Source organism: Pseudomonas sp. LH1G9 (assembly GCF_002949975.1).
GTDB classification, from domain to species: domain Bacteria; phylum Pseudomonadota; class Gammaproteobacteria; order Pseudomonadales; family Pseudomonadaceae; genus Aquipseudomonas; species Aquipseudomonas veronii.
The window spans coordinates 2,569,072-2,626,742 of sequence record NZ_CP026880.1 but is presented as its reverse complement, the minus strand read 5'-3'; the positions used below and the strand labels follow the sequence as shown (position 1 = coordinate 2,626,742).

Annotated in this window: 33 protein-coding genes and 1 pseudogene (2 of these 34 only partly in view); 20 read left to right on the top strand and 14 right to left on the bottom strand. The window is 62.9% G+C overall.

Features of this window, described 5'->3' with window-relative positions:
* Positions 1–469 carry the 3' portion of a nicotinate phosphoribosyltransferase gene (gene pncB, locus C5F70_RS11965; RefSeq protein WP_046488396.1) on the top strand. 749 nt of this gene lie to the left of the window's left edge, so the window shows 469 of its 1,218 coding nt (coding positions 750–1,218); its start codon lies beyond the left edge, outside the window; its stop codon occupies positions 467–469.
* A 1-nt stretch (position 470) separates the two neighbouring features.
* Positions 471–1,283, top strand: a complete 813-nt coding sequence (nadE, locus tag C5F70_RS11960; protein ID WP_104903390.1) for an ammonia-dependent NAD(+) synthetase — start codon at positions 471–473, stop codon at positions 1,281–1,283.
* Positions 1,284–1,469: 186 nt separating this feature from the next.
* On the opposite strand, the gene C5F70_RS11955 is transcribed toward nadE, so the two are convergent.
* From C5F70_RS11955 to C5F70_RS11945, 3 genes are read right to left on the bottom strand one after another with little or no spacing between them, the layout of a single operon-like run.
* Positions 1,470–2,558: a DUF3396 domain-containing protein gene (locus C5F70_RS11955; protein WP_104903389.1), complete on the bottom strand. Its 1,089-nt coding sequence runs from the start codon at positions 2,556–2,558 to the stop codon at positions 1,470–1,472.
* A 15-nt stretch (positions 2,559–2,573) separates the two neighbouring features.
* Positions 2,574–3,275, bottom strand: coding sequence for a VRR-NUC domain-containing protein (locus tag C5F70_RS11950; RefSeq protein WP_046488390.1), 702 nt, complete (start codon positions 3,273–3,275; stop codon positions 2,574–2,576).
* Positions 3,272–3,790, bottom strand: coding sequence for a PAAR domain-containing protein (locus tag C5F70_RS11945; protein ID WP_102617906.1), 519 nt, complete (start codon positions 3,788–3,790; stop codon positions 3,272–3,274). Before C5F70_RS11945 ends, C5F70_RS11950 begins: the two co-directional genes overlap by 4 nt.
* A 551-nt stretch (positions 3,791–4,341) precedes the next feature.
* On the opposite strand from C5F70_RS11945, the gene C5F70_RS31080 reads away from it, so the two are divergent.
* A complete protein-coding gene (locus tag C5F70_RS31080; RefSeq protein ID WP_256588405.1) occupies positions 4,342–4,605 on the top strand; it encodes a hypothetical protein in 264 nt (87 codons plus the stop codon).
* Between the two features lie 228 nt (positions 4,606–4,833).
* Here the strand turns inward: C5F70_RS31080 and C5F70_RS11930 are convergent, their stop codons facing one another.
* The 7 genes from C5F70_RS11930 to C5F70_RS11900 are packed head-to-tail and all read right to left on the bottom strand — an operon-like array spanning position 4,834 to position 11,273.
* Complete coding sequence (locus C5F70_RS11930) at positions 4,834–5,865, bottom strand: ABC transporter substrate-binding protein (protein WP_046488385.1); 1,032 nt, start codon at positions 5,863–5,865, stop codon at positions 4,834–4,836.
* Between the two features lie 14 nt (positions 5,866–5,879).
* Positions 5,880–6,977, bottom strand: coding sequence for an FAD-binding oxidoreductase (locus C5F70_RS11925; protein WP_104903387.1), 1,098 nt, complete (start codon positions 6,975–6,977; stop codon positions 5,880–5,882).
* On the bottom strand, positions 6,974–8,317 hold the full coding sequence (locus C5F70_RS11920) for an NAD(P)/FAD-dependent oxidoreductase (RefSeq protein ID WP_104903386.1): 1,344 nt from the start codon (positions 8,315–8,317) through the stop codon (positions 6,974–6,976). Before C5F70_RS11920 ends, C5F70_RS11925 begins: the two co-directional genes overlap by 4 nt.
* Positions 8,314–8,604 (bottom strand): (2Fe-2S)-binding protein, encoded by a 291-nt coding sequence (locus C5F70_RS11915; RefSeq protein ID WP_046383765.1) that lies wholly within the window; start codon positions 8,602–8,604, stop codon positions 8,314–8,316. The genes C5F70_RS11920 and C5F70_RS11915 overlap by 4 nt, the downstream gene beginning before the upstream one ends.
* Positions 8,604–9,398, bottom strand: a complete 795-nt coding sequence (locus C5F70_RS11910; protein ID WP_102617903.1) for an ABC transporter permease — start codon at positions 9,396–9,398, stop codon at positions 8,604–8,606. The genes C5F70_RS11915 and C5F70_RS11910 overlap by 1 nt, the downstream gene beginning before the upstream one ends.
* Positions 9,399–9,402: 4 nt before the next feature.
* Positions 9,403–10,248 carry an ABC transporter permease gene (locus C5F70_RS11905; RefSeq protein WP_046383763.1) on the bottom strand — a complete coding sequence of 282 codons (846 nt, stop codon included), beginning with the start codon at positions 10,246–10,248 and terminating at the stop codon, positions 9,403–9,405.
* Positions 10,245–11,273: an ABC transporter ATP-binding protein gene (locus C5F70_RS11900; RefSeq protein ID WP_102617901.1), complete on the bottom strand. Its 1,029-nt coding sequence runs from the start codon at positions 11,271–11,273 to the stop codon at positions 10,245–10,247. The genes C5F70_RS11905 and C5F70_RS11900 overlap by 4 nt, the downstream gene beginning before the upstream one ends.
* A gap of 243 nt (positions 11,274–11,516) precedes the next feature.
* Between C5F70_RS11900 and C5F70_RS11895 the strand changes: the two genes are divergently transcribed.
* The gene (locus tag C5F70_RS11895) at positions 11,517–12,347 is read left to right on the top strand and encodes an IclR family transcriptional regulator (protein ID WP_046383761.1); all 831 of its coding nucleotides are present in this window, start codon (positions 11,517–11,519) and stop codon (positions 12,345–12,347) included.
* Positions 12,348–12,607: 260 nt separating this feature from the next.
* A pseudogene (locus C5F70_RS11890) lies at positions 12,608–13,518 on the top strand (DMT family transporter).
* Positions 13,519–13,648: 130 nt separating this feature from the next.
* Here the strand turns inward: C5F70_RS11890 and C5F70_RS11885 are convergent.
* On the bottom strand, positions 13,649–14,527 hold the full coding sequence (locus C5F70_RS11885; RefSeq protein ID WP_057004789.1) for a GGDEF domain-containing protein: 879 nt from the start codon (positions 14,525–14,527) through the stop codon (positions 13,649–13,651).
* Positions 14,528–14,923: 396 nt separating this feature from the next.
* Between C5F70_RS11885 and C5F70_RS11880 the strand changes: the two genes are divergently transcribed.
* Positions 14,924–17,785 carry an ATP-binding protein gene (locus C5F70_RS11880; RefSeq protein WP_371920064.1) on the top strand — a complete coding sequence of 954 codons (2,862 nt, stop codon included), beginning with the start codon at positions 14,924–14,926 and terminating at the stop codon, positions 17,783–17,785.
* The gene (locus C5F70_RS11875; RefSeq protein WP_046383758.1) at positions 17,775–18,887 is read left to right on the top strand and encodes an HD domain-containing phosphohydrolase; all 1,113 of its coding nucleotides are present in this window, start codon (positions 17,775–17,777) and stop codon (positions 18,885–18,887) included. Before C5F70_RS11880 ends, C5F70_RS11875 begins: the two co-directional genes overlap by 11 nt.
* Here C5F70_RS11875 and C5F70_RS11870 read toward each other — a convergent pair.
* Together C5F70_RS11870 and C5F70_RS11865 are read right to left on the bottom strand one after the other, a co-directional pair.
* Positions 18,884–19,582, bottom strand: a complete 699-nt coding sequence (locus C5F70_RS11870) for a response regulator (protein WP_046383757.1) — start codon at positions 19,580–19,582, stop codon at positions 18,884–18,886. The genes C5F70_RS11875 and C5F70_RS11870 overlap by 4 nt on opposite strands.
* On the bottom strand, positions 19,563–22,940 hold the full coding sequence (locus C5F70_RS11865; RefSeq protein ID WP_079443615.1) for an ATP-binding protein: 3,378 nt from the start codon (positions 22,938–22,940) through the stop codon (positions 19,563–19,565). The genes C5F70_RS11870 and C5F70_RS11865 overlap by 20 nt, the downstream gene beginning before the upstream one ends.
* Before the next feature lie 312 nt (positions 22,941–23,252).
* Between C5F70_RS11865 and urtA the strand changes: the two genes are divergently transcribed.
* From urtA to C5F70_RS11805, 11 genes are all read left to right on the top strand, one after another.
* Positions 23,253–24,461, top strand: a complete 1,209-nt coding sequence (urtA, locus tag C5F70_RS11860) for an urea ABC transporter substrate-binding protein (RefSeq protein ID WP_024074866.1) — start codon at positions 23,253–23,255, stop codon at positions 24,459–24,461.
* A gap of 108 nt (positions 24,462–24,569) precedes the next feature.
* Positions 24,570–25,487 carry an urea ABC transporter permease subunit UrtB gene (gene urtB / locus C5F70_RS11855; protein ID WP_046488365.1) on the top strand — a complete coding sequence of 306 codons (918 nt, stop codon included), beginning with the start codon at positions 24,570–24,572 and terminating at the stop codon, positions 25,485–25,487.
* A gap of 10 nt (positions 25,488–25,497) precedes the next feature.
* Positions 25,498–26,658, top strand: coding sequence for an urea ABC transporter permease subunit UrtC (urtC, locus tag C5F70_RS11850; RefSeq protein ID WP_046488364.1), 1,161 nt, complete (start codon positions 25,498–25,500; stop codon positions 26,656–26,658).
* Complete coding sequence (urtD, locus tag C5F70_RS11845) at positions 26,655–27,413, top strand: urea ABC transporter ATP-binding protein UrtD (protein ID WP_046383754.1); 759 nt, start codon at positions 26,655–26,657, stop codon at positions 27,411–27,413. Before urtC ends, urtD begins: the two co-directional genes overlap by 4 nt.
* A 10-nt stretch (positions 27,414–27,423) precedes the next feature.
* Positions 27,424–28,113 carry an urea ABC transporter ATP-binding subunit UrtE gene (urtE, locus tag C5F70_RS11840; protein ID WP_046383753.1) on the top strand — a complete coding sequence of 230 codons (690 nt, stop codon included), beginning with the start codon at positions 27,424–27,426 and terminating at the stop codon, positions 28,111–28,113.
* A gap of 706 nt (positions 28,114–28,819) precedes the next feature.
* On the top strand, positions 28,820–30,049 hold the full coding sequence (fmdA, locus tag C5F70_RS11830) for a formamidase (protein ID WP_104903383.1): 1,230 nt from the start codon (positions 28,820–28,822) through the stop codon (positions 30,047–30,049).
* 2 nt (positions 30,050–30,051) lie between these two features.
* Complete coding sequence (locus C5F70_RS11825; RefSeq protein WP_104903382.1) at positions 30,052–30,399, top strand: zinc ribbon domain-containing protein; 348 nt, start codon at positions 30,052–30,054, stop codon at positions 30,397–30,399.
* 15 nt (positions 30,400–30,414) lie between these two features.
* A complete protein-coding gene (locus tag C5F70_RS11820) occupies positions 30,415–31,458 on the top strand; it encodes an aliphatic amidase (protein WP_104903381.1) in 1,044 nt (347 codons plus the stop codon).
* Between the two features lie 96 nt (positions 31,459–31,554).
* Positions 31,555–32,127: a DUF2239 family protein gene (locus C5F70_RS11815; RefSeq protein WP_104903380.1), complete on the top strand. Its 573-nt coding sequence runs from the start codon at positions 31,555–31,557 to the stop codon at positions 32,125–32,127.
* A gap of 25 nt (positions 32,128–32,152) precedes the next feature.
* Positions 32,153–33,508 (top strand): MATE family efflux transporter, encoded by a 1,356-nt coding sequence (locus C5F70_RS11810; protein ID WP_104903379.1) that lies wholly within the window; start codon positions 32,153–32,155, stop codon positions 33,506–33,508.
* 40 nt (positions 33,509–33,548) lie between these two features.
* Positions 33,549–34,721 (top strand): MFS transporter, encoded by a 1,173-nt coding sequence (locus C5F70_RS11805; RefSeq protein WP_046383747.1) that lies wholly within the window; start codon positions 33,549–33,551, stop codon positions 34,719–34,721.
* Here the strand turns inward: C5F70_RS11805 and C5F70_RS11800 are convergent.
* Positions 34,713–34,913, bottom strand: a complete 201-nt coding sequence (locus tag C5F70_RS11800) for a hypothetical protein (RefSeq protein WP_104903378.1) — start codon at positions 34,911–34,913, stop codon at positions 34,713–34,715. The genes C5F70_RS11805 and C5F70_RS11800 overlap by 9 nt on opposite strands.
* Positions 34,914–35,147: 234 nt before the next feature.
* Here C5F70_RS11800 and C5F70_RS11795 point away from each other — a divergent pair, with 234 nt between their 5' ends.
* A complete protein-coding gene (locus C5F70_RS11795) occupies positions 35,148–49,181 on the top strand; it encodes a non-ribosomal peptide synthase/polyketide synthase (RefSeq protein WP_104903377.1) in 14,034 nt (4,677 codons plus the stop codon).
* Positions 49,182–49,184: 3 nt separating this feature from the next.
* Positions 49,185–57,671 carry the 5' portion of a non-ribosomal peptide synthetase gene (locus tag C5F70_RS11790; protein WP_104903376.1) on the top strand. Its footprint extends 2,001 nt past the window's final position, so the window shows 8,487 of its 10,488 coding nt (coding positions 1–8,487); it begins with the start codon at positions 49,185–49,187; its stop codon lies beyond the right edge, outside the window.

Here is a 57,671-nt window from a genome sequence, read left to right as displayed (position 1 = left end):
CTGGGTACGTGAATACCGCGGCCGCCTGGGTATCGCCCTGACCGACTGCATCAGCACTGACTTCTTCCTGAAGGACTTCGACCTGTACTTCGCCAAGCTCTACGACGGCCTGCGCCAGGACTCCGGCGACCCTATCGTCTGGGCCGATAAAGTCCTGGCCCGCTACAAGCAACTGGGTATCGACCCGATGACCAAGGACCTGATGTTCTCCGACGGCCTGAACTTCGAGAAATGCCTGCCGATCCTGCGCCACGTGCGCGGCAAGGCCAGGTTCGGCTTCGGCATGGGCACCAGCCTGGCCTGCGATGTGGAAGGCGTCGAGCCGCTGAGCATCGTGATGAAACTGGTGCGGGTACACGGTGAGCCGGTGGTGAAATTCTCGGATGACCCGATCAAGAATGTCTGCGAAGACGCCTCGTTTTTGCGGTACGCAACGCAAGTATTCAACGTCGGCAGCGTGGAGGTGTGACATGCAAACCCAGGACCGTATTGCCCTGGAACTGAATATCAACCGCTCGTTGGTCAAGGGGGGAGCGCCCCGGGAGATCCAACGGCGTATCGACTTCATTAAAACCACCCTGCGCCATTCCGGTTGCAAGGCTCTGGTGCTGGGCATCAGCGGCGGCGTCGATTCGCTGACGGCCGGGCGCCTCTGCCAACTGGCGGTAGAGCAACTGCGCAGCGAAGACTACGCCGCAGGCTTTATCGCCCTGCGCTTGCCCTACAAAACCCAGGCCGACGAAAGCGACGCCCAGGCCTCCCTGGCCTTCATCACCCCCGACCACATCGACACCCTCAACATCGGCGCCAGCGTCGACGGCCTGATGGCCTGCCTCACCGCCACCGAAGCCAGCGCCGCACAGGTCGACTTCATCAAAGGCAACGTCAAGGCCCGCACCCGCATGATCGCGCACTACGCGATGGCCAACCTGCACAACGGCCTGGTGGTCGGCACCGACCACGGCGCCGAAGCATTGATGGGGTTTTTCACCAAGTTCGGTGACGGCGCGTGCGACCTGGCCCCGTTGTCGGGCCTGACCAAGACCCAGGTGCGCCTGTTGGCCAGTGCCCTTGGGGCTCCGACGAACCTGGTGCACAAGCAGCCCACTGCCGACCTGGAAGAACTCGTACCGGGCAAACTGGATGAACATGCCTACGGCTGCACGTACGAAGAGATTGATGCGTACCTGATGGGCGAGCCAGTGAGTGAGCGGGTGAGGACGATTGTCGAAGGGGCGTACAGCAAGACAGCGCACAAACGCGCGCTGCCGATTGCTCCTTGATTTCTGCAATGCATTTTTGACACCTCTATCGCTAGGGATTGGGAGGAGGCGTGTTTGCTTGGACTTATCTACAAATGGGCTTCAAACGGGGGGAGAGGAGGATGATTGTAGAGTGGCTGCGACCAGAGGGAGCTGCGACAGCAGCCAGATTATTTGTTACGTCGGCAGCCGCGCAGTCCATCTATTCTACAAACGCCCTGGCAGAGTATTTGTAGCATCCAGGCAGGGTTCGTCGCGAAGTAACTTGGCACGCCAGCCGGGTATGTCGTCTGCATCCACATCCAAGCGCTTGAGCCACTGGTCAGCCGACCAGTCCACCAGTCGCAACTCGCCATCATGAGAGCCGCCGTGCAATGAACCTACCGTCTCGTAGCGAATGCCCTTGAGTACATGGTTCAGTAATACGTAGGCCACCGGCTTCGGATCATCGGCATCACCGCCAAGGTAGGGGTATGCGCCGGCCTGGATCACTACGCCGTTACCGTAGTCATAGAAGGCAAAATGGCTGGAGGGTAGCTGCGCACGTAGCTCCTCCAGACCGCCAACAATATCCAGGCGCGTTTGGTCGAGCAAGGTCAGCCAACTGACCGTCTTGATTTTTGTAGGTTTGAACTCGGGGATATTGACCAGCAGACCTGCTGTTCCTACATCCAATCCAGGCATGCGCGCCGCCATAAAGGCTTCGGTAGGCTCGTTGCCATCCCGGTTGGTGACGGAAAGGTTGAAGGCATGTCCCGCGTAGCCCTGTTCTGGAGCCAATCGGCGTGCTGAGTCAAGGAACAAACGCAGGAAACGGAGTGGGTTCTGCTCTTGGTACAGAAGCGGTATTGAGAACTCCAGAGCGCTTAGGTCATCTCCCATCTTTGCCTTCCATCCCCGCATACCAAAAACATCGAAGAGCCAAGCGCTGGCGTCATTTGGTTGCTTGCCACTGAGGTAGTAGAAGCTGAGAAGATCATCTTCATCCATTGCTTCGACCATATCGCGCAATGGCTTTGCGTCAGCATAAGCTGACAGCGGTTTACCCTGAGGAGGTTCTTCGCGCCAGAGCCACGTGAGGTAGGGCTCAGCCAAGCGCTTGAAATCGTCGAAGCACTGGCATAGTGACTCGCGTACCAAGCGTGTGTGCGCATCCCTGAAATAAAGCGTCCCGCGCAGACATAGCACTGCGCCAATATAGTTCTGGCTCCCGCCCTTCATTAGCAAGTGGCCGGGTATTTCCAGCAGGTGTGGTTGCTTGGCAAGTTCTTCGGCTACATTGAATTCCGGTTCCATGGGTGTTCCTTAGAATCAGTAAGCGGGGATCATTGGCCGAGGGGAGCGGCCACGCGTCAGGATAAACATCACACTCCCAGCGATGGCTGCGGCCCACCCGAGCTGTTCCACCGGCACATTGGATTGCTGATGTTCCTGACCGCAGTCGCATTCAGTGGATGTCATCTCAACGACCTTGTTTTTGTTGCCGGCAATTTTTGCATAATCCTGCGCCTGCTCCACTTTCGGTGGGTCAGGTGGAAACTTCATCTCGACAACTTGTTTGATATTGTCCTGAGTTGGCGGCTTGCTCGCAGCCTTGACGATCACGACATCAGGCCGCCGAATCATCCCTTTCCCAGGCTTGAACGGTGGATGCTCTGGGTCCTCATTCCAATACTTGTTGATCCAACCCGGTATCCAGCCATGAGGGCTGTTCCCTGTTTGGCTGTCGAGGATTGGCTGTGGTGGATTCTTGGTCATGTCGTAACTGACCTCGGGCTTATACGGACTGCGCCTCTGGAGAATCTCGTCAAGCTCCCCAAGGCGCTGGGCCACACAGCCCTGTTTGAGATGCTTGCCATCCTGGCTGATGTTGGGTGTGCTGCTGCAATAGCAAATTGCCGAGCAAAGTACGTTCTTGTCCTGGGGATCGAGCTTCGGCTTCAGGATGCCGACAGGGTTAGTTTTTCCTTCGGGGCTCATGCCACCCTGAGAAAGGCCGGGTTGATCATTCATTCTTCGCCTTCCTGCACCAAGTCAATATAGATAGACTCCGACGCAGCATGGCTAACCCACGATGTCATGCCTTCGATATTCGTGGTGTCGAGCGTGCTCCAACCGGCACTAGACCAGACCTTTACCTTGCGGCCAACAATGGGTTTGCCGGTTTCCTGATCTATGAGTTGAAAGCGTCCGGAGTAAGGGGCTGTGGAACGGCTCAATGGCACGATGGGGGTGAATGGGGTCGGTGTGAATATGTCGCCGATAATCACTGTTCCCGATCCACCGATGATCACGTTGCCATGTTCACCGACACTGCCGAGCGTTGCGGCAGGTTTTCCGTTGATAAAAACCGTCGATGATACGGCCGAGCTGATCGGGCTCCCGCAAGCAGATACATCACCTTGGCGCGCTGCGGGCAAGCCATCGAAGAAGACGTCAGGAGAACCTTCGATGATAGGGTTGGTGCCGTGCTCCGGCATTGGACATGCCGTAGGGTCAGTAACGCGGGCGGCGGGCTTTCCACTCATAATGCCTATCCTTGCAAAAGTGGTTGGAGGTCAAGAAAACGTGCTGAGTTAACGAGTCGCTTCAAAAACATATCAATTGCGATACTCGTTCCTTGTCTGATCGTTCGCCGGTAGTGACGAATGGCGTACTTTTCCTATTCCTCCGATTAACTACAAGATGCTTAGCCGAGAGCGGGAAGTGCCTGTCAAGAAAAAGGAAAATTTCCTACATTGTTGCGGGATATTGAGTCTTTACGCTCTGCACTCTTATGAGTTCGGGAGTAAAGGAATGGCAGTTGGCATATTCAAGGATGTTTCCCCTGCACTCATCTCACTACCCGTGAGTGCATTGAAGGCAATATCAATCTGCGTCGGCTGTTTGCTTCCATCGATGCCGATTCGGCGATTGCCGGGGCAGGGGTGATTTGCCAAAGAGGTTCGCCCAAGTCGAGCTGCGACAAGCAACTCTCGTTCAAAACAAGGATGTGGTGGGGCTCACCGGTCGCGATAGGCAGCGCCATGACCGGTAACTTTCGAACAACCGCAGTGGGGCTCTACGAGGAGTTTGACGAATGATATTTCTGATGAGCCTGGAGGAGCTTTGGCGTCTTCTGAAATGTTATTTTCCGGTCTTTGCTGCGGCAAACTTTTCTCAGCTATTTGCTTTGGCAATTGGCATTCCGATAATGTTTGACCGTTACTTCGGCGCTTTGCCCGTTAACGTAAATCTCAAATACACATTTTTTTTACTATCGGCTCCGCCGTTCCTATTGCTCACTGCAACTTCATGGTCGTCCGTGGCTATCCAGGCTGGATATGGATCCCTGTCATCTTGATGCTCTTGTGCTTGCTGGGCGTTTTACCCACCATCGAATATGGGCCCCACAAAGTACTTTATGCATCAGGCATTCTGTTCCCGCTGCTGGCTCTATTACTGCTCAACAGCAAACGCCACCGCGAAGCCCGCAACGAATGGGTAAAACTGCGCCAAAAACGCCAGCGCATCAGTAGGATAATCCGTACCCAGCGCCAAAGAGTTCGGCGCCGAGCAGGCTTATGAAACGCTACCGCTCAATCGACCGACTCCACCGCGCATTCCACTCCGGCCGCGCCTGGTTCACCTGGTCCCAATCAATCGAAATCGCCGTCTGCAAATAACCCTGCATCGCCTCCACCCGGGCGCGGGTCTTGTCGCTGGTGGGCGTGGTCGGGTTCGACGGGATCTGGTCACCTTCCTCCAGCGCCGGTGCCTGGGCTTCGGCGGTCAGCAGGAAGGCCGCGAGTTTCTGCGCCAGTTCCGGTTGGTCGTTACGCGCGATCACGCATTCGGCGACGTTCAACACCACGGCGCCTTCCTTGGGTTGCGCATATTCCATCGGCACGCCGAGCAGTTTCTGGGTGGCGACCTGGGTCGGGGTGAGGGGGAAGATCGCGGCTTCGTCGGTTTGCACCATCTCGGAGATTTTCGCGGAGCTGGCGATGTACTCCAGCACGTTGGGGCCGACGGTTTTGGGCCAGGCCTTGAAGCCCGGTTCCACGTTGGTCTCTGAGCCACCCTGGAGGCGGTTGAACATCAGGAAGCCGTGCAGGCCGAAGGTCGATGAGGCCAGGGACTGGAACACCACTTTGTCCTTGAAGCGCGGGTCGGCCAGGTCCATCCACGAGGTCGGTGCAGCCCAGCCTTTCTCTTTGAACAGCCTGGCGTTGTAGCCCAGGCCGGTGACGCCGAGGGTCACGGCCACGGCTTGGTCCTTGATTTTCGCCTTGGCCGGGATCTGCTCCAGGGGCGGGCTCGGCGCCAGTTTGTCGCACAGGCCCATGGAGATGGCGCGGTACATGATGCCGTCGTCGAGGAACATCACGTGCATCTGCGGGTTGTCTTTGTTGGCCTGGACCTTGGCGAGGATGTCCGACGACGTGCCGGGTACGATCACCACCTTGACGTTATTGGCCTTTTCGAACGCGGGCAGCACCTTGTCGGCATACACCCGTTCCATGGTGCCGCCGTTCATGCCCAGGTACAGCGTCGGGGCGGCATGAGCGGTGGAGGCGAGCAGAGCGAGGGACAAGCAGGACAGCGCAATACGAGTATTCATGGATGTTTTTCCTCTCAGGCTTGGAAACGACGGATGGAAAACGCTTCGATGGGTTGCCGGCTGGCCCCTGTGCAGACGATCTCTGCCAGGGCTTCACCGACCGCCGGGCCCAGCTGGAACCCGGCGCCGGCAAAGCCGAAACCGTGGAGCAGGCCAGGCTGGGTGCTGCTGGGGCCGATCACCGGTTCATGATCGGGTAGGTAACCTTCGGTACCGCTCCAGGTGCGAATCGCCTGGGCACCCTTGAGAAACGGGTACAGCTCGCCGGCATGGCGCAGAATCTCCAGCACCGCCGCTTGCCCGGGCCGCGCCTGCCGGGGGCCAAGCGCAAAACCGCGACCGCCGCCGAGGATGCAATTGCCCCGGGCCACCTGGCGCGCATAAATCCCGCCGCCTTCGACGCCGGTGCTGACGTTCATCACCACGGGCAGCGGCTCGGTGACCAGCATGGCCGGGTGCGCAGATGTCATGGGGACCGGCTCGCCGAATTGCGCGGCGACGGTCCCTGCCCAGGCGCCGGCGCAATTGAGCAGCCATGGCGCCTGCAGGTGCAGGCCGTTGGCGCAATCCACCTGGAACTGGCGGCTGTCATGTTCGATGCGGATCACCTCGGCCTGCTCGTAGACACACGCGCCAAGGCGCTGCGCGGCACGGGCGAAGGCGGGGGATACCAGGCGCGGGTTGGCATGGCCATCTTCGGGGCATAACGACGCACCCACTGCGATATCCCCGACCCACGGAAAACGTGCGCGCAGTTCGGCGTAATCGAGCAACTGCAAGCCCAGGTCAAAGCCCCGCGTGTGTTCGGCATACGCCTGCAACGCGGCAAAATCCCCATGACTGCGCGCCAGTTTCAAATGCCCGGAGCGCACGTATTCGCCGTCGATACCGATCAAGCCGGGCAGGTCGGCCCACAACTGATGGGCGCGCTGCGACAACGGCAACTGATGCAACGGGCGTCCCTGGCGCCGCACGCCGCCATAGTTCACGCCACTGGAGTGCGAGCCGCAGAAGTCCCGTTCCACCAACGCCACACGCTGACCTTTGTGCGCCAGCATCAAGGCCGCCGACGCACCGACAATCCCGCCGCCGAGGACGATGACGTCGATCATGGCTGCACCTCCACGCCAAACGGCAGCGGTTTGATCGGGGCCTGGCCGCGCAAACGCCCGACGTCTTCTATCCCGCGACCGCTGCGCTCGGCGACGATTTCAGCCGCCGCCAGCCCGCACATGCGCCCCTGGCAGCGGCCCATGCTCACCCGGCAATGGGCCTTGACCCGATTGATTTCCCAATGACCTTCATCCACCACCGTGCGGATATCGCCAACCCGGACTTCTTCACAGCGACACAGCATCAAGTCGTCCGGCGCCTGCGCGGCCCAGTCTGCCGGGAAGGGAAACGCAGTCTCCAGGCCCTGGCGAAAGCGCTGGATGCGCGCCAATTGCCGCTCAAGCAGGGCCGGGCGCTGATGATCGATCGCGACGCCTGCGTCTTCCAGCACCGCCAACGCCGCCCGCTCACCGGCCATCTGCGCGGCATCGGCACCCATGATCCCGGCACCGTCGCCCGCCAGGTACACACCGTCGACGCTGCTGCGCCCGGCACCGTCCCGTTGCGGTAGCCACGCACGGTTCAAGGCATTCCAGGCAAATTCACAACCGAGCAGGTCCGCCAACTGCGTTTCGCTGCGCAGCGCATGGGCGAAGGCCACGGCGTCGCAGGCCAGGGTGTGGTCGCGCCAACGTATGCCGCTGACCCGTTGTTCGCCGTCGATCTGCTGCAGCGTCACGCCCTGATGCACGGGAACGCCGTGGGCCGTGAGCCAGGCGCGGTAGTACAAGCCCTTGGCCAGGGTCGCCGGTTGCCCGAGCAGCGCCGGCAAGGCGCGGCATTGGGCGCTGAACGGCGCGCTGTCGAGCACGGCGACCACATTGGCGCCGGCCTTGGCGTATTGATACGCCACCAGATACAGCAACGGCCCGCTGCCACAAAACGCCACGCGTTCGCCGATGGCGCAACCTTGGTACTTCAAGGCGATTTGCGCCGCACCCAGGCTGTAGACACCGGGCAAGGTCCAGCCCGGCACCGGCAGGATACGGTCGGTGGCGCCGGTGGCGACGATGATCCGTGAATACTCGACGCTGGCTGCGTGACCGTTGCTCAACAAGTCCAGGCGCCGATCTTCGGCATTCCACACCAGGGTTTCGGGCCGGTAGTCGATCAGCGGCGCCAGTTCATCCAGGGTGCGATGCACGGCCTCGGCCTTACCCGCCTCGAATCCGTATATTTGCCTGGCGGTGCGTTGGAAGCCTGGGGGTTGGCGGCGATAGATTTGCCCGCCGCCGCGCAGGCTTTCGTCCACCAGGCAAGGCGTTACGCCGTGGTCGAACAGGGTGCGCGCGGCACTGATCCCCGCCGGGCCTGCGCCCACGATCACCACCGGCTTCATAGCTGGCGCCCCGGGTCGCGGCTGATCGCCTGGCCTTCTTCCAGCAGGGTCGAACAGGCGCGCACGCGTTGTCCGTCCGCCAGGCGCACCCAGCAGTCCTGGCAGGCGCCCATCAAGCAAAACCCGGCGCGGCGTTCGGCACTGAAATCGCTGCCGCGCAGGTGCTCGGCGCAGGTCAGTACCGCCGTCAGCAGGGTGTCGCCGAGCAAGCCTGTGGCCGGTTGCCCGTCGAGGGTAAACGCCAGGGCAGGGCGTGCGGTTTCGGTCAATCGTTTGAACAAGGCCATCAGTGTTTTCCCACCAGCACGCGATCCAGGCCGTAGACCCGGTCGAGCACAATCATGGCCGCCGCCGTGAGGGCAATCACCAGCGCCGACACTGCAGCCATCATCGGGTCGATGGATTCGGTGGCGTACACGTACATACGCACCGGCAAGGTTTGCGTGGCCGGCGAGCTGACGAAGATCGATAAGGTCACTTCGTCGAAACTGTTGATGAAGGCCAGCAACCAGCCGCCGGCCACTCCGGGCAGGATCATCGGCAACGTCACCAGGCGAAACAGCGTGAAGCGTCCGGCACCGAGCGATTCGGCCGCCTGCTCGGCACTGCGATCGATCCCGATCGCTGCCGCCAATACCAGGCGCAGCACATAGGGCGTGATGATCACCACGTGCGCCAGCATCAGCCAGGTGAAGCTGCCGTTGACGCCCATCAAGGCGAACAACCGCAGCATCGCCACCCCCAACACCAAGTGCGGGATGATGATCGGCGACAGGAACAACGCACTGAAGAAGTTACGTCCCGGGAACTGATACCGGCTGATTGCAAGCGCCGCCGGCACTGCAATCAGCGTCGCCAGGGTTGCAGCGGTAAATGCCAGGATCAGGCTGTTGTAGAACGCCTGGATAAAGTCAGCACGCTCGAACACCGCGCGAAACCAGCGCAGGGAGAAGCCCGACGTGGGCAGGCTCAAGGTATTTTCCGGGGTGAAGGCCACCAGGCACACCACCACCAGCGGCGCCATCATGAACACCACCACCAGGCCGTGGAAGCCAAGGGCCAAAGGACCGTTTCTGGACATGCGCTTAAACCCCCAGGGACTTTTTGTAGCGGCCTTCGACCATGCGGTTCCAGCTCAGCATGATCAGCAGATTGACCAACAGCAGGACCACCGCGATGGTCGCGCCCATGGGCCAGTTGAGTTCCGAGAGGTACTGGTCGTACACCACGGTGGCGACCATTTTCAGGCGCCGCCCACCGAGCAGGCCGGGGATCGCAAAGGAGCTGGCGGCCAGGCCGAACACGATCAGGGTGCCGGACAGCACGCCCGGCATTACCTGGGGCAACACGATCTTGCGCATCACCGTGGCCTGGCTCGCGCCGAGCGACAAAGCCGCCTGTTCGGCCGAGGGGTCGAGCTTTTGCAGGGAGGTCCACACTGGAATGATCATGAACGGCAGCATCACGTGTACCAGCGCAATGATCACCGCGAACGGCGTGTACAACAGCTTCACCGGGCGCCCGCCCAGTGCCTGGATCACCTGGTTGACCAGCCCGTCGGCGCCGAGCAGCAGGCTCCAGCCGAACGCTCGCACCACCACCGAAATCAACAACGGCGTGAGGATCAGGATCAGGAAGATCGAGCGCCACGGCGTGCCCATGCGGCTGAGGATGTAGGCTTCGGGCACACCAATCACCACGCAGAGCAGCGTCACTAGCGCGCTGATCCAGAAGGTGCGCCAGAAGATTTCGTAGAAGTACGCGTCGCTGAACAACGCCAGGTAATGAGCCAAGGTCCACTCATCGGCCTTCACCCCCACTTGGTAGTCGAACACGTTGAACGACAGCACCAGGGTCAGGCCCAGCGGCAGAATCAGCAGCCCGGCGAACAGCAGCAACGCCGGCAACGAGAGTAGATAGCCGCGACTCATGGGTGTACCTCATCCGCCGTCAGCACCCGCAGCAACTCGGCTTGCCAGTCCAGGCCGACTGCCGCGCCGCAACCCAGCGGCGCGCTGCCGTCGTTGCTGCGCACCACGGTGATTTCGCCCAGCGCGGTATGGATTCGGTACAGCCACTGGCTGCCGAAGAAGTAGCGGTCGAGCACCTGACCTTGCAGGCGACCTTCGCTTGCGCCCACCAGCTGGATTTTTTCCGGGCGCAGGCTCAAGACCAGTTCGCCGTCACCCGCGGCGTGGCGCACCTGCGGGATGCCGCGTGCGTCGTAATCGCCGGCCAGCAGGTTAGCCTTGCCGACGAAGTCCGAGATAAAGCGCGTCCGCGGGTGTTCATACAGCTTGTAGGGCACGTCGATCTGCGTCACGCGCCCGGCCTGCATCACCACCACACGGTCGCTGATGGACAGCGCCTCGGCCTGGTCATGAGTGACCATCAGGGTGGTGATGCCCACCGCGTGCTGTATGCGGCGGATTTCAAACTGCATTTCTTCGCGCAGGTTCGCGTCGAGGTTGGACAGCGGCTCATCCAGCAACAACACCGGCGGCTCGATCACCAGCGCGCGCGCCAGGGCCACGCGTTGGCGCTGGCCGCCGGACAATTCACGGGGGTAACGGTCGGCGTGGGGGGCCAGGCGCACCAGCTCCAGCACGGTCTTGACCTTGGCGGCGATCTCGGCGGCCGGCACTTTGCGCATCTTCAGGCCGAAGGCGATGTTGTCGCGCACGGTCATGTGCGGGAACAGCGCATAGCTTTGGAACACCACGCCCAGGCCACGGCTGGCGGGCTTGGCGTAGGTGATGTCGCGACCGTCGAGCAGGATCTGCCCAGCGCTCACGTCGACGAAGCCGGCGATCATTTGCAGGGTGGTGGTCTTGCCGCAGCCCGAGGGGCCGAGCAGGGAAACGAACTCGCCTTTTTCCACCGCAAGGTCAGTGGCGACCACCGCATCGACGGCGCCGTAGCGTTTGCTCAAGGCGTTGAGTTGGAGAAATGCCATGTCTGCGTTCCACCTTTTTTTGAGTCGCGTCGAAACGCGCTTTTTTGTTTTGGGCAGATGCGAAAAGGGTGTTGCGGGTGCGTTGGCGCTCGATCTTGAGTCGGCTGCCGGTTGTTGTTCATTTCGCCCCTGTGGACGCAGATTAGGACGAAGACTAGGATGGGCGAAAGATAGAATTTCACTGAATGGAGTGTTTTTTTCAGTTTTATTCACTGACAAGAATTATTGATGAGATAACACGCTATGAATTCTACTGAGCGGAATGAAAATACCAAGGAAGTGGGTGCGGGCGGCGTATCTCGCTTGTTCGCATTGCTGCGTACCTTGGGCGGCGTGCCCGACGGCGGCGAACGCGTGACTCAGCTCGCACAACAGGTCGGCCTGTCCCAACCCACCACCCACCGCCTGCTGCGCAGCCTGATGGATGAAGGTATGGTCGAGCAGGACGCGCGCAGCAAACGCTACCGCCTGAGCCTGGAGTTCTTCGCTCTGGCGGCGAACGCGGGCAAGACCGGCAACCTGCGCGACCTGGTAAGGCCGAGCATGCTGCGCCTCAGTGCGTCCCTGGGGGATTCATTGTTTTTGCTGGCGCGCAGCGGCTTTGATGCGATCTGCCTGGACCGCAGCGAAGGCCCGTACCCGATTCGAACTTTCACGGGTGATATCGGCGGGCGCGTGGCATTGGGCGTGGGGCAGGGCAGCCTGGCGATCCTGGCCTTTTTGCCGGAGGAAGAGCGCGAGACGGTGATCCGCTACAACTTGCCAAGGCTCAAGGATTTTCACCTGTATGACGAGGTGTTGTTGCGTTCGGAAGTGGAGAACGTGCGCAATCTGGGTTATGCGGCGCGCAATACCGGCGTGCTGGAAGGCATGGCGGGATTGGCGGTGCCGATCCTGAACCGGGACGGCCATGCGGTGGCAGCATTGAGCGTGGCGACCATCAGCGACCGATTGGGGCCGAGTCGCTTGCCGATGGTGGTGGAGTTGCTCAAGCGCGAAGCAGCGGCGATCGGGCCCCGGATCAATCCGTTTGATCCGACGCTGCGCCGGCCCTCACAGACCTTTGGTGGGTAGGTCATCCAGATTGCGCGCCAGCTCCAGAGCGTAGCGTCCAAGCCCCTTGACGCACATCCGTTTTCGGCAGCAAGAATCGGAGTGCGGGTACATTTCGAACTCCCTTACGGTGAGACTCCAAACTTAGAGGCGTCCACCATGGCTTCCGTATGGCTGGCCTTTTCCCCTTAACCACTGCAACAACTTTTTGGATTGCCCGGCATCAGCGATGCAATTCTCGAGTCATTTTTTTAGTTAACGAACAGCGCCGGAGGCAATCCATGAAATTATCCGATTATGTTCGACTACTTGCGCTGGCGGCGATCTGGGGCGCCAGTTTTCTCTTCATGCGTATCTCGGCTCCTGTTCTGGGCGCATTGCCGACGGCATTTTTCCGCGTGTTGTTGGGGGCCATTGGCTTGGCCGTCATTCTTGCCATTTTAAACACCAGCGTCGACTTCAACGGCAAGCTCCGGCAGATCATGGTGTTGGGTGTTATCAACTCGGGCATCCCATTTTTGATGTATAGCGTGGCGGCACTGCTGTTACCTGCCGGCTATTCAGCCATTTTCAATGCGACCACACCGATGATGGGCGTCTTGATCGGTTGGATGTGTTTCAACGATCCGTTGACACTGAAAAAAGCTGCCGGCGTGTTGATCGGGATTATGGGCATTACGTTGCTGACCAGCACCGGCCCCGTCACACTTTCAATGAGCGTGGTCATGGGCGCGCTGGTGTGTTTAGTCGCCACCAGTTGTTACGGCGCAGCCGGATTTCTGGCTAAACGATGGGTAGCTGACAAGGGGGGGCTGGACGCGAAACTCGTAGCTTTTGGCAGTCAGATTGGCGCGACGCTGTTTCTCGTGCCGTTCTTTGGAATCTCAACCGCAATAAGCCCACCGACGACCTGGGGTACCCCGCAGGTTTGGATAGCACTGGTTGCGCTGGGTTTCATCTGCACTGCGTGTGCGTACATTCTGTATTTCCGCCTGATCGCGGATATCGGGCCGGTGCGTTCGCTGACCGTGACCTTCCTTATCCCTCCCTTTGGCGTACTGTGGGGGGGATGTTCCTTGGTGAACGTCTTTCGGCCGCACATTTGTACGGCGGCGGGCTTATTTGTTTAGCGGTGTGGTTCGTTCTCAGCAAGAGCAAACCGAAGCAAGAACCCGCACCCGCCTCGGATTGATCCAACCACTCAACTGCCCTCAACGATTTCTCATCTGATGGGCGGGTGACTACGTAAGTGAATACCATGTCTCGTTTTTGCGCCGTCCGCTGGATGACTTGGCCGGGCGGACGCACTTCTTGAGTTTGACTTATGTACCGGGCTCTTTATTGTCTAAAAAACGATGCCTTTTCATCCGGTACATTTCATTATCCGAGTAGGTGAGCAATGTGTCGGCATCCTTGCCGTCCTCGGGATAATAGGCAACGCCGATACTGCACGACGGCATCTTGAGTGCGCCGAATTCAGGCGGTAATGGCGCAGCCATGACGTCGTGAATCTGTTCTAACTTCTTGGAAATGGCGTCTCTCGACTGGATATCGGTCAACAGCACCGTAAATTCATCGCCGCCCATCCGGGCCACGGTATCCGTCTCACGTATGCAGCTTTCTAGACGTCGGGCAATCATGCAAAGAATACGATCCCCCGCGGCGTGGCCATGGACGTCATTGATACTCTTGAAGTCATTGATATCCAGAAACAGCAAAGCCAACTGACTATTGTGACGGTGCGCGACGTGCAGGGCAGATTTCAGTCGATCACTGAAAATCGAGCGGTTGGTTAGTTTTGTCAGCGGATCATGATGCGCGAGGAAACGTAACTCCTCCTCGGCCTGAGTCAAAGCCGTCACGTTGCGTGCGACGCCAATCCTTGCACCAACCTCTTCCGACCAGAATGCCGCCCACAGGATGTACACGACGCCTCCGTCCTTGCGGATGTAACGGTTGCGGAAATCGAAGTGGAATTGACCATTCATGACGCGGGCAATCGAGTCCCGTGTGCTAGCCAGGTCTTCAGGATGCATATAGCGGGTGATAGGGGTGCCGTTCAGCTCGTCAGGACGGTAACCCAGCAGGGCCTCACAGGCATCACTCACAAAAACAATGTGGTCGTCTCTATCAACCACAAACACTGTATCCAACATCAGATGGATCAGTTTGGGGTAGAGCGCTTGTAGGTCAACGGCCATAAGTCATGGGGGATATCCGATTCATAGAGCGCGATCATAGCCTGATCGATAAGGCCAGCGGCGAGTAATCTTACCGGCAAGTATGGGAGCACGTATGCCAGGCGAATACGACCTCATGCCACTCTTGCTTGGTGCGATGGTGTCTCCCTAAACGCGGAAGCTGTTTGCCCTGGATTTATCCGCCTTGATGCGAGCCAAGCCCAGTCAGCAGACGATTGACCGCCGCGCTTGATTCTTCCATTTCGCTTGCGGCGCGCAGTACAGCGCTCCAGTCATTTTCAATGATTGCCCTCATAAAAAGTATGGAAACGTTTCACCGAATGAGCTATCGTTTTTTTGACATCGTATTGCCACTATTCAAATAACAGGCTGATGCCATTTGCAGGAGTGCTGGTAGTGAATGAAAGCTCTTCTCAAATAGGCTTGCGTCAGTGGATCTGGCGGGCGTTCATGCAGAGTGCATTAATCCCGTTGGTCCTGGTGGAGACGATTCTGATTGCTTGTTACCTGCTGACCAATCAGGCGATCCGTGTATCGCAACTCGATTATTTGGAACGCAGTGCAATTGAAAGCCTTGGCGCAACTGCCGACCAAAACACCCGAATCATCCAAGATCAATTAACCCACATCGCCGATGTCACTCAGCTATTTGCGGATATGACGGCCAACTCACTGCGTGCCGCTTCAACACCCTTGAGTGAAACATTAAGCACTTCTGCCGATGGGGCTCTTTACAGTGGAAAAGACCTGGGCGGAGCGGCGTCGTTCTACTCGTCGGTCACACCTGTTGCGCAACAGAACCTGGGTAAAGTGCAGAAGTTGTCCAGCCTCGACCCATTGATGCGTGCGATCAAAGATCATGAAGCGATGGTCGCCAGTGTCTATTTCAATACGTGGGACAGTTACAACCGGATTTATCCGTGGATTCGTGCCGATGAACAATATCCGCATGATATGCAGATACCCGGTTATAACTTTTATTATCTGGCCGATGCCGAACATAACCCGCAGCGAGGGGTTCGCTGGACTGACGTCTACCTCGACCCGGCGGGTCATGGCTTGATGATGTCCGCGATCGCGCCTGTTTATGAGCGCAACTTTCTCGAAGGCGTGGTCGGGCTGGATATCACCGTGGGCGATCTGCTGAAAGAAATTTCCACGCTTAAGGTGCCGTGGGGCGGGTACTTGATGCTCGTCGGCGCGGACATGAAGATCATGGTGTTACCGCCCGAAGCCGAACATGACTTTGAAAAAGGCAACTGGAGTGGTTCGGGGGCAAAGGCCACGAATGAAGGCGCGGTCAACCTTGCGGGTTCAAATCTGATCGATGCGGTGGACCCTCGGGAGTTGGCGGCCGCTGTCGCGCGCAATAGTCGTGGCAGCGCCGAAATCGTGCTCAACGGGCGCTCCCATCTGGTCGCATGGGCCGAAGTGAAGCCGGCGGGCTGGCGATTGCTGGCGGTCGCCGATGAAGAGGACGTCATGGCGGCCACGAACAGCTTGGCGCTCCATTACCGCAACATCGGCTATTTGATGATTGCCGGCCTGGTGATGTTTTACCTCGCGTTCTTCAGTTACATGTGGATTCGTGCGCGTAAATTGAGCCATAGCCTGCGGCGGCCGATCCGCGATATCAGAGACATGCTGCAGCAAATTGGTCACGGCCAGTGGCTCCCGCAGCGCGCGCGTTCGAGCATTCGTGAGCTGGATGAAATGGCGGGCAACGTGCTGTCAATGGGCGCCCAACTGTCATCCAGTGAAGCACGGCGCAACGCGGCGCAGAACCGCCTCAATCTTGTCGTTGAAAGCATCACCGCCGGGCTCTGGGAATACCGCCTGGATACTGACCGCCTGTCGTTGAGCGAAGCGTTCTGCACGCGTTTCGGGGTGCCGGCGTGCCAACTGGAGCGCTTCTGTTTTTACGATCACGTCGACCCCGAAGATGTGCAGGCGCTTGATCAGGCACTCAACGCGTTGCGCACCGGCACCGCGTCGGTGATCGACCTGGAGTTACGTTTATTGCGGCCCGATGGCTCGCCAATCTGGTTTTTGTGCCGTGGACGCCTGATCGAGTCTCCCGATGCGCGCATGCGTTTATCCGCGGGTACGTTTGTCGATATCGACACGCTTAAACAGGTTGAAGAGGATCTGCGTCGCCGTACCCTTGAAGCGCAAGGGGCGAGCAAGGCGAAGTCGCGTTTTATCTCCAGCATGAGCCACGAATTACGCACACCGCTGAATTCGATTCATGGATTCGCCCAGTTATTGCGCCTGCAAGTGGCCGATGGGCAGGAGGAGGCCAAATCCCTTGATGAGATCCTGGGCGCCAGCCAGCACCTGGCTCACCTGGTCGACGATTTGCTCGACTGGTCGAGCCTGCAGGCGGAGGCGCCGCGCTTGCAGATGCGTGTCCTGGAGGTCGACGGACTGATGCGCGAATGTGCCGAAATGGTCCGTTCCCAGGCCAAGGCTGCGGGTCTTGACCTTGAGTTGCAGTCGACGAGCCCCGCGCTGAGTGTGCTGGCCGATGCCAGACGCCTGCGCCAGATCCTGCTGAACCTGCTGTCCAACGCCATCAAGTACAACCGCCCTCACGGTCGCTTGTTCATGGGGGCTGAACTCCATGACAAGGGGCGCGTGAGGGTGTTTGTCGAAGATGGCGGCGCAGGTATTTCCGCGGCCCTGCAAGGCGCGCTGTTCGAGCCGTTCCAGCGTTTGGGCCAGGAAAACACCGCGATCCAAGGCACCGGTATCGGCCTTGCGTTGTGCCGAGAACTCGCCACGTTGATGAACGGCAGCATGGGGCTCATCAGCGAAACGGGCGTCGGCAGTCGCTTTTGGGTCGATCTGCCCCAAGGCATCGCGGCAACCAAGGTCCATAAGCGCTTGTTCTCGCTGTGTTTCGTGGGGCAGGACGAGGAGACGCTGCGCTGTCTTGAAGACACGTTGACGGGCATGGTGGAACTGCGCCACGGAACGCTTGCGCAGTGTCTGGAGCAGGTACGGCGCGACACGGCGCCGGACGTCATGCTGATTGACTGTGACTTACTGGGAAATGACTTGACCGATGCGCTGTCGCGGTTACGACGTTTGCCAGGTGGCGATCAAATCCTTCTTATTCTGCTGTGTACATCACCACACCTGCTCGCGACGTTGGGGTGTGAGTTTCAAGCAGTGCTTAAACAACCGCTGGAACCCAATGAGCTACGCGAACTCATACGCGCGATGATGCAAGTGGAGAAACCGAATGTTCAGTGATATCCCCGCCGATACCCGAATTGTGATTATCGATGACGTGGCTGCGAACCTGCGCTTGCTGGAGTCCAGCCTGAAAGCCTTCGGTTTGCGCAACGTCTTGAGTTTCGCCGACTCGGCCAGCGGGCTGGTTTGGCTCAAAGAGCAACCGTGGGATCTGCTGCTATTGGATCTGGATATGCCCGCGCCCGATGGGTTTGAGATTCTGCGCCAACTCAGCGATCGCAATCGCTCAAGGTCTCCCGTGATTATCTTGACGGCATTGAGCGAGCCGCAAAGCCGCCGTCTCGGCCTTGAACTGGGGGCCAACGATTATCTGACCAAACCGTTGGATTTGCCTGAGCTGCTATTGCGCATACGCAACGCTCTGCGCTTGTCCCATGCCACCCGCCAGTTGCAAGACCTGAACAGCGAGTTGGAGCAAAGGGTGTTTGAGCGCACCGCTCAGTTGCAGGAAAGTTATTGCGCCATGATCCGCGCATTGAGTCGTGCGGCTTGCTATCGCGATGATGAAACGGGCGCCCATGTATTGCGCATTGGCGAAACCGCGGCCTTGATGGCCGAAGCAATCGGTATGCCGCAGAGGTGGTGCGAGCTGATTCGATTGGCGGCGCCGATGCATGACTTGGGGAAAATCGGCATTCCTGATCGGATCTTGCACAAGGAAGGCCCATTAACCGTGCCGGAACGCCAGCAGATGATGGAGCATCCGCGCATCGGCCATGCAATCCTGCAAGATGCACACGCCACGGACCTGACCGATATGGCCGCGGACATTGCCTATGGTCACCATGAAAAATGGGACGGCAGCGGCTATCCGCAAGGGCTTGCCGGAAAGGACATTCCGCTGTCGGCAAGGATTGTCGCGTTGTGTGATGTCTATGACGCGTTGCGTATGGAACGTCCCTATAAGCGGGCCTGGAGCCCTGAACGGGCGCAGGCCTATATTCTTGAGCAATCGGGCGTGCATTTTGATCCGGAGCTGGTGACGGTGATGCGCCGCTGTTTCGGCCCGGTTGAACAACTCATCGAGGATGACGCCGAACTGGCTGGCATACACAAGCAACGACAAGCCGATGCGGGCACTGGCCAGCCCCCACATTAAAGCGTCGCCAACATGGGCGCCCGGCTCGGGCTCATCGCGGCCAAGGCCACCGACGTCGCCGCCGTGCGCGTCTCCACACCCAACTTCACATACACATGTTCCAGGTGCTTGTTCACCGTCCGCGGGCTCAGCCCCAAGATATCGCCGATGTCCCGATTGGTCTTGCCGCACGCCACCCAGCGCAGCACCTCGACCTCGCGCTCGGTCAGTTGAAAGCGTGCCGACAACAGCTTGTGCGCCGGCTCATCCTCCAGGGTCAACACACTCGGTTGCGTCGCCGCCCGCGCCGACAGCAGGATGCGCGAGGTGCGTAAATGCGCCGCCACCCGCGCCAGCACCTCGTCGGTCTGGATCGGCTTGGTCACGTAGTCGCTGCCGCCCACTTCAAAGCCTTGCACCACATGCTTGCTGTCGGTCAGCCCAGTCATGAACACCACCGGGATGTCCGCGCTGGCAGGTAACGCCTTGAGCCGGCGGCAGGTCTCGAAACCGTCCAGGCCCGGCATCATCGCGTCCAGCAGGATCAGGTCCGGGCGCCGGCGTTGCACGCGGTTCAGCGCGCTGAGCCCGTCGAGCGCCACCAGCACCATGTAGCCGGCGTCGTCGAGGGCGTCGGAGAGCATGGCCAGGTTGTCCGGGGTGTCGTCGACGATCAGTACCACGCCGGGTTCAGTGCTACGGGTGAGTACATTCATCTTCGGCCTCCTTGAGGGTTCGGTTGAGTTCATCCAGGCGGAAACCCTTGAGCAACCCGCGCACTTTGCTGATGAACGGTGCGGCGTCCGGGCGGTGTTCGAGGATCGTGTCGAGTTTTTCGTGCAGGCCCCGCACGTAGCCGATCGCGCTGAGTTCGGCGAGCACGGCGAGGTCGTCGGCGCTCGGCAGCACGCTGGGCGGTGGCGGCGCGACGAAGGTTTTGGTGCGTCGCAGCCATTGCAGGCCGAGGTGTTGTTGCAGGCGTCCGAGCAGTTCCGGGGTACGCACCGGCTTGGCCAGGTAGTCGTTGCAGGCGGCGGCGATGCTGCGCTCGCGGTCGTCGGTAAAGGCGTTGGCCGAGATCACGATGATCGGCGCGGTGGACAGCGCATTGCGGCGGATCAGCCGGCTGGTTTCCAGGCCGTCCAGGGTCGGCATCGACAGGTCCATCAGGATCAGGTCGGGCGCCAGCAGCGCGACCTGGCGAATCGCATCCTGGCCGTTGCTCGCCTGGATCACCTCAAAGCCCAGAGGCGTGAGCATGCCGCTGAGCACCTTGCGGTGGTCCACATGGTCGTCCACCACCAGAATGCGCCGGCGTGCGCCGTGGTAGCCGATGATGTCGTGTTCCACATGCACCACCGCCTGCGGCGCGCGTACCTGGGACAGGAACAGGCGCACTTGGAAACAGGTGCCCTTGTCCAGCTCGCTGGTAACGCGTAGCTCGCCGCCCATCAGCGCGGTGAGCATGCGCGTGATGGTCAGCCCCAGGCCTACGCCTTTGTCCTGGCGCATCAGGTCGCCGCGCTCGAACGGTTGGAAGATCCGCTCGATCTGCCCGGGGTCGATGCCGATGCCGGTGTCGATGATTTCAAAGTTGGCGGTCTCGCGCATGTAGCTGACCCGCAGGCACACTTCGCCGCTGTCGGTGAAGTTCACCGCATTGCCGAGCAGGTTGATCAGGATCTGGCGCACGCGTTTTTCATCACCGCGCACCACGGCGGGGATCTTGCCGACGCAGTCCAGGCGAAAGCGCAGGCCCTTGTCCTGGGCTTGGGGGGTGAACATCTGCTCCAGGTCGTGGATCAGTTCGGGGAAGGGGATTTCGGTGAGTTCCAGGCGTAACTTGCCGGCCTCGATCTTGGCCACGTCGAGCAGGCCGTCGATCAATGACAGCAAGTGCGAGCCGCTGCGCAGGATGGTCGCCAGCGCGTCCTGGTGTTGCTCGGGCATGGCGCTGTCGCGCTGCAGGATCTGGGTGAAACCGAGGATGCTGTTCAGCGGTGTGCGCAGCTCGTGGGACAGCCCGGTGACGTAGCGGCTCTTGGCGGCGTTGGCGGCTTCCGAGGCTTCCTTGGCCTGTTGCAGGGCCTGGTCGGTGAGGCTGTGGGCGTCGATTTCCTGCATCAGCAGCAGGGTCTGGCGGTCGGATTCCTGCTGGGCGACGCGGCGGCTTTCGCGGGTCAGCACCACCCACCAGGCGAGCACGGCGGCCAGCACCGACAGGGTCAGGAACGCTTTGAAGAACGCCTGGTACAAGGTCTCGGAATGCGGCAAACCCTGGGCCGCCTGCACGTAGATCAAGGCCAGGGCGCCGGCGAGCAGCAGCACCAGCACCGATAACAGCCCCAGGTAATGGGCCAGCCGCGTATGCAGGCGTGGCATCAGGCTGTTGGGCAGCAACCGGCGCAGCACGCCTTCGAACTGGCTGACCAGCCGCGCATGGGGTTTGCAACGGTCGCCGCAGCGCGCATCCAATGAGCAACACAACGAACAGATGGGCGTGCTGTAGGCCGGGCAGAACGCCATGTCCGCCGTCTCGAACGGGTTGCTGCACAGCCCGCAGACCGCATGGGTGGCGGGTGCCACCGGGTGAATCAATTGGGCGTCGCTGGTGCGTGCGATGTAGTACTTGCCCTGGGTCATCCAGGCCAACAGCGGCGCCATCACCAGCGCCGTGCCGAGGGCGACAAAGGGCGGCGCGGCCTGGGCCAGGGCGCCAAACAGGCCGAAGTGGGCGAGGATCGACAGCAGCGAGGCAATCAGCATCGAGCCGACACCCACCGGATTGATGTCGTAGAGGTGCGCGCGCTTGAACTCGATGTGTTTGGGCGACAGTCCCAGGGGCTTGTTGATCACCAGGTCGGCGACCAATGTACCGATCCAGGCAATCGCAATATTCGCGTACAGCCCCAGCACCTGATCGATCACATCGAACACGCCCAGCTCCATCAACATCAACGCAATGGCCACGTTGAACACCAGCCACACCACGCGCCCGGGGTGACTGTGGGTGACGCGGGCGAAGAAGTTCGACCAGGCCAGGGAGCCGGCGTAGGCGTTGGTCAGGTTGATCTTCATCTGCGAGATGAACACGAACAGCACCATGGCGCCGAGGGCCCATTCCGGCGAGCTGAACACATAACGGAAGGCGACCAGGTACATCTGGGTCGGCTCGGCGGCGCGTTCCATGGGGATTTCATGTTGCAGGGCAAGGAACGCCAGGAACGCGCCGCCAAACATCTTCAACGCGCCGGGGATAATCCAGCCGGGGCCGGAGCAGAGCAGGGCGGCCCACCAGCGCTTGCGGTTGGCGGCGGTCTTTTCCGGGAGAAAGCGCAGGTAGTCCACTTGCTCGCCGATCTGCGTCACCAGCGACAGCGCCACGGTACAGGCGGCGCAGAACGCCAGCAGGTTGAAACCGCCGCCGTCGCCGCTGCGCCCGACAAAGCTGGTCCAGTCACTGAACGCGTCGGGGTTTTTCCACCACACGAAGCCATAGGGCAACACCAGCAAAAACAGCCACAGCGGTTGGGTCCACAGTTGCAGGCGACTGATCAGCGTAACGCCGTAGGCCACCAGCGGAATCACCAGCAGCGAGCAGATCACATAGGCGAAGGCCAGCGGGATATGAAAATACAACTCCAGTGCCAGCGCCATGATCGCCGCTTCCAGGGCGAAGAACAGGAAGGTGAAGCTGGCGTAGATCAGCGAGGTGATGGTTGAACCGATATAGCCGAAGCCGGCGCCACGGGTCAGCAAGTCCATGTCCACGCCATAGCGGGCGGCGTAATAGCTGATGGGCAGGCCGGTAAGGAAGATCACCAGGCTGATGGCCAGGATCGCCCAGAAGGTGTTGGTGAAGCCGTAACTCAGCACCAAGACGCCGCCGATCGCCTCCAGCGCCAGGAACGACACCGCGCCCAGGGCGGTGTTGGCGATGCGCAGCTCCGACCACTTGCGAAAGGATTTGGGGGTGTAGCGCAGGGCGTAGTCTTCCATGGTCTCGTCGGCGACCCAGGAGTTGTAGTCGCGGCGGATCTTGACGATGCGCTGGGTGCCGGGAGGGGATTGCACGATGGTGAGGCTCCGCAGAGTGGACGAAGGGAGTGAGCAAGTTCCATGCCCTCGACTGCGCTGGGAGCCAAATGTGGGAGGGGGCTTGCTCCCGATGGCGGTGGGTCAGTAGCCAATCAGTTGACTGACCCACCGCCATCGGGAGCAAGCTCCCTCCCACATGGGATCGCAGTGGCCAGGGGAGCGCGATCCTGCCCTGCATTGGTGCGCAACGGCATACGTCAAATGACGTACTGCGTTACGTCAGGCTGCGTATACCCGCGCTGGCCCGCTGCCGCCATGCTGGAGCCCTCATTGCAGAGGAGTCGCCCCATGGAACCACGATTGATCCGCTCCAAACCGTTGTTGGCCCTGTCGTTGCTGGCGGCCGCGCTGTTCAGCCAGGGCGTGCTGGCCGACAACGAAGGCCTGGCCGTGACGCCGACCGAAGTCACCGTCGGCCAGTTGCACTCGGCCACCGGCACCATGGCTATCTCCGAGACCGGCTCGATCCAGGCCGAACGCCTGGCCATCGAGCAAATCAACGCCTCGGGCGGGATTCTGGGACGCCAGATCAAAGTGATCCAGGAGGACGGCGCCTCCGACTGGCCGACCTTCGCCGAAAAGGCCAAGAAGCTGTTGGTCAACGACAAAGTCGCCGCCGTGTTCGGCTGCTGGACCTCGGCCTCGCGTAAAGCCGTGCTGCCGATCTTCGAGAAAGAAAACGGCCTGCTCTACTACCCGACCTTCTACGAAGGCCTGGAACAGTCGAAAAACGTGATCTACACCGGGCAGGAAGCCACCCAACAGATCCTCGCCAGCCTGGATTGGATCGCCAAGACCAAAGGCGCCAAGACCTTCTACCTGGTCGGCTCCGATTACATCTGGCCGCGCACGTCGATGAAGATCGCGCGCAAGCACATTGAGAACGTACTGCACGGCACCGTGGTCGGCGAAGACTACTACCCGCTGGGCAACACCCAGTTCGGTTCGCTGATCAACAAGGTCAAGCTGAAAAAGCCTGATGTGGTCTTCGCCGCCGTGGTGGGCGGTTCCAACGTGGCGTTCTACAAACAGCTCAACGCGGCGGGCGTGAATGCGTCCAAGCAAACCCTGTTGACCCTGTCGGTGACCGAAGACGAACTGCTCGGCATCGGCGGCGAAAACATGGCCGGCTTCTATGCCTCGATGAAGTACTTCCAGAGCCTGGACAACCCGAACAACAAAGCCTTCGTCGAAGCCTTCAAGGCCAAGTACGGCAAGGATGCGGTGATCGGCGACGTGACCCAGGCGGCTTACCTCGGCCCATGGCTGTGGAAAGCGGCGGTGGAGAAGGCCGGCAGTTTCGACGTGGATAAAGTCGTCGCCGCCTCCCCGGGCATCGAACTGAAAACCGCGCCCGAAGGCTACGTGAAGATTCACGAGAACCACCACCTGTGGAGCAAGTCGCGCATCGGTGAAGTGCAGCCCAACGGCCAGTTCAAGGTGATCTACGAGTCGGATCTGATCGAGCCGAATCCGTTTCCAAAAGGCTACCAATAAGCTTCAAGCACACCGATTCAAATGTGGGAGGGGGCAAGCCCCCTCCCACATAGAGCAAAAGCACATCGCATTCCAACTATCACCTCCCGCTCTCAGGAGACCATCATCATGGAATGGCTATCGGAATTTGGAGCCATCGCGGCGATGCAGGGGTTCAACGGCTTGTCCGTGTTCTGCGTGCTGTTGCTGATGGCGTTGGGGCTGGCGATCATTTTCGGCCAGATGGGCGTGATCAACATGGCCCACGGAGAATTCCTGACCATCGGCGCCTACACCACCTACGTGTGTTCCAGCCTCACCGCGCACTTTGCGCCGAGTTTTCAACCCTATTACTTCTTCTTCGCCATTGCCCTGTCGTTCCTCGTTGCCGGTGCGGTGGGCTGGGTGGTGGAATGGGCGATGATCAGCCGCTTGTACAAACGGCCGCTGGATACCTTGCTGGCAACCTGGGGCCTGTCCCTGGTGATGCAGCAAACCTTCCGCTCGGTGTTCGGCGCCCGGGAGGTCAGCGCCGAGCCGCCGGCCTGGCTGATGGGCTCGGTGAACTTCACCGACGCGATTGAAATCCCGCGTAACGGCCTGTTCATGATGGCCCTGACCGTGCTGCTGACGGCGGCGATCTTCCTGATGCTGTACCGCTCGCGTTGGGGCCTGCAGGTGCGTGCGACGGTGCAGAATCGCCTGATGAGCCGCGCGGTCGGGATCAATACGCGCAAGGTCGACCGCATGACCTTCGCCCTCGGTTGCGGCGTGGCCGGGGTGGCCGGTGCGGCGTTCACCACCATCGGTTCCACCGGGCCGACGGCGGGTTCGCAGTACATCGTCGACACCTTTCTGGTGGTGGTGTTCGGCGGCGCGCAAAGCCTGTTCGGCACCATTGCCTCGGCGTTCGTGATCGCCCAGACGCAATCGCTGTCGGAGTTTTTCCTCAGTGGCTCGATGGCCAAGGTGCTGACCTTGTCCTCGGTGATTCTGATCCTGATGCTGCGCCCGCAAGGGTTGTTCTCCATCAAAGTGCGCAAGTAGAGGCGAGCAGATGAAGGCTTTAGACAAGCTGCTGGGCGGCCAGCAAAACCTGATCGGCATCGCGCTGCTGGCGTTGCTGATTCTCGTGGTGTTCCCCCTGACCCTGGATGCGTTCCGGCTGAACATGGTCGGCAAGTACCTGACCTACGCGTTTGTCGCGGTGGGGCTGGTGCTGTGCTGGGGCTATGGCGGCATTCTCAGCCTGGGGCAGGGCGTGTTCTTCGGCGTCGGCGGCTACTGCATGGCGATGTTCCTCAAGCTGGAAGCGTCCGACCCGGAAAGCACCAAGATCCAGTCCACGCCGGGCATCCCGGACTTCATGGATTGGAACCAGATCACCGAGCTGCCCTGGTTGTGGCAACCGTTTCACAGTTTCAGCTTTACCCTGGTGGCGGTGATTGCGGTGCCGGTGCTGCTCGCATTCATTATCGGCATGGCCTTGTTCAAGCGGCGCGTGGGCGATGTGTATTTCTCCATCGTGACCCAGGCGATTGCGCTGATCCTCACCGTGCTGATCGTCGGCCAGCAAGGGCTGACCGGCGGCGTCAATGGCATCACCGACCTCAAGACCCTGCTCGGCTGGGACCTGCGCACCGACAGCGCGAAGCTGCTCCTGTACTTCATCAACGCCGGCTTGCTGTTCGGTTGCATTTTCATCGGCCGCTTCATCCTCGCGTCCAAGCTTGGCCGGTTGTTGATGGCGATGCGCGACAAGGAAGAGCGCGTGCGCTTTTCCGGGTATGACGTGGCCAGCTTCAAGATCTTTGTGTTCTGCGTGGCCGCGGCGTTCTCGGCGATTGGCGGGGCCATGTTCGCGTTGCAGGTGGGCTTTATGTCGCCGTCGTTCGTGGGCATCGTGCCGTCGATCGAGATGGTGATCTTTGCCGCCGTGGGCGGGCGCATGTCGCTGCTCGGCGCGGTGTACGGCGCGCTGCTGGTGAACTATGGCAAAACCTACTTTTCCGAGTCCTTTCCCGAGCTGTGGCTGTACCTGATGGGCGGGCTGTTCATCGCCGTGGTCATGTACTTCCCCAATGGCCTGGCCGGCTTGTGGGACAGCCATGGTCGGCAGGCATTGGCCCGGCTGCTGCGCCGTCAACCACCGGTGAAAGCCGTGGCGCCGCTGGTCAAGCCCAAGACTGAAAGCAAAATCCTGGAGACCCAGCCATGACCGCCGTCGGCTTTGAAATGAACAAACCGGTGCTGGCCATCGAAGGTCTTACCGTGTCATTCGACGGCTTCAAGGCGGTCGACAACCTCAACCTGTATATCGACCGCAACGAAGTGCGCGTGGTCATCGGCCCCAACGGTGCCGGCAAGACCACGGTGCTCGACCTGATCTGCGGCAAGACCCGCGCCACCAGCGGCAGCATCCAGTTCGACGGCCAGGAACTGACCACGATGCGCGAGTACAACATCGTGCGCGCTGGGGTCGGACGCAAGTTCCAGAACCCGTCGATCTACGAAAACCTCACGGTGTTCGAGAACCTCGAGATGTCTTACCCGGCCGGGCGCAAGGTCTGGGGTGCGCTGTTTTTCAAGCGCAATGCCCAGGTGATCGCACGGGTGGAAGAGGTGGCGCGGGAGATCTTCCTTGGCGATTTGCTGCAACAACAGGCCGACCTGCTGTCCCACGGGCAAAAGCAGTGGCTGGAGATCGGCATGCTGTTGATGCAGGACCCCGAGCTGCTGATGCTCGACGAACCGGTGGCCGGCATGAGCGTCAACGAACGCGCGCAAACCGCCGAGCTGCTCAAGCGCATCAGCCAGGGCCGCTCGGTGCTGGTGATCGAGCACGACATGGAGTTTGTCAAAAGCATCGCCCACAAGGTCACGGTGCTGCACCAGGGCAAGGTACTCGCCGAGGGCAGCATGGAGTCGGTGCAAAGTAATCCGAAAGTCATCGAAGTGTATTTGGGCCACTGAGGAGTCCGGCATGTTCAAGATCGACCAGTTGTCCTGCGGCTACGGGCAGAGCCAGATCCTCCACGACCTGGACCTGAACGTGGCCAAGCGCGAGATCGTCGCGGTGATGGGCCGCAACGGCATGGGCAAGACCACGTTGTTCAAGAGCTTGATGGGCATCCTGCCGCAGTGGAAAGGCCAGGTCAGCGTGGACGGGCACGATGTGTCGGCGCTGGAAACCCATGAACGGGTTGAACGCGGAATTGCCTACGTCCCCCAGGGCCGCATGATTTTTCCGAGCATGACGGTGCTGGAAAACATCCAGACCGGCCTGCCGGCCTCGGCGCGGGGCAAGGTGCCGGAGGACTTGTACGCGCTGTTCCCGGTGCTCTACGACATGCAGTCGCGCAAGGGCGGCAACCTGTCCGGCGGGCAACAGCAACAGTTGGCGATTGCGCGGGCGCTGGCGACCAACCCCAAGGTGCTGCTGCTGGATGAACCGACGGAGGGCATCCAGCCGTCGATCATCAAGGACATCGCCCGCACGCTGAAGGAGATTCGCAACTTAAGGGACCTGACCATCGTGGTCTCGGAGCAGGTGCTGTCGTTCACCCTGGAAATCGCCGACCGCTTTTTGGTGATCGAAAAGGGCCGATTCGTGATCGAAGAAACCCGGGACCGGGTGGACGAGGCAACCATCAGCCGCTACCTGTCCGTCTAGCAGCGACCGATTGTAGGAGCCGGCTTGCCGGCGAAAAACGCCCAGGCGCCGCGTTCATCCTGGCGACGCGCGTCATCGTTAACGACCTTCGCTGGCAAGCCAGCTCCTACAGAAACGCACACCTGCGAACCTGCCGGCGAAAAACGCCCAGGCGCTGCGTTCATCCTGGCGACGCGCGTCATCGTTAACGACCTTCGCTGGCAAGCCAGCTCCTACAGAAACGCAGGGCTGCGAACCGACCTGTAGGAGCCGGCTTGCCGGCGAAAAACGCCCAGGCGCCGCGTTCATCCTGGCGATGCGCGTCATCGTTAACGACCTTCGCTGGCAAGCCAGCTCCTACAGAAAAACAGGGCTGCGAACCCACCTGTAGGAGCCGGCTTGCCGGCGAAAAACGCCCAGGCGCCGCGTTCATTCTGGCGACGCGCGTCATCGTTAACGACCTTCGCTGGCAAGCCAGCTCCTACAGAAACGCAGGGCTGCGAACCGACCTGTAGGAGCCGGCTTGCCGGCGAAAAACGCCCAGGCGCCGCGTTCATCCTGGCGACGCGCGTCATCGTTAACGACCTTCGCTGGCAAGCCAGCTCCTACATTTTTGTTTGGGTTTCACTCTCTGGCAGAGCCATACGTCATCCAACGTATTTCCCGTTTTACCTCGCTCCACGAGACTGGTTTCAACGCCACAAGCCATCCGTCCAGGAGCCAGTCCATGACCGAAACGCTGATCAAAGTCGACCTCAACCAACCCGTCACCGAAAACGAGCAGATCCACAACCGTTGGCACCCGGATATCCCGATGGCCTGCTGGGTCAAGCCGGGCGATGACTTCATCCTCGAAACCTACGACTGGACCGCTGGCGCGATCAAGAACAACGACGACGCCAGCGACGTGCGCGATGTGGACCTGTCCACCGTGCATTACCTGTCCGGCCCGGTGGGTGTACACGGCGCCGAGCCGGGCGATTTGCTGGTGGTGGACCTGCTCGACATCGGCGCCAAGGCCGATTCCCAGTGGGGCTTCAACGGCTTTTTCTCGCGGCAGAACGGCGGTGGCTTTCTCACCGATCACTTCCCCAGTGCGCAAAAGGCGATCTGGGACTTCAAGGGCATGTTCACCAGCTCGCGGCACATTCCAGGGGTGAACTTCGCCGGCCTGATCCACCCTGGCCTGATCGGCTGCCTGCCGGACCCGGTGATGCTCGCCGACTGGAACCGTCGCGAACAGGAACTGATCGACACCAACCCGACCCGTGTCCCGCCGCTGGCCAACGCGCCGCTGGCCGCCACGGCGCACATGGGCAAGCTCAAGGGCCAGGCCCGCGACGATGCCGCCGCCACCGGCGCGCGCACCGTGCCGCCGCGTGAGCATGGCGGTAACTGCGATATCAAGGATTTGTCCCGCGGCTCGAAGATCTTCTTCCCGGTCTATGTCAAGGGCGCCGGGCTGTCGGTGGGCGACTTGCACTTCAGCCAGGGCGACGGCGAAATCACCTTTTGCGGCGCCATCGAAATGGCCGGCTGGGTGCATATGAAGGTCGAGCTGATCAAGGGCGGCATGGCCAAGTACGGGATCAAGAACCCGGTGTTCAAGCCGAGCCCGATCACGCCGAACTACAAGAATTACCTGATCTTCGAAGGCATCTCGGTGGACGAGCAGGGCCAGCAGCACTACCTGGACGTCAACATCGCCTACCGCCAGGCGTGCCTGAATGCGATCAACTACCTGACCAAGTTCGGCTACTCACCGGCCCAGGGCTATGCGCTGCTCGGCTCGGCACCGGTACAAGGGCATATCAGCGGTGTGGTGGATATTCCGAATGCGTGCGCGACCTTGTGGCTGCCTACGGAAATCTTCGAGTTCGACATCAACCCCAACGCCAACGGCCCCACCAAGCTCCTCGACGGCAGCGTCGACCTGCCCATCGCACCGGACCTGTAGCCATGCCGACCTACGAATACGCCTGCGAGGCGTGCGGCACGTTCACGATGTTGCGGCCGATCGCCCAGCGCAACGAACCCAGCCAGTGCCCGTACTGCGCCGAGCCGGGAGGGCCGTTGCAGGTGTCGGCCCCGGCCTTGCAACTGCTGTCGACCAACCAGCGCAAGGCCATCGCCGGCAACGAGCGCAGCGCCAACACGCCACAAACGGTCGGCGAGTACCAGGAAAACCGTCGCCATCCGGCCGGTTGCAGTTGCTGCGGCACCAGCAAAAAGGTGCTGCCGAGCAAGGCCAACCCGCTGGGCCTCAAGACCAAGACCGGTCCACGGCCGTGGATGATCAGTCACTAGACCAGGAGCATTGCAATGCGTCATGGCGATATTTCCAGCAGCCCGGACACCGTCGGTGTCGCGGTGGTGAACTACAAGATGCCGCGCCTGCACAGCAAGGCCGAGGTCATCGAGAACGCGAAGAAGATTGCCGAGATGATCCTCGGCATGAAGCAGGGCCTGCCGGGCATGGACCTGGTGGTGTTCCCGGAATACAGCACCATGGGCATCATGTACGACCACGACGAGATGATGGCCACCGCCGCAAGCATCCCCGGCGAAGAAACCGCGATCTTCTCCGCCGCCTGTCGCCAGGCCAACACCTGGGGTGTGTTTTCCCTGACCGGCGAGCGCCACGAAGAGCATCCGCACAAGGCGCCCTATAACACCCTGGTGCTGATCAATAACCTCGGCGAGATCGTGCAGCGCTATCGCAAGTGCATTCCCTGGTGCCCCATCGAAGGCTGGTACCCGGGCGACCGCACCTACGTCTGCGATGGGCCCAAAGGCATGCAAATCAGCCTGATCATCTGCGATGACGGCAACTATCCGGAGATCTGGCGCGATTGCGCGATGAAGGGCGCCGAGTTGATCGTGCGCTGCCAGGGCTATATGTACCCGGCCAAGGAGCAGCAGGTGCTGATGTCCAAGAGCATGGCCTGGGCCAATAACTGCTACGTGGCGGTGGCCAACGCCGCCGGGTTCGATGGTGTGTATTCGTACTTCGGTCACTCGGCGATCATCGGTTTTGACGGGCGCACGCTAGGCGAATGCGGCGAAGAGGAGATGGGCATCCAGTACGCCCAGCTATCGGTGTCGCAGATCCGCGATGCGCGGGCCAATGATCAGTCGCAGAACCACCTGTTCAAGCTGCTGCACCGCGGCTACACCGGTATGCATGCCTCGGGCGATGGCGACAAGGGCGTGGCCGATTGCCCGTTCGAGTTCTACCGCACCTGGGTGCTCGATGCGCAAAAAGCCCAGGAGAACGTGGAGAAAATCACCCGCGGCACCGTGGGCGTCGCCGCCTGCCCGGTCGGGCAATTGCCCCATGACGGCCACGGAAAAACCGCGGGGTAGGGCATACGCTCGGTAGTTCTGCGCAATAAGACTTGCAGTCTGAAAATTCCCCTCTAATATAACCCGGGTAAAACAAATACTACCCGGGTATAAATCATGGATTCTCAACATTCCCCTCGTTGCACCGCTTTCGTTCACCACCGACGTGTGGCGGACGGTCCCTATGCCCACGTTGCCCAGGCGTTGGCAGACCTTGATCTGCCGGCCGGCAGCTTCCTGGTATTCGACGATGCCACCGGCACCCAGGTCGATTACCCTTGGCCCCCAGGTTATGCACCCGAGCTACCCGCGCCCGTAGAAGCACCAGATGAGCCGCCGACGTCCCCTGCGGTCGGGCGCCCCAAGCTGGGCGTGGTCGCCCGCGAAGTGACTTTGCTACCGCGCCATTGGGAGTGGTTGAGCCAGCAGCGTGGCGGTGCGTCGGCTGCGTTGCGGCGGTTGGTGGATGAAGCGCGCAATGCCCATGCCAGTCGTGATCAAATGCGCCAGGCCAAAGAGGCCAGCTATCGCTTCATGAGCGCCATCGGCGGTGACCTGCCGGGTTTCGAAGAGGCCTCGCGGGCGCTGTTTGCCCACAACGCCGCAGACTTTTCCAACAAGATCGCGCTCTGGCCGGTGGACGTGCAGACGTACCTGGCCTGGCTGTCGCGCAACGCTTTCACTGCCTGATCATCATCCAGGGACTCGAACTACCATGGAAGTGACCCAACAACGCCCGCTATGGCAGATCTACCTGGTCTTCCTCGCACCGATGGTGCTGTCGAACTTTCTGCAGAGCTTTTCCGGCACGCTCAATGGCATCTATGTCGGGCAAATGCTCGGTACCCAGGCGTTGGCGGCGGTGTCGGGGATGTTCCCCATCGTGTTTTTCTTTATCGCCCTGGTGATCGGCCTGGGGGCGGGGGCCTCGGTGTTGATCGGCCAGGCCTGGGGAGCCCGGGAAACCTCGATGGTCAAGGCGATCACCGGTGCCACCCTGACCCTTGGCGCGCTGGTGGGTTTGGTGGCAGCGGTGCTTGGCAGCCTGTTTGCGCGTCCGGCGTTACTGGCGCTGGGCACGCCGCTGGATGTGCTGGATGACGCGGTAGGTTATGCCCAGGTGATGATGCTGATCATGCCGCTGTTGTTGGTGTTTATCCTTTACACCCAACTGCTGCGCGGCGTCAGCGACACGATTTCGCCGCTGCTGGCGCTGATGGTCTCGACATTCGTCGGTCTGCTGCTGACGCCGGCGCTGATCCGCGGCTGGATCGGCCTGCCGCCCATGGGCATCCAGAGTGCGGTGTATGCCGGCCTGGTGGGCAACGCCGCGGCGATGCTGTTTCTGGTGCTGCGCCTGCGGCATAAAAACCACGTGATGGCGCCGGACCGCGCATTGCTCGCGGCCTTGCGGCTGGACCGGGTGATTCTCGGCAAAGTCCTGCGCATCGGGCTGCCCACCGGGCTACAGATGGTGGTGCTGTCATTATCCGAATTGGTCATCCTGGCCTTGGTCAACAACCACGGTTCCCAGGCAACGGCGGCCTATGGCGCGGTGACGCAGATCGTCAACTACGTGCAGTTTCCGGCGCTGTCGATTGCCATCACCGCCTCGATCCTCGGCGCCCAGGCCATCGGTGCCGGGCGCCTGGAACGGATCGGGCCGATCCTGCGCACCGGGTTGCTGATCAATACCTGCCTGACCGGCGGCCTGATCCTGCTCGGCTACCTGTTGTCGCCCTGGTTGCTCGGCCTGTTCATCACCGACGACGCCGCGCGGATCAAGGCCGAACACCTGCTGCATATCATGCTGTGGAGCATCCTGGTGTTCGGCTTCCAGGCCGTGATAGGCGGGATCATGCGCGCCAGCGGCGTGGTGCTGATCCCGGTGGCGATTTCGATCTTCTGTGTGCTCGGCGTGGAATTGCCGGTGGCCTACCTGCTCAATGCGCGGTACGGCCTGGAAGGGGTGTGGATGGCGTTTCCGGTGACGTACCTGGCGATGCTCGGCTTGCAGACCGCGTATTACCGGTTGGTGTGGCGGCATAAACAGATCACACGGCTGGTGTGATAAAAGGTTGCGCAAATCAAGGAAAGAAGGCGTTTCAATCATGGCAAACCCCTACGCCGAGTTGTTCCAGGCGCCCGGCGCCCGGGCGTTCGTACTGGCCGGCATGCTCGCGCGCATGCCCATCTCCATGACCGGCATCGGCTTGATCACCATGCTCTCGCAGGTGCATGGCGGCTACGGCCTGGCCGGCTCGGTGGCGGCGGTGTTTGCCTTGGCTACGGCATTTTGCGCGCCGCAGGTATCGCGGCTGGTGGATCGCTACAGCCAGGGCAGGGTACTGCCGATCGCCGCGCTGATCGGCGGCGGTGCGTTGTTGTTGCTGTTGTTGTGTACGCGTTTGCAGGCGCCGAACTGGGCGTTGTTCGTGTTCGCCGCGCTGGCCGGTTGCATGCCCAACATGTCAGCCATGGTCCGGGCGCGCTGGACCGAGCTGTACCGCGGCCAGCCCAAGCTCCAGACCGCGTTTGCCCTGGAGTCGGTGCTCGATGAGGTGTGCTTTATCATCGGCCCGCCGATTTCGGTGGGGTTGTGCGTGGTGCTGTTTCCCGAGGCCGGGCCTTTGCTGGCGGCGTTGCTGTTGGCGGTCGGTGTCACGGTGTTCGTGATGCAACGCCAGACCGAGCCGCCCGTGCATGAGCGCCATGATCATCACGGGCGCTGGCTGATCGCTTCGCCCTCGGTGTTGATCCTGATGATCCTGCTGCTGGCCATGGGCGTGATTGTCGGGGTAGTGGATGTGGTCAGCGTCGCTTTCGCCCAGCACCAGGGCCAACCGGCGGCGGCGAGCATTGTGTTGTCGGTGTATGCCATCGGTTCGTGCCTGGCGGGGTTGGCGTTCGGTACGTTGAAACTCAAGGCGCCGTTGCCCCGGCAGTTCCTGTGCTGTGGTGTCGCCACGGCGCTGACCACCTTGCCGTTGCTGCTGGTCACCAACATCCCCGGCCTGGCCGTGGCGATCTTCATTTCCGGGCTGTTCTTCGCCCCGACCCTGATCGTGTCCATGGCCCTGGTGGAGCGGATCGTGCCACCGAGCCGGTTGACCGAAGGCATGACCTGGCTGATCACCGGCCTGAGCATCGGCGTGGCCATCGGCGCCGCCAGCTCCGGCTGGATGATCGACCACTTCGGCGCGGCCAGCGGGTTCTGGGTGGCGCTGGCGGCGGGGGCGGTGGTGTTGGGTTCGGCGGTGTTGGGGTATCGGCGGTTAGGGTGACGGATGAGCGGTGCACTCACCGCTGAGGAGGTCATCCACCGCCTGGCGAAAGGCGGCCTCCAGTTCCTCTTCGGTTTGCCCTTCATAACTGACCAGTGAGTCGATGTTCAAAAGCCTCCCAAACACGCAGTTGTCTTCGACGCTGGTTTCTATTGAGCCGGTATGACCCTTGTATTTAAGTCGGCGATTCATTGAGCCGCTGCTCCTGTGCGTAATGGTTCTTAGGATCTGGCGCCGTTTAACCTAGGCCCGAAGCGCTTCAAGAGGTATCAGTTGCATACGGGTTTCGTGTAGGGCATTTCCCGGCAGCCCGCATTCCTCGCAGTCAACAGCCTCCCATCCCCCCGCTAATTTTTCCCTCTCCGGTTCGTTTTATAGGGACGACGTGCCTTTGTGCTTCCCGCCTATTGCTCCGGACTCCAAGAAATGAATGCTGAAGACTCCTTGAAACTTGCTCGCCGGTTTATCGGGTTGCCCCTGGAAAAACGCCAGCTGTTCCTCCAGGCGTTGGAGAAGGAAGGGGTGGATTTTTCGCGGTTTCCGATTCCTGCCGGGGTGGATGTGGAGGACCGCGATGCGCTGTCCTACGCACAGCAACGCATGTGGTTTCTCTGGCAGTTGGACCCGGCCAGCGGCGCCTATAACCTGCCGGGCGCCGTGCGGCTCAAGGGCGCGCTGAACCTGGGCGCGATGCAGCAGGCGTTCGCCAGCCTGGTCGAGCGTCATGAAACCCTGCGCACGGTGTTCCAGCGCCAGGCCGACGAGCGCCTGGCGCAGGTGGCGGCACAGCCGGCGCTGGCGATCGAGCAGCACGACCTGAGCGACCTGGCCCCCGCCGAACGCGAGCAGGCCGTCAACGCCGCGGCCACCCGCCAGTCGCTGCTGCCGTTCGATCTGGAGCACGGTCCGCTGCTGCGCGTGCAGCTGTTGAAACTCGACGAGCAGGAACACGTGCTGCTGCTGACCCTGCACCACATCGTCTCCGATGGCTGGTCGATGAACGTCTTGATCGACGAGTTCATCCGTTTCTACGACGCGCATGAGTGCAATGAGGCGCCGCAACTGCCGGCGCTGCCGATCCAGTACAGCGACTATGCCCTGTGGCAACGCCGCTGGCTGGAAGCGGGGGAGCAGGCGCGTCAGCTGGAATACTGGCAAGCGCGGCTGGGTGATGAGCATCCGGTTCTGGAATTGCCCAGCGACCGCCCACGCCCGGCCATGCCCAGCTACAGGGGCACGCGCCACACCTTCGCGATCGATCCGGATCTGGCCGCGCAACTGCGCAGCTGTGCGCAAACACACAACGTCACGCTGTTCATGCTGCTGCTCGGTGCGTTCAATGTGCTGCTGCATCGCTACACTGGCCAGGGCGACATCCGCGTCGGCGTGCCGATCGCCAACCGCAACCGGACCGAAGTCGAAGGGCTGATCGGTTTCTTCGTCAACACCCAAGTGCTGCGCACCGAACTGACCGGGCAGACCCGCGTCAGCGAGCTGCTGCATGCCATCAAGGAGCATGCCCTGGGCGCCCAGGCCCATCAGGACTTGCCCTTCGAACGCCTGGTGGAAGCGCTGAACGTCGAGCGCAGCCTGAGCCATACGCCGTTGTTCCAGGTGATGTACAACCACCAGCCGGTGGTGGCCGACATCGCCTCGATCCGCACGGCCTCCGGCCTGGAGCTGGCCGCGGTGGAGTGGCAGGGCCGCACCACCCAGTTCGACCTGACCCTAGACACTTACGAACAGTCCGGCACCCTGCATGCCGCGCTGACCTACGCCGACGACCTGTTCGACGCGCCATCCATCGCACGCATGGCACGGCACTGGATCAGCCTGTTGCAGGCCATGGTCGCCGATGGCGAGCAGCGCGTCGGTGAGTTGCCGATGCTCGCCGCCGATGAGCAGCAGGTCCTGGTGAGCGCCTGGAACCAGACCGCGCAGGCCTATCCGAGCGAGCGCGGCATTCATCAGTTGATCGAAGACCAGGTGCGCGCCACGCCGGAGGCGCCGGCGCTGGTGTTCGGTGCGACCACGCTGACCTACGCCCAGCTCGACGCCCGCGCCAACCAGTTGGCCCATGCCTTGCGCGAGCAGGGGGTTGGCCCCGATGCCCTGGTGGGTCTTTGCATCGAGCGCTCGATCGAAATGGTGGTCGGCCTGCTGGGGATTCTCAAAGCCGGCGCTGCCTATGTCCCGCTCGACCCCGAGTATCCCCCGGAACGCCTGGCCTACATGATCGAAGACAGCGGCATCCAGCTGCTGCTCAGCCAGCAAAGCCTGCTGCCGTCGCTGCCGGTCGTGGTTGTCCAGGTGATTGCCCTGGACGCGCCCGCGCTGTGGCTCGACGGCTACAGCTGCGAAGCCCCCGCCGTGGCGATTCACGGGCTGAACCTCGCCTACGTGATCTACACCTCCGGTTCCACCGGCCAACCCAAGGGCGCCGGCAACAGCCATCGCGCGCTGGTCAACCGCCTGTGCTGGATGCAACAGGCCTACACGCTGGAGGCCAGCGATGCGGTGCTGCAGAAAACCCCGTTCAGCTTCGACGTGTCGGTGTGGGAGTTCTTCTGGCCGTTGATGACCGGTGCGCGCCTGGTGGTCGCGGCCCCTGGCGAACACCGCGAGCCGGCGCGCCTGATTGCGACCATCGGCCGACACGCGATCACCACCGTGCATTTCGTGCCGTCGATGCTCCAGGCGTTTATCCATGAGCCGGGCGTGCAGGCCTGCACTGGCCTCAAGCGCGTCGTCTGCAGCGGCGAGGCCTTGCCGTTGGATGCGCAGAGCCAAGTGTTCGCCAAACTGCCACAGGCCGCTCTGTTCAACCTCTATGGCCCGACCGAAGCGGCCATCGACGTGACCCACTGGAGCTGTGTCGATGAAGGCGCCGACAGCGTGCCCATCGGCCGCCCGATCGCCAACCTCCACACCTACGTGCTCGACGCCCAGCTCAACCCGGTGCCGGCCGGCGTCTCCGGCGAGCTCTACCTGGGCGGCAGCGGCCTGGCGCGCAGTTACCACCGGCGTGCGGCCCTGACCGCCGAGCGTTTCGTGCCCAGCCCGTTCGCTGACGGCGCACGTGTGTACCGCACTGGCGACCGCGTGCGCCAGCGGGCCGACGGCGTGATCGAGTACCTCGGCCGTCTCGATCATCAGGTCAAACTGCGCGGTCTGCGCATCGAACTGGGTGAAATCGAGACACGCCTGCTGCAGCATCCCGGCGTGCGTGAGGCGGTGGTGCTGGTGCAGGGCGGCAAGCAACTGGTGGCCTACCTGGTGTTGGAAGGCGAAGCGCCCACCGACCTCAAGGCGTGGCTGCTCGGCAGCCTGCCGGAGTACATGGTGCCGACCCACATGCTGCACCTGGACCAATTGCCGGTGACCGCCAATGGCAAGCTGGATCGCAAAGCGCTGCCAGTGCCGGACGCCGCCGCGCAGCAGGCCTATAGCGCCCCGCAAAGCCCCGTGCAGCAGGCGCTGGCCGCAATCTGGGGCGATGTGCTCGGCATTCCGCAGGTCGGCTTGGACGACAATTTTTTCGAGCTGGGCGGCGATTCGATCATCTCCATCCAAGTGGTCAGCCGCGCGCGCCAGGCAGGCATTCGCCTCAGCCCGCGCGACCTGTTCCAGTACCAGAGCGTGCGCAGCCTGGCGTTGGTGGCGACCTTCGAGCAGGCCGCGAGCATCGACCAGGGCCCGGTCAGCGGTGAGGTGATGCTGACTCCGGTGCAGCAGAGCTTCTTCGCCCAGGCCATCCCGGTGCGCGAGCATTGGAACCAGTCGTTGCTGTTGATCCCGCGCGAAGCCCTGGAGCCTGCGCGTCTCGACGCGGCCTTGACCCAGGTGATCAATCATCACGACGCTTTGCGCCTGCGTTTTGTCGAGCAGGCCGAAGGCTGGCAGCAAACCCATGCCGCGCCGATCGCCGCGCCCGGATTGTGGCAATCCCACGCCAGCGACGACACAGAACTGACCGCACTCTGCGAGGCGGCCCAGCGCAGCCTCGATCTTGAACAAGGCCCGCTGCTGCGCGCCGCCCTGGTGAGCATGGCCGACGGTACCCAGCGCCTGTTGCTGGTGGTCCATCACCTGGTGGTGGACGGCGTGTCCTGGCGCATCCTGCTCGAAGACCTGCAACAGGCTTACGGCGCTGCGCCGCTGCCGGCCAAGACCTGCGCCTACCAAGTGTGGGCCCGGCAGTTGCAGGCCCATGCACAGACCCTCAACGCGCAACTGGCGTACTGGCAGGCGCAGACGGCCGACACCGATTTGCCTTGCGACAACCCGCAAGGCGGCCTGCAAAATCGCCTGGGCGCCAAGCTGGAAATCCGCCTTGACGCCGAACACACCCGTCAACTGCTGCAAGACGCCCCGGCCGCCTATCGCACCCAGGTCAACGACCTGCTGCTGAGCGCATTGGTGCGGGTGATCTGCCGGTGGAGCGGCCAGACGGCTGCGCTGATCCAGCTGGAAGGCCATGGCCGTGAAGACCTGTTCGACAATGTCGACCTGAGCCGTACCGTCGGTTGGTTCACCAGCCTGTTCCCGCTGCGCCTGCAGGCCGAGGGCGGGTTGGCGGATGCGATCAAGTCGGTCAAGGAGCAACTGCGGGGCGTGCCCGATAAAGGCATCGGCTACGGCCTGTTGCGTTACCTCGGCACACCGGACGCCCGCGAAGCCCTATCAAGCCTTGCCGCGCCGCGCATCACCTTCAACTACCTGGGCCAGTTCGATCGCCAGTTCAACCAATCGGCGCTGTTCGTACCCGCCACTTGCGGCAGCGGTCAGGCCCAGGACCCCGAAGCGCCGCTGGCCAACTGGTTGACGCTGGAAGGGCAGGTGTACGGCGGGGAATTGACCCTGCAATGGGGCTTCAGCCGTGAGATGTTCGAGGCGTCGACGATCCAGCGCCTGGCGGATGACTATGCGGCGGAACTCAAGGCCCTGATCGTGCATTGTTGTGCCACGCCGGCAGGGCAGGTCACCCCGTCGGACTTCCCGCTGGCGCGTCTGACCCAGCGCCAGTTGGATGGACTGCCCGTCGCGGGACCGGCCATTGCCGATCTCTACCCGCTGTCGCCGATGCAGCAGGGCATGTTGTTCCACAGCCTGTACGAGCCCGAGGCCCAGGCCTATATCAACCAGTTGCGCCTGGACATCGGCGGCCTCGATCTTTTGGCGTTCGGTCGCGCCTGGCAGGCCGCGCTGGAGCGGCATGACATCCTGCGCAGCAGCTTCCACTGGCTGGGCCTGGACAGTGCCCATCAGTTGATCCAGCGGCAGGTCGACTTGCCGTTGCAAGTCATCGAAGACCTCGACGCCGACGTCGAGGCTCTCGCCGCAGCCGAGCGCGACAAGGGCTTCGCGCTCGACGCGGCGCCGCTGTTTCGCCTGTTGCTGGTACGTGGTGTCGGCGCGACCTGGCAGCTGATTTTCACCAGCCACCACATCCTGATGGATGGCTGGAGCAACGCCCAATTGCTGGGCGAAGTCATCGCCCACTATGCCGGCCATACCGTGCCGGCACCGCCGGGACAGTTCCGCGACTACCTGGGTTGGCTGCAACAACAAGGGTCGGGCGAAGCCTTCTGGAAAGCCACGCTGGCGCTGTTGCAAGCGCCCACCTTGCTGGCGGAGGCGCTGCGCGTGCCGGCCCACGCCACAGGGATGGCTGACCATCGGGTGGTGCTCGACAGCGACTTCACCCAAGCGCTCGGCGAGTTTGCCCGCCGCCAGAAAATCACCCTCAACACCTTGCTGCAAGGGGCGTGGAGCCTGTTGCTACAGCGCTACACCGGCCAGGATTGCGTGGCGTTCGGTGCCACCGTCGCCGGGCGTTCGGCGCCGTTGCCGGGGATCGAGCAGCAACTGGGCCTGTTTATCAACACCTTGCCGATCGTCAGCCTGGCCGCGCCGGCCCAATCGGCCGCGTGCTGGCTCAGCGAGCTGCAAGCGCTGAACCTGAGCCTGCGCGATCACGAACATGTGCCGCTCTACGACATCCAGGGCTGGGCGGGCCAGCAGGGCGCGTTGTTCGACACCTTGCTGGTGTTCGAAAACTTCCCGGTGGCCGAAGCCCTGAAACAGGGCGCGCCCGCAGGCCTGACCTTCGGCCGCCTGCACAACCATGAACGCACCCACTACCCGCTGACCCTGGGGATTGAGCTGGGGGCCAGCCTGCGCCTGGAATGGAGCTACGACCGCACGCGTTTCAGTGCCGATCAGGTCGCGCGATTGAGCGCCAACCTGCAGCACCTGCTGGTGCAACTGCTCGCCGATGCGCAGGCGCCCCTCGGCAACTTGCGCCTGCTCGACCCCGCCACGCAGCGCGACGTGCTCGCCCTGGGCCGGGCACCCGGCGCGGCCCTACGTGAGCTGCACGTGCATCAACGCATTGCCGCCCAGGCCGCCGCCACCCCGGATGCGCTGGCGGTGCAGGCCGGCGAAGCGCGCTTGAGCTATGCCCAGCTCAACGACCACGCCAACCGCCTGGCCCATCGCCTGCTGGCGCTGGGCGTGGGGCCTGGGCAGCGCGTGGGCCTGGCCTGCCGACGTGACCCGCAGTTGATCGTCAGCCTGCTGGCGGTGCTTAAAAGCGGCGCCGCCTATGTGCCGCTGGACCCGAAATACCCCAACGAACGCCTGGCCTACATGCTGGCGGACAGTCGTGTGGACCTGCTGCTCAGCGAAACCGGGCTGCTCGCCGACCTGCCGCTGCCGCAAGGTCTGATCCGTGTGGACTTCAGCGCATCCGGCGCTGAGTTGGCCGCTTACCCGCGCGCCAATCCGCCCAGCCACGTGGGCGCCGCCGACCTGGCCTACGTGATCTACACCTCCGGCTCCACCGGCCAACCCAAGGGCGTGGCCATCGATCACGCCGCCCTCGGCCAGTTCTGCGACAGCGCCGCGGTCTACAGCCGGCTGTGTGCAGCGGACCGTGTACTGCAGTTCGCCACGTTCAGCTTCGACGGCTTTGTCGAGCAGTGCTACCCGCCGCTGTGTATAGGCGCTGCGTTGATCATGCGTGGCGATGAACTGTGGGACGCCGGGCAACTGGCGCGGGAAATCGTCGAGCAGGGCGTGACCCTCGCTGACTTGCCGGCGGCGTACTGGTACCTGCTGGCCAAGGAATGTGCGGTCGAACACCGCGCCCTGGGCAATCTGCGCCAGGTGCATGTGGGCGGCGAAGCCATGTCGGTGGAAGGCCTGCGCGCCTGGCACGCCGCCGGCCTGGGCCACGTGCGGCTGGTCAACACCTATGGGCCGACCGAGGCCACGGTGGTGTCCAGCGTGCATGACTGCCAGTTGCTGGATGCCAGTGACGCGTTCGGCGTGCCCATCGGCCAGGCCATCGAAGGCCGTTCGCTGTATGTGCTCGACAGTGCGTTCGAGCTGTTGGCCACCGAGGGCGTCGGCGAGCTGTGCATCGGTGCCGAGTACGGCCTGGCCCAGGGCTATTTCGACCGCCCGGCGCTGACGGCCGAGCGCTTCCTGCCGGACCCGTTTTCCGCCGTGCCGGGGGCGCGGCTCTACCGCAGTGGCGACCTGGCCCGTTACAACCAGGCTGGTGCGTTGGAGTACGTCGGGCGCATCGATCATCAGGTGAAGATTCGCGGTTTCCGTATCGAAATCGGCGAAATCGAGGCCAGCCTGCAAGGCTTGCCGCAGGTGCGTGAGGCGGCAGTCATCGCGCAGCCGGGCGCCGTGGGTGCGCAATTGGTGGCCTACGTGGTGCCGACCCAGGGCCAGCGCCTGGACACCCAGGCGCTGGCGGCGATCTTGCACCGTGCGTTGCCCGACTACATGGTGCCGGCGCAGTGGGTGGTGCTCGATGCCTTGCCGTTGAACAACAACGGCAAGCTGGACCGCCGCGCACTGCCGGCGCCGGACCTGAACCAGCCCCGACAGGCCCACCGCGCCCCGCACAGCCCGCTGGCGATCCGGTTGGCGGCGATCTGGCAAGCGGTGTTGCAGGTCGAGCGCGTGGGGCTCGATGACCATTTCTTCGAGCGCGGCGGCCATTCGTTGCTGGCCACCCAGGTGATCTCCCGCGTGCGCCATGACCTCAAGCTGGAAGTGCCGTTGCGCGCGCTGTTCGAGCAGCCGACGCTGGAGGCCTTCGCGACCGCGTGCGCCGGCGTGCAGGGCGACACGGCACCGACGCTGCAGGCGGCGGGGCGGGACCGGCCGCTGGCGTTGTCCTTCGCCCAGGAGCGCCAGTGGTTCCTCTGGCAACTGGACCCGACCAGCGCCGCCTATCACGTCCCCGCCGCACTGCACCTGCGCGGCCCGTTGGATATCGCCGCGCTGGAACACGCTTTCCACGCCCTGGTGCAGCGCCATGAACCGCTGCGCACCACCTTCGTGGAGGAGGGCGAGCAGACCTGGCAGGTGATCCACCCCGACCTGGCGATTGCACTGGCGCATCAGCACATCGCTGCAGCCGCGATCGAAGCGACGGTGGCGCAGGAGATCCAGCGCCCGTTCGACCTGGTCAACGGCCCGCTGATGCGCGTCACGTTGCTGCACGTCGAAGCGGAGCACCACGTGCTGGTAATCACCCAGCACCACATCATCTCCGATGGTGGGTCGATGCAGGTGATGGTCGACGAACTGCTGGCCCTGTATCAGGGCCAGGCGCCGTTGCCGGCGTTGCCGCTGCACTATGCCGACTATGCCCTGTGGCAACGCGAGTGGATGGCCGCCGGGGAGAAACAGCGCCAACTCGATTATTGGTGCGCCCGCCTGGGCAGCGAACATCCGCTGCTGGAGCTGCCCCTGGACCACCCGCGTCCGGCGCTGCAAAGCCATCGCGGCGCGCGCCGACAACTGCATCTGGACGCCGCGTTGGTCGCCGAACTCAAGGCCCTCGCCCAGCGTCAGGACGTGACCCTGTTCATGCTGCTGCTCGCCGCGTTCCAGACCTTGCTGTTTCGCTACAGCGGCCAGTCCGCGATCCGTGTCGGGGTGCCGATCGCCAACCGCAATCGCCTGGAAACCGAGCGGCTGATCGGCTTCTTCGTCAACACCCAGGTACTGCAGGCCGAGCTGCATGGGCAGATGGGCTTCGACCGCTTGCTGGCCCAGGTCAAGCAACGTGCGGTGGAGGCCCAGGCCCATCAGGACTTGCCCTTCGAACAACTGGTGGAAGCGCTGCAACCGGAACGCAGCCTCAGCCATAACCCGTTGTTCCAAGTGATGTTCAATCACCAGGACAACCTGCGCGCCGGCCCGCTGCAGTTGCCTGGCCTGGACCTGCAACCGGTGGATTGGACCGGCCACAGCACCCAGTTCGACCTCAACCTGGAAACCGAGGAGTCGGCCGATGGCCTCTGGGCTGCGTTGACCTACGCCACCGACCTGTTCGAACCGGCGACCATCGAGCGCCTGGCCGAGCATTGGCAGAACCTGCTGCGCGCCGTGGTGTGCGATGCCTCCCAACCCCTGGACGAGCTGGCGCTGCTCAGCGCGGCGCAGTGGCGGCAGATGCTCGAAGCGTGGAACCACACGGCCTTCGATTACCCCCGCGAGCGCTGTGTGCATCAGCTGTTCGAAGCGCAGGCCCTGGCCCAGCCCGACGCCATCGCTGTGCAATTCAACGACGACGCCTTGAGTTATGCCGAACTCAACCGCCGCGCCAATCGCCTGGCCCACCGCCTGATCGCGGCGGGTGTCGGCCCGGACGTGCTGGTGGCGGTGCATGTGGAGCGTTCCCTGGACATGGCGGTCGGCCTGCTGGCGACCCTCAAGGCCGGTGGCGCCTATGTGCCGCTCGACCCGCAGTTCCCGGCGGAGCGCCTGGCGTTCATGCTCGAAGACAGCCGCGCCCGGGTGCTGCTGACCCAGCCAGCGCTGATCGGCCGACTGGCGCAACCGCAAGGCCTGCACGTGCTGCTGGTCGATGACAGCGACGCTGGCGAACACAACCCGCAAGTGGACCTCAGCCCGGAACACCTGGCCTACGTGATCTACACCTCCGGCTCCACCGGCCAGCCCAAGGGCGTGATGGTGCGCCACCGCGGGCTGTGCAGCTTCACCAGCGGCATGGCCGCCAGCCTGGATATCGACCGGGATGCGCGAGTGCTGTCGCTGACCACGTTCTCGTTCGACATCTTCGCCCTGGAGCTGTACGTGCCGCTGACGGTTGGCGCCACGGTGCTGCTGAGCGAGCAGGCCCTGGCCCTCGACCCGGAGGCGATTATCGACCTGGCGCACCACCAGCGCGCCAATGTGCTGCAAGCCACGCCGTCAACCTGGCGCATGCTGCTGGACAGCCCGCGTGCCGAGCGGCTGCATGGCATCAAGGCACTGTGCGGCGGCGAAGCGCTGCCGGCCGACCTGGCCCAGCGCCTGCTCGATCTGCAAGGCCCGGTGTGGAACCTGTATGGCCCCACGGAAACCACCATCTGGTCGGCCGCCCATCGCCTGTTGGCGCCGCAGCCTTTTGTCGGGCGGCCGATTGCCAATACCGCGTTGTTCATCCTCAACGCCGGGCTCTGCCCATGCCCGTTGGGCGCGGCCGGTGAGCTGCTGATCGGCGGTGTCGGCCTGGCGCGCGGTTACCACGCACGGCCAGCGCTCACCGCCGAACGCTTCGTGCCCAACCCTTATGGCGCGCCAGGCGAACGCCTGTACCGTACCGGTGACCTGGCGCGCTACCGCGACCACGGCGTGGTGGAGTACATCGGCCGGGTCGACCAGCAGGTCAAGGTGCGCGGGTTCCGTATCGAACTGGGCGAAATCGAAGCCTGCCTGCGCGAACACCCCGGTGTGCGCGAAGCCGTGGTGCTGGCCGAAAACGACCGCTTGATCGCCTATCTGGTGACCTCCGCCCCACAGACGCCTCAGGTCTACCAAGCCGCCTTGCGCGAGCGTTTGCCGGACTACATGGTGCCGGCGTACCTGATGTGCCTCGACAGCCTACCCTTGACCCCCAACGGCAAGCTCGACCGCAAGGCTCTGCCCCGCGTGGACGCCAGCCTGTTGCTAAAAGGCCATGTCGCTCCCGTCACGCTGCGCCAACAGCAGGTGGCGGCGATCTGGGCCGAGGTGCTGGGCGTACCTCATGTCGGCCTCGACGACCACTTCTTCGAACTGGGCGGGCATTCGCTGCTGGCCACCCGCGTGGTGTCGCGGGTCCGCCAGGCGCTGACGCTGGAAGTGGCGCTCAAGACCCTGTTCGAACACTCGGCGCTGGGTGACTTCGTCGCGGCGCTGGGCGAGGAGGGCGTGGTCGCACCGGCGATGCTCAAGGCCGACCGCACCCAACCGTTGCCACTGTCCTATGCCCAGGAACGCCAATGGTTCCTCTGGCAACTCGACCCGCACAGCGCCGCGTACCACATCCCCAGCGCCCTGCGCCTGAAAGGCACGCTGGACCTGGCCGCGCTGCAACGCAGTTTCGACACATTGCTGGCGCGTCACGAAAGCCTGCGCACCCATCTGCATCAGGACGCCAGCGGCACACGGCAAGTGATTGAAGAATCGGGCCTGATCGACGTCGACCAGGCCGACAGCGACGAAGCCGGGCTCAAGGCGCAGGTCGCTGCCGAGGTCGCGCGTCCGTTCGACCTGCTGCGCGGGCCGTTGCTGCGGGTTACGTTGCTGCGCCTGGCCGAGGATGACCACGTGCTGGTGCTGGTGCAGCACCATATCGTCTCGGATGGCTGGTCGATGCAACTGATGGTCGAAGAACTGGTGCAGCTCTACGCCGCGTTCAGCCAGGGGACCACGCCGCACCTGCCAGCCTTGCCGATCCAGTACGCCGACTATGCCCTGTGGCAGCGTCAATGGATGGAGGCCGGTGAGACCGCGCGTCAACTGGCTTACTGGCGTGAGCAACTGGGCGGTGTGCAACCGGTGCTGGAATTGCCGGTCGACTACCCGCGCCCAGCGCTGCAAAGCCACCGTGGCGCGCGCCTGGGTATTGAGCTGGCGGCGCCGTTGCTCGCCGGTTTGCGCAGCCTGGCACAGCGCACCGGGGTGACGTTGCCGATGGTGTTGCTGGCGTCGTACCAGGCCTTGCTGCACCGCTACAGCGGTCAGGAGGACGTGCGCGTCGGCGTGCCGATTGCCAACCGCAATCGCCTGGAAACCGAAGGGTTGATCGGCTTCTTCGTCAACACCCAGGTGCTCAAGGCCGATATCCACGGGCAGATGAGCGTCGAGCACTTGCTGCACCAGACGCGTCAACGCTCCCTTGAGGCCCAGGCCCATCAGGACCTGCCGTTCGAGCAGTTGGTGGAGGCCTTGCAGCCCGAGCGCAGCCTGAGCCTGAGCCCGCTGTTCCAGGTGTTGTTCAACCACCGCGTGACGTCGGTCGACAGCCATTGGCAGCGCCTCACCGAGCTTGACGTCGAGGTCCTGAGTTGGGATGAAGGCGTCGCCCAGTTCGACCTGGCGCTGGACGTCGAGGAAAGCCAGACGCTGTTGCGTGCGTCCCTGAGCTACGCCACCGACCTGTTCGCCCCGGCGACCATCGCACGCATGGCCGGCCACTGGCAGAACCTGTTGCAGGCGATGGTCGCCGATCCGCAGCAGACCCTCGGCCAGTTGAACCTGTTGGATGAGGATGAACAGCGGCACATCCTGCAGTTGTGGAATCAGTCCGACGCCGGCTTCCCGGCCGGGCGCCTGGTACACGAGTTGGTGGCCGAGCGTGCGCGGGAAAACCCGCAGGCAGTCGCGATCAAGTTCGACACGCAAACCCTGACCTACGGCGCGCTGGATCGCCAGGCCAACCAGTTGGCCCGTGCGTTGATCGCCCGTGGCGTCGGCCCGGAAGTGCGCGTGGCGATTGCCATGCCGCGCAGTGCGGAGATCATGGTGGCGTTCCTTGCGGTGCTGAAAGCTGGCGGCGTTTACGTGCCGCTGGATATCGAGTACCCACGCGACCGCCTGCTGTACATGATGCAGGACAGCCGCGCCAAGCTGCTGTTGACCCATACCGCCGTGCAGCAGCAACTGCCGATTGCCGAAGGCCTGGATACGCTCGCTATCGACTGCACCGAAGCCTGGAGCGGCTTCAGCGACACTGTGCCGTCGGTAGCTCTGGACGGCGACAACCTCGCCTACGTGATCTACACCTCCGGCTCCACCGGCATGCCCAAGGGCGTGGCGGTGGCCCACGGTCCGCTGGTGGCGCATATCATCGCCACCGGCGAACGCTACGAAACCGGCCCGGCCGATTGCGAATTGCACTTCATGTCTTTCGCCTTCGACGGCTCCCACGAAGGCTGGATGCACCCGCTGATCAACGGCGCGAGCGTGCTGATCCGCGATGACAGCCTGTGGCTGCCGGAATACACCTACGCGCAAATGCACCGTCACAACGTGACCATGGCCGTGTTCCCGCCGGTGTACCTGCAACAGTTGGCTGAGCACGCCGAGCGCGACGGTAACCCACCGAAGGTGCGTGTTTACTGCTTCGGTGGGGATGCCGTGGCCCAGGCCAGCTACGACCTGGCCTGGCGTGCGCTGAAACCCACTTATCTGTTCAACGGCTACGGCCCGACCGAAACCGTGGTTACGCCGTTGTTGTGGAAAGCACACAAGGGCGATCCCTGCGGCGCCGTGTATGCACCGATCGGCACGCTGTTGGGCAACCGCAGCGGCTACATCCTCGACGCCCAACTCAACCTGCAACCCATCGGCGTCGCTGGCGAGCTGTACCTGGGCGGCGAGGGCGTGGCGCGCGGTTATCTGGAACGTCCGGCACTCACCGCCGAACGCTTCGTCCCCGACCCGTTCGGCAAGCCCGGCAGCCGCGTGTACCGCAGCGGCGACCTGACCCGTGGCCGCCCGGATGGCGTGGTGGATTACCTCGGCCGTGTCGATCACCAGGTGAAGATCCGCGGTTTCCGTATCGAACTGGGCGAGATCGAAGCGCGTCTGCGCGAGCAGGACAGCGTTGGCGAAACCGTGGTGGTGGCTCAGGAAGGCCCGACCGGCAAGCAACTGGTGGCCTACGTGGTGCCGGCAGATGCCAGCCTGGCCAACCACACCGAGTGGCGCGACACCCTGCGCCGCGCCCTGAAAACCCGCCTGCCGGATTACATGGTGCCCGCGCACTTCATGTTCCTGGCGCAAATGCCGCTGACCCCCAACGGCAAACTCGACCGCAAGGGCCTGCCCGAGCCGGACGCGAGCCTGATGCAACAGGCCTACGTCGCCCCCGAAACCGAGCTGGAACAGCAGATCGCCGCGATCTGGGCCGAGGTGCTGCGCCTGCCGCACGTGGGCCTGAATGACAACTTCTTCGAGGTCGGCGGCCACTCGTTGCTGGCGATCCAGATCACCTCGCGGGTCCAGGCCGAACTGGGCCTGGAAGTGCCGCTGGTGGAAGTGTTCCAGACCGAAACCCTGCGCGCCTACGTGCAGGCCGCTGCCACCTTCCGCGCCGGCAGCACGCAAGATTTCGACGACCTTCGTGACTTTTTGAGCGAACTAGAGGCGATTTGACCCATGCGTTCCAACCCTAATATCGATCTGGTTTCGCGCTTTCTTCGCCTGCCGCTGGAACAGCGCCAGCAGTTTTACCAGCGCCTGCAAAGCCGTGGCATGAGCTTCGCCCAACTGCCGATTGCCTCGATCCGCGAGGACGGCCAACGCCTGCCGCTGTCCTATGCCCAGGAGCGCCAGTGGTTCCTGTGGCAGTTGGACCCGGACAGCGCCACCTACCACATCCCCGGCGCATTGCGCTTGCAGGGGCGCCTGGACCTGGCGGCGTTGCAGCGCAGCTTCGACAGCCTGCTGGCGCGCCACGAAAGCCTGCGCACCCGGCTGATCCAGGACGGTGAGCAACTGTTGCAAACCATCGAGCCCAAGGCGCGTGTCGAGATCCGGCAGGAGGTTGTTCACGAGGCGCAACTGATGGCGCGGGTCGAAGCCGAGGTCGCCCGCCCGTTTGATCTGCAACAAGGGCCGCTGTTGCGCGTGACCCTGTTGCAACTGGCGGAAGATGAGCATGTGCTGGTGATGGTGCAGCACCACATCGTTTCCGATGGCTGGTCGATGCAAGTGATGGTCCAGGAACTGGTGCAGTTGTATGCCGCCTACAGTCAGGGCCAGGACCTTAGCCTGCCGGGCCTGCCGATCCAGTACGCCGACTACGCGCTGTGGCAACGCAACTGGATGGAGGCCGGGGAGAGGGCCCGCCAGCTGGCGTACTGGCAGGACCTGCTGGGCGGTGAGCAACCTGTGCTGGAATTGCCCCTCGATCACCCGCGCCCCGCGCAGCAAAGCCATCGCGGCGCGAGCCTGCAGGTGCAGTTGCCGGCGGACCTGGTGGCGGGCCTCAAGCGCCTGGCGCAGCAAGAAGGCGTGACGCCGTTCATGCTCCTGCTGGCGTCGTTCCAGACCCTGCTGTTTCGCTACAGCGGCCAAGCGGATATTCGCATCGGCGTACCGAATGCCAACCGCAACCGCGTCGAAACCGAGCGGCTGATTGGCTTTTTCGTCAACACCCAGGTGCTCAAGGCCGACCTCGATGGGCAGATGACGTTTGCCGAACTGTTGCAACAGACCAAGCGTCGTTCCCTGGAAGCCCAGGCGCACCAGGACCTGCCGTTCGAACAGTTGGTGGTGGCGTTGCAGCCTGAACGCAGCCTGAGCCACAACCCGTTGTTCCAGGTGATGTTCAACCACCAGACCGACACCCAGGCCAGCGGTGACGGCCAGCACCTGCCCGGCCTGCGCGTGACGGAACTGGACTGGGACAACCAGACCACCCATTTCGACCTGAGCCTGGACACCCATGAATCCGCTGAAGGCCTGTGGGCCGCGCTGACCTACGCCACCGACCTGTTCGAGGCGGCGACCATCGAGCGCTTTGCGCAACACTGGCAAAACCTGCTCCAGGCGCTGGTGAGTGCGCCGCGCAGCCGTCTTAGCGCGCTGCCGATGCTCGACCGTGCGCAGCAGCAGACGATGCTCCAGGATTGGAACGCGCCGGCCAGCGTCGCCGGCGCACAAGCCGTACACCACCGGTTCGAGGCCCAGGCCCGCCAGCATCCTGAACGCCAGGCGCTGGCCCTGGATGACCAGACGCTCAGCTATGGCGAACTGAACCGCCAGGCCAATCGTCTGGCGCACTACCTGATCGACCAGGGGATCGGCCCGGACGGCCTGGTCGGTATCGCCGTCGAGCGTTCCTTTGCCATGGTGGTCAGCCTGTTGGCGGTGCTCAAGGCGGGCGGTGCCTACGTGCCGCTTGACCCTGAGTATCCGCGCGAGCGCCTGGTGCATATGCTCGAGGACAGTGGCGTGCGCCTGGTGTTGACTCAGTCTCACCTTCGTGAGCGCCTGCCGTTGGCCGGGTCGTTGACCTGCCTGGATATCGACCTGGCCCACGCGACGTTGGCGCCGTATGCCGAACACGCTCCGGCGCTCGACGTCGAGCCGCAGAGCCTGGCCTACGTGATCTACACCTCGGGCTCCACCGGCAAACCCAAGGGCGTTGCCATCAGCCACGCGGCGCTGAGTGAGTTCGCCGACATCGCGGCCGACTATTCGCGCCTGGTCCCACAGGATCGGGTGCTGCAGTTCGCCACCTTGAACTTCGACGGCTTCGTCGAGCAGCTGTACCCGGCGCTGACCCTGGGCGCCACCGTGGTGTTGCGCGGCCCGCAGTTGTGGGACGGCGCCGACCTGTACCGGCAGATCATCGATCAGGGCATCACCCTGGCCGACTTGCCGACGGCTTACTGGAAACTGTTCCTGCACGATTGCCTGGCGGCGGGCCCACGGTCTTACGGGGCCTTGCGCCAGGTGCATATCGGCGGCGAAGCCATGCCCCTGGACGGCCCGGCGATGTGGCGCCGGGCCGGGCTGGGGCATGTGCGGCTGCTCAACACCTACGGGCCCACCGAGGCCACGGTGGTGTCCAGCGTGCTCGATTGCAGCGCCGACGATGGGGTGATCGGCGGCAGCGCCAGCCCGATTGGCCGCGCGTTGCCGGGGCGGGCGTTGTATGTGCTGGACGGCGACCTCAACCTGTTGCCGGTCGGCGCCGTGGGCGAACTCTACATCGCCAGTGCCAGCGGCTTGGCGCGTGCTTACCTGCAACGCCCGGGCCTGACCGCCGAGCGCTTTGTCGCCGACCCGTTCGGCGGCCTGGGCGAGCGTCTTTATCGCACCGGCGACGTGGCGCGTTATCGCGCCGACGGGGTGATCGAATACGTCGGCCGCGTCGATCACCAGGTGAAGATCCGTGGGTTCCGTATCGAGTTGGGTGAAATCGAGGCGCTGCTGCTGGCCCAGGATGCCGTCCGTGAGGCTTTCGTGCTGGCCGCCGACAATCAGTTGGTGGCCTATCTGGTGGCGACGCAGCCACTGTCCGAGCCGCAGCAGATGAGCGCCGGCGAACAGCTCAAGGCCACCTTGCGCGAGCAACTGCCCGATTACATGGTGCCGGCGCACCTGATCTTCCTCGAGCGCATGCCCTTGAACCCCAACGGCAAGCTCGACCGCCAGGCCCTGCCGACACCCGTCGGCGGCTCGGCACAGCAGGCATGGTTGGCACCGGTCACGCCGCTGCAGCAACAGATCGCGGCGATCTGGGCCGATATCCTTGGCGTCGAGCGTGTCGGCCTGGCCCATCATTTCTTTGAACTGGGCGGGCATTCCCTGCTGGCCATGCAAGTGGTCTCGCGCATTCGCCAGGCCCTGGACCTGGAAGTCCCGCTCAAGACGCTGTTCGAGCAGCCGCGCCTGGCAGGCTTTGTCGCTGCCTTGACGACCTCCGATCCCGCCGCCCCGAAAGCCCCGGCCCTGCTGCCGGCCGGGCGCGACCAGCCGTTGCCGCTGTCGTATGCCCAGGAGCGCCAGTGGTTTCTCTGGCAGTTGGAGCCGCACAGCGCGGCGTACCACATCCCCAGCGCGCTGCGCCTGAAAGGCCAGCTTGACCGCGCGGCGTTGCAGCGCAGTTTCGACGCCTTGCTGGCCCGTCATGAAAGCCTGCGCACCTCCCTGCGCCAGGAGCGCGAGCGCACGGTTCAAGTGATTGAACCGCAGGTGTCGTTGCACATCGCGTGCGCCGATGTCGATGAAGCTGCGCTGAAGGCCCGGGTAGAAGCCGAGATCGCCCAGCCCTTCGACCTGCAACAAGGGCCGTTGCTGCGTGTCTGCCTGCTGCGCCTGGCCGCCGATGAGCATGTGCTGGTGCTGGTGCAGCATCACATCGTCTCCGATGGCTGGTCGATGCAACTGATGGTCGAAGAACTGGTGCAGCTCTACGCCGCGTTCAGCCAGGGTCAGACCCTGGCATTGCCGGCGCTGCCGCTCCAGTACGCCGATTACGCCGTGTGGCAGCGCCGTTGGATGGAGGCGGGCGAGAAGGATCGCCAACTGAACTACTGGCGCGACCGGCTCGGCGGTGAGCAGAGCGTGCTGGAGCTGCCGTTCGACCACCCGCGCCCGGCGGTGCAAAGCCACCGTGGCGCACGCCTGCCGATCGAACTGGCGCCCGCGCTCGCCCACGACCTCAAGGCCCTGGCCCAGCAACAGGGCGTGACCCTGTTCATGCTGTTGCTGGCTTCGTTCCAGACCTTGCTGCACCGCTACAGCGGCCAGGAAGACATCCGCGTCGGCGTGCCGATCGCCAACCGCAACCGCAGTGAAACCGAGCGCCTGATCGGCTTTTTCGTCAACACCCAGGTGCTCAAGGCCGACATTCACGGGCAGATGAGCGTCGCGCAAGTGGTGCAGCAGACCCGGCAACGGGCGCTGGAGGCGCAGGCCCATCAGGACCTGCCGTTCGAGCAATTGGTGGAGGCGTTGCAACCCGAGCGCAGCCTGAGCCACAACCCGTTGTTCCAAGTGATGTTCAACCACCAGACCGACGTCGGCCAGGCCCAGGTCCAGCACCAATTGCCGACGCTGCGGGTAGAAGGGCTGGAGTGGGAAAGCCGGACCGCGCATTTCGATCTGGACCTGGATATTCAAGAATCCACCGAAGGTATCTGGGCCACATTGGGGTATGCCCAGGACCTGTTCGAAGCCTCGACCGTGCAGCGTATGGCGCGGCATTGGCAGAACCTGTTGCAGGCGATGGTCGCCGATCCGCAGCAGACCCTCGGCCAGTTGAACCTGCTGGACGGGGATGAACAGCGGCACATCCTGCAGTTGTGGAATCAATCCGACGCCGGCTTCCCGGCCCAGCGCCTGGTACACGAGTTGGTCGCCGAGCGTGCGCGGGAAAACCCGCAGGCAGTCGCGATCAAGTTCGACACGCAAACCCTGACCTACGGCGAGCTGGACCGCCAGGCCAACCAGTTGGCCCATGCGTTGATCGCCCGGGGTGTCGGCCTGGAAGTGCGCGTGGCGATTGCCATGCCGCGCAGTGCGGAGATCATGGTGGCGTTCCTTGCGGTGATGAAAGCTGGCGGCGTGTATGTGCCGCTGGACGTCGAATACCCGCGTGATCGCCTGCTGTACATGATGCAGGACAGCCGCGCCAAGCTGCTGTTGACCCATTCGGCGGTACAGCAGCGTTTGCCGATCCCGGACGGCTTGGCTGTGCTTGCGGTGGATCAGGCGCAGGCCTGGTCCGATGAGCGTGACAGCGCACCGTCAGTGGCTCTGGACGGCGACAACCTCGCCTACGTGATCTACACCTCCGGCTCCACCGGCATGCCCAAGGGCGTGGCGGTGGCCCACGGTCCGCTGGTGGCGCATATCATCGCCACCGGCGAACGCTACGAAACCGGCCCGGCCGATTGCGAATTGCACTTCATGTCCTTCGCTTTCGACGGCTCCCACGAAGGCTGGATGCACCCGCTGATCAACGGCGCGAGCGTGCTGATCCGCGATGACAGCCTGTGGCTGCCGGAATACACCTACGCGCAAATGCACCGTCACAACGTGACCATGGCCGTGTTCCCGCCGGTGTACCTGCAACAACTGGCCGAGCATGCCGAACGCGACGGTAATCCGCCGAAGGTGCGCGTGTATTGCTTTGGCGGTGACGCGGTGGCGCAAGCGAGCTACGACCTGGCCTGGCGTGCGCTGAAACCCACTTATCTGTTCAACGGCTACGGCCCGACCGAAACCGTGGTCACGCCGTTGCTGTGGAAAGCACGCAAGGGCGATCCCTGCGGCGCCGTGTATGCACCGATCGGCACGCTGTTGGGCAACCGCAGCGGCTACATCCTCGACGCCCAACTCAACCTGCAACCCATCGGCGTCGCTGGCGAGCTGTACCTGGGCGGCGAGGGCGTGGCGCGCGGTTATCTGGAACGTCCGGCACTCACCGCCGAACGCTTCGTCCCCGACCCGTTCGGCAAACCCGGCAGCCGCGTGTACCGCAGCGGCGACCTGACCCGTGGCCGCCCGGATGGCGTGGTGGATTACCTCGGCCGTGTCGACCACCAGGTGAAAATCCGCGGTTTCCGTATCGAACTGGGCGAGATCGAAGCGCGTCTGCGCGAGCAGGACAGCGTCGGCGAAACCGTGGTGGTGGCCCAGGAAGGCCCGAACGGTAAGCAGTTGGTGGCCTATGTGGTGCCACTGGATCCGGTGCTGATGGACGATGCGGTGGCCCAGTCCACCTGCCGTGAAAACCTGCGCCGCGCCCTGAAAACCCGCCTGCCGGACTACATGGTGCCCTCGCACCTGATGTTCTTGGAGCGCATGCCGCTCACCCCCAATGGCAAGCTCGATCGCAAGGGCCTGCCGCGTCCTGATGTGAGCCAGATGCAGCAGGTGTATGTGGCGCCACAGAGCGAGCTGGAGCAGGACGTGGCGGCGATCTGGGGTGAAATCCTGGGCCTGGAACGGGTTGGCCTGGCCGACCACTTCTTTGAATCGGGGGGGCACTCGTTGCTGGCGATGCAGGTCATCTCCCGTCTGCGCCAGTTGCTGGGCCGGGAAGTTCCCCTCAGGACCCTGTTTGAACACCCGCGGTTGCAGGGTTTTGTCGAGACGCTGCAGCGTTCGGCAGCCGAGACGGACAGTGCGCCGGCGATTCTGCCCGTCAGCCGCCAGCAGCCGTTGGCATTGTCTTATGCCCAGGAGCGCCAGTGGTTCCTCTGGCAACTGGACCCCCAGAGCGCCGCGTACCACATCCCCAGCACCCTGCGCCTGCGTGGCTGGCTGGACCAGGCCGCGCTGCAACGCAGTTTCGAAACGCTGGTGGCGCGCCATGAAAGCCTGCGCACCCAGGTGTACCAGGACGCAGGCCGCGCCCTGCAAATGATCCGGGATGCGGGTGCCGTGGAGATCCTGCATGCCAATGCCGACGAAGCGGATGTGCAGCGCCTGGTGCAAGCCGAGATCGCGCGACCGTTTGACCTGCAACAAGGCCCGCTGCTGCGGGTGACCCTGCTGCGCCTGGCTGACGACGAACACGTGCTGGTGCTGGTGCAGCATCACATCGTCTCCGATGGCTGGTCGATGCAGGTGATGGTCGACGAGCTGGTGCAACTGTACGCGGCCTACAGCCAAGGCCAGGACCTGCAACTGCCGGCGCTGCCGATTCAATACGCCGACTATGCGCAGTGGCAGCGCGACTGGATGGCGGGCGGCGAGCGCGAGCGTCAATTGGCTTACTGGCAAACGCTGCTGGGCGGTGAACAGCCGGTGCTGGAACTGCCCGCCGAGCGGCCGCGACCTTCGGTGCAGAGCTATCGCGGGGCGAGCCTGGATGTCGTCCTGGACCCGGCGCTGGTGACGGGGCTCAAGGCCCTGGCGCAGCGTGAGGGGGTCACGTTGTTCATGGTGCTGCTGGCGTCGTTCCAGACCCTGTTGCACCGTTACAGCGGCCAGCAGGATATTCGCGTCGGTGTGCCGATCGCCAACCGCAGCCGGGTCGAAACCGAGCGGCTGGTGGGGTTCTTCGTCAATACCCAGGTGCTCAAGGCCGATATCGATGCTCAACTGACCGTCACCCAATTGTTGCAGCAGGCCAAGCGGCGGGCCCTGGATGCCCAGAGCCATCAGGACCTGCCCTTCGAACAATTGGTCGAGGCGCTGCAACCCGAGCGCAGCCTGAGCCATAACCCGTTGTTCCAGGTGATGTTCAATTACCAGAGCGAAGCGCGCCTGGCCAACAGCGGCCAGCAGCTTGCCGACCTGAGGGTTGAAGGGCTGGAGTGGGGCACGCAGACCGCGCAGTTCGACTTGAGCCTGGACACCCAGGAGACCGCCGAAGGGCTGTGGGCGACCCTGACCTACGCCACCGATCTGTTCGACGCCGCGACACCCAAGCGCATGGCCCGCCATTGGCAGAACCTGTTGCAGGGCATGCTCGGCGATCCGAATCAGCGGGTCACCCAGTTGCCGATGCTGGAGCGTCTGGAGCAGCAGGTGATGGTCGAGCAGTGGAACGACACGGCGCAGGATTACCCGTTGCAGCAGAGCGTGCAGCAGTTGATCGAAGCGCAAGCCGAACGCACGCCGGATGCCCAGGCATTGCTGTTTGATTGCGAAGTGCTCACTTACGCCCAACTGAATGCTCGTGCCAACCGCCTGGCGCACCGCCTGATACAGGCCGGTGTCGGGCCAGACCTGCTGGTGGGCGTGGCGATGGAGCGTTCGGTGGAGATGGTGGTGGCGCTTCTGGCCGTGCTCAAGGCTGGCGGCGCCTATGTGCCGCTGGACCCGGAATACCCGCGCGAGCGCCTGGCCTACATGCTGCAGGACAGTGGGGTGCAACTGCTGTTGACGCAGGCGCATCTGGTAGCGTCGTTGCCCATCGGTGACTGCGTACAGTGCCTGGTAGTGGAGCAGGGTGACAGCTGGCTGGCAGGGTTTGCCACCTTCAATCCCGAGGTCGCCGTCGAGGCCGAAAACCTCGCTTATGTCATCTACACCTCCGGTTCCACCGGGCAGCCGAAGGGCGCCGGTAACCGCCACTGTGCATTGACCAACCGATTGCTGTGGATGCAACAAGCGTATGCACTGGATGCCAGTGATACGGTGCTGCAAAAGACGCCGTTCAGTTTTGACGTGTCG

Bases quoted from the DNA above. Each gene is read 5' to 3' on its own strand.
- nadE (WP_104903390.1), top strand. From the start codon at position 471: ATGCAAACCCAGGACCGTATTGCCCTGGAACTGAATATCAACCGCTCG.
- C5F70_RS11955 (WP_104903389.1), bottom strand. From the start codon at position 2,558: ATGGAACCGGAATTCAATGTAGCCGAAGAACTTGCCAAGCAACCACAC.
- C5F70_RS11950 (WP_046488390.1), bottom strand. From the start codon at position 3,275: ATGAATGATCAACCCGGCCTTTCTCAGGGTGGCATGAGCCCCGAAGGA.
- C5F70_RS11945 (WP_102617906.1), bottom strand. From the start codon at position 3,790: ATGAGTGGAAAGCCCGCCGCCCGCGTTACTGACCCTACGGCATGTCCA.
- C5F70_RS31080 (WP_256588405.1), top strand. From the start codon at position 4,342: ATGATATTTCTGATGAGCCTGGAGGAGCTTTGGCGTCTTCTGAAATGT.
- C5F70_RS11930 (WP_046488385.1), bottom strand. From the start codon at position 5,865: ATGAATACTCGTATTGCGCTGTCCTGCTTGTCCCTCGCTCTGCTCGCC.
- C5F70_RS11925 (WP_104903387.1), bottom strand. From the start codon at position 6,977: ATGATCGACGTCATCGTCCTCGGCGGCGGGATTGTCGGTGCGTCGGCG.
- C5F70_RS11920 (WP_104903386.1), bottom strand. From the start codon at position 8,317: ATGAAGCCGGTGGTGATCGTGGGCGCAGGCCCGGCGGGGATCAGTGCC.
- C5F70_RS11915 (WP_046383765.1), bottom strand. From the start codon at position 8,604: ATGGCCTTGTTCAAACGATTGACCGAAACCGCACGCCCTGCCCTGGCG.
- C5F70_RS11910 (WP_102617903.1), bottom strand. From the start codon at position 9,398: ATGTCCAGAAACGGTCCTTTGGCCCTTGGCTTCCACGGCCTGGTGGTG.
- C5F70_RS11905 (WP_046383763.1), bottom strand. From the start codon at position 10,248: ATGAGTCGCGGCTATCTACTCTCGTTGCCGGCGTTGCTGCTGTTCGCC.
- C5F70_RS11900 (WP_102617901.1), bottom strand. From the start codon at position 11,273: ATGGCATTTCTCCAACTCAACGCCTTGAGCAAACGCTACGGCGCCGTC.
- C5F70_RS11895 (WP_046383761.1), top strand. From the start codon at position 11,517: ATGAATTCTACTGAGCGGAATGAAAATACCAAGGAAGTGGGTGCGGGC.
- C5F70_RS11885 (WP_057004789.1), bottom strand. From the start codon at position 14,527: ATGGCCGTTGACCTACAAGCGCTCTACCCCAAACTGATCCATCTGATG.
- C5F70_RS11875 (WP_046383758.1), top strand. From the start codon at position 17,775: ATGTTCAGTGATATCCCCGCCGATACCCGAATTGTGATTATCGATGAC.
- C5F70_RS11870 (WP_046383757.1), bottom strand. From the start codon at position 19,582: ATGAATGTACTCACCCGTAGCACTGAACCCGGCGTGGTACTGATCGTC.
- urtA (WP_024074866.1), top strand. From the start codon at position 23,253: ATGGAACCACGATTGATCCGCTCCAAACCGTTGTTGGCCCTGTCGTTG.
- urtB (WP_046488365.1), top strand. From the start codon at position 24,570: ATGGAATGGCTATCGGAATTTGGAGCCATCGCGGCGATGCAGGGGTTC.
- urtC (WP_046488364.1), top strand. From the start codon at position 25,498: ATGAAGGCTTTAGACAAGCTGCTGGGCGGCCAGCAAAACCTGATCGGC.
- urtD (WP_046383754.1), top strand. From the start codon at position 26,655: ATGACCGCCGTCGGCTTTGAAATGAACAAACCGGTGCTGGCCATCGAA.
- urtE (WP_046383753.1), top strand. From the start codon at position 27,424: ATGTTCAAGATCGACCAGTTGTCCTGCGGCTACGGGCAGAGCCAGATC.
- fmdA (WP_104903383.1), top strand. From the start codon at position 28,820: ATGACCGAAACGCTGATCAAAGTCGACCTCAACCAACCCGTCACCGAA.
- C5F70_RS11825 (WP_104903382.1), top strand. From the start codon at position 30,052: ATGCCGACCTACGAATACGCCTGCGAGGCGTGCGGCACGTTCACGATG.
- C5F70_RS11820 (WP_104903381.1), top strand. From the start codon at position 30,415: ATGCGTCATGGCGATATTTCCAGCAGCCCGGACACCGTCGGTGTCGCG.
- C5F70_RS11815 (WP_104903380.1), top strand. From the start codon at position 31,555: ATGGATTCTCAACATTCCCCTCGTTGCACCGCTTTCGTTCACCACCGA.
- C5F70_RS11810 (WP_104903379.1), top strand. From the start codon at position 32,153: ATGGAAGTGACCCAACAACGCCCGCTATGGCAGATCTACCTGGTCTTC.
- C5F70_RS11805 (WP_046383747.1), top strand. From the start codon at position 33,549: ATGGCAAACCCCTACGCCGAGTTGTTCCAGGCGCCCGGCGCCCGGGCG.
- C5F70_RS11800 (WP_104903378.1), bottom strand. From the start codon at position 34,913: ATGAATCGCCGACTTAAATACAAGGGTCATACCGGCTCAATAGAAACC.
- C5F70_RS11795 (WP_104903377.1), top strand. From the start codon at position 35,148: ATGAATGCTGAAGACTCCTTGAAACTTGCTCGCCGGTTTATCGGGTTG.